59 protein-coding genes and 1 pseudogene (2 of these 60 only partly in view) are annotated in these 56329 nt (G+C 63.2%); 12 read left to right on the top strand and 48 right to left on the bottom strand.

Annotation, left to right across the window (positions count from 1 at the left end; translation table 11 throughout):
- The 9 genes from EK373_RS25355 to EK373_RS34430 form a co-directional block, all read right to left on the bottom strand.
- Positions 1-345 carry the 5' portion of a sigma-E factor negative regulatory protein gene (locus EK373_RS25355; protein ID WP_129647184.1) on the bottom strand. Its footprint begins 375 nt before the window's first position, so the window shows 345 of its 720 coding nt (coding positions 1-345); the start codon lies at positions 343-345; its stop codon lies beyond the left edge, outside the window.
- 63 nt (positions 346-408) lie between these two features.
- Positions 409-999 carry an RNA polymerase sigma factor RpoE gene (gene rpoE / locus EK373_RS25350; protein WP_407676215.1) on the bottom strand — a complete coding sequence of 197 codons (591 nt, stop codon included), beginning with the start codon at positions 997-999 and terminating at the stop codon, positions 409-411.
- Positions 1000-1150: 151 nt separating this feature from the next.
- Positions 1151-1624, bottom strand: a complete 474-nt coding sequence (locus tag EK373_RS25345) for a hypothetical protein (RefSeq protein WP_129647182.1) — start codon at positions 1622-1624, stop codon at positions 1151-1153.
- A complete protein-coding gene (locus EK373_RS25340; RefSeq protein ID WP_129647180.1) occupies positions 1584-1838 on the bottom strand; it encodes an FAD assembly factor SdhE in 255 nt (84 codons plus the stop codon). The genes EK373_RS25345 and EK373_RS25340 overlap by 41 nt, the downstream gene beginning before the upstream one ends.
- The gene (locus tag EK373_RS25335) at positions 1838-2620 is read right to left on the bottom strand and encodes a succinate dehydrogenase iron-sulfur subunit (RefSeq protein ID WP_129647178.1); all 783 of its coding nucleotides are present in this window, start codon (positions 2618-2620) and stop codon (positions 1838-1840) included. Before EK373_RS25335 ends, EK373_RS25340 begins: the two co-directional genes overlap by 1 nt.
- A 2-nt stretch (positions 2621-2622) precedes the next feature.
- Positions 2623-4407 (bottom strand): succinate dehydrogenase flavoprotein subunit, encoded by a 1785-nt coding sequence (gene sdhA / locus EK373_RS25330; protein WP_129647176.1) that lies wholly within the window; start codon positions 4405-4407, stop codon positions 2623-2625.
- Entirely contained in the window at positions 4404-4790 is a 387-nt protein-coding gene (sdhD, locus tag EK373_RS25325; protein WP_129647175.1) for a succinate dehydrogenase, hydrophobic membrane anchor protein, read from the bottom strand. Before sdhD ends, sdhA begins: the two co-directional genes overlap by 4 nt.
- On the bottom strand, positions 4787-5182 hold the full coding sequence (gene sdhC / locus EK373_RS25320; protein WP_129647173.1) for a succinate dehydrogenase, cytochrome b556 subunit: 396 nt from the start codon (positions 5180-5182) through the stop codon (positions 4787-4789). The genes sdhD and sdhC overlap by 4 nt, the downstream gene beginning before the upstream one ends.
- A 30-nt stretch (positions 5183-5212) precedes the next feature.
- A complete protein-coding gene (locus EK373_RS34430) occupies positions 5213-5404 on the bottom strand; it encodes a DUF1674 domain-containing protein (protein ID WP_198683633.1) in 192 nt (63 codons plus the stop codon).
- A 116-nt stretch (positions 5405-5520) separates the two neighbouring features.
- On the opposite strand from EK373_RS34430, the gene ygfZ reads away from it, so the two are divergent.
- Complete coding sequence (ygfZ, locus tag EK373_RS25310; protein ID WP_129647171.1) at positions 5521-6393, top strand: CAF17-like 4Fe-4S cluster assembly/insertion protein YgfZ; 873 nt, start codon at positions 5521-5523, stop codon at positions 6391-6393.
- A 652-nt stretch (positions 6394-7045) separates the two neighbouring features.
- On the opposite strand, the gene lysS is transcribed toward ygfZ, so the two are convergent.
- The 4 genes from lysS to EK373_RS25290 all read right to left on the bottom strand — a co-directional run bounded on the left by lysS (position 7046) and on the right by EK373_RS25290 (position 12470).
- Positions 7046-8569, bottom strand: a complete 1524-nt coding sequence (gene lysS / locus EK373_RS25305) for a lysine--tRNA ligase (RefSeq protein WP_129647169.1) — start codon at positions 8567-8569, stop codon at positions 7046-7048.
- Between the two features lie 3 nt (positions 8570-8572).
- Positions 8573-9668 (bottom strand): peptide chain release factor 2 gene (prfB, locus tag EK373_RS25300; protein WP_129647167.1). Its coding sequence is split into 2 segments (ribosomal slippage): positions 8573-9604 and positions 9606-9668, totalling 1095 coding nucleotides; the frame shifts between segments, so codons are not numbered across the junction.
- Positions 9669-9735: 67 nt separating this feature from the next.
- Positions 9736-11475, bottom strand: coding sequence for a single-stranded-DNA-specific exonuclease RecJ (gene recJ / locus EK373_RS25295; protein WP_232831216.1), 1740 nt, complete (start codon positions 11473-11475; stop codon positions 9736-9738).
- On the bottom strand, positions 11469-12470 hold the full coding sequence (locus tag EK373_RS25290; protein WP_129647165.1) for a hypothetical protein: 1002 nt from the start codon (positions 12468-12470) through the stop codon (positions 11469-11471). The genes recJ and EK373_RS25290 overlap by 7 nt, the downstream gene beginning before the upstream one ends.
- 40 nt (positions 12471-12510) lie before the next feature.
- On the opposite strand from EK373_RS25290, the gene EK373_RS25285 reads away from it, so the two are divergent.
- The gene (locus EK373_RS25285; protein WP_129647163.1) at positions 12511-12888 is read left to right on the top strand and encodes an Mth938-like domain-containing protein; all 378 of its coding nucleotides are present in this window, start codon (positions 12511-12513) and stop codon (positions 12886-12888) included.
- Positions 12889-13236: 348 nt separating this feature from the next.
- Here EK373_RS25285 and EK373_RS33855 read toward each other — a convergent pair whose 3' ends face one another.
- The 3 genes from EK373_RS33855 to surE form a co-directional block, all read right to left on the bottom strand.
- A complete protein-coding gene (locus tag EK373_RS33855) occupies positions 13237-13602 on the bottom strand; it encodes a murein hydrolase activator EnvC family protein (protein ID WP_232831215.1) in 366 nt (121 codons plus the stop codon).
- A 353-nt stretch (positions 13603-13955) separates the two neighbouring features.
- Complete coding sequence (locus EK373_RS25275; RefSeq protein WP_129647159.1) at positions 13956-14657, bottom strand: protein-L-isoaspartate(D-aspartate) O-methyltransferase; 702 nt, start codon at positions 14655-14657, stop codon at positions 13956-13958.
- On the bottom strand, positions 14654-15421 hold the full coding sequence (surE, locus tag EK373_RS25270; RefSeq protein ID WP_129647157.1) for a 5'/3'-nucleotidase SurE: 768 nt from the start codon (positions 15419-15421) through the stop codon (positions 14654-14656). Before surE ends, EK373_RS25275 begins: the two co-directional genes overlap by 4 nt.
- A gap of 188 nt (positions 15422-15609) precedes the next feature.
- Between surE and EK373_RS25265 the strand changes: the two genes are divergently transcribed.
- Positions 15610-16146, top strand: coding sequence for a Smr/MutS family protein (locus tag EK373_RS25265; RefSeq protein ID WP_129647155.1), 537 nt, complete (start codon positions 15610-15612; stop codon positions 16144-16146).
- A 4-nt stretch (positions 16147-16150) separates the two neighbouring features.
- On the opposite strand, the gene truD is transcribed toward EK373_RS25265, so the two are convergent.
- From truD to EK373_RS25220, 9 genes are all read right to left on the bottom strand, one after another.
- Positions 16151-17203 carry a tRNA pseudouridine(13) synthase TruD gene (truD, locus tag EK373_RS25260; RefSeq protein ID WP_129647153.1) on the bottom strand — a complete coding sequence of 351 codons (1053 nt, stop codon included), beginning with the start codon at positions 17201-17203 and terminating at the stop codon, positions 16151-16153.
- Positions 17200-17691, bottom strand: a complete 492-nt coding sequence (gene ispF / locus EK373_RS25255) for a 2-C-methyl-D-erythritol 2,4-cyclodiphosphate synthase (protein ID WP_129647151.1) — start codon at positions 17689-17691, stop codon at positions 17200-17202. The genes truD and ispF overlap by 4 nt, the downstream gene beginning before the upstream one ends.
- Positions 17688-18338, bottom strand: a complete 651-nt coding sequence (gene ispD, locus EK373_RS25250; RefSeq protein WP_407676218.1) for a 2-C-methyl-D-erythritol 4-phosphate cytidylyltransferase — start codon at positions 18336-18338, stop codon at positions 17688-17690. Before ispD ends, ispF begins: the two co-directional genes overlap by 4 nt.
- Before the next feature lie 89 nt (positions 18339-18427).
- On the bottom strand, positions 18428-18823 hold the full coding sequence (gene ftsB / locus EK373_RS25245) for a cell division protein FtsB (RefSeq protein WP_129647147.1): 396 nt from the start codon (positions 18821-18823) through the stop codon (positions 18428-18430).
- 14 nt (positions 18824-18837) lie between these two features.
- Positions 18838-20130 carry a phosphopyruvate hydratase gene (gene eno, locus EK373_RS25240; RefSeq protein WP_129647145.1) on the bottom strand — a complete coding sequence of 431 codons (1293 nt, stop codon included), beginning with the start codon at positions 20128-20130 and terminating at the stop codon, positions 18838-18840.
- Entirely contained in the window at positions 20127-20960 is an 834-nt protein-coding gene (gene kdsA / locus EK373_RS25235) for a 3-deoxy-8-phosphooctulonate synthase (RefSeq protein ID WP_129647368.1), read from the bottom strand. Before kdsA ends, eno begins: the two co-directional genes overlap by 4 nt.
- Before the next feature lie 17 nt (positions 20961-20977).
- Complete coding sequence (locus EK373_RS25230; protein WP_129647143.1) at positions 20978-22639, bottom strand: CTP synthase; 1662 nt, start codon at positions 22637-22639, stop codon at positions 20978-20980.
- A gap of 143 nt (positions 22640-22782) precedes the next feature.
- On the bottom strand, positions 22783-24153 hold the full coding sequence (gene tilS / locus EK373_RS25225) for a tRNA lysidine(34) synthetase TilS (protein WP_129647141.1): 1371 nt from the start codon (positions 24151-24153) through the stop codon (positions 22783-22785).
- Between the two features lie 14 nt (positions 24154-24167).
- On the bottom strand, positions 24168-25130 hold the full coding sequence (locus EK373_RS25220) for an acetyl-CoA carboxylase carboxyltransferase subunit alpha (protein ID WP_129647139.1): 963 nt from the start codon (positions 25128-25130) through the stop codon (positions 24168-24170).
- A gap of 193 nt (positions 25131-25323) precedes the next feature.
- On the opposite strand from EK373_RS25220, the gene EK373_RS25215 reads away from it, so the two are divergent.
- Entirely contained in the window at positions 25324-26124 is an 801-nt protein-coding gene (locus tag EK373_RS25215; protein ID WP_129647137.1) for a hypothetical protein, read from the top strand.
- Here the strand turns inward: EK373_RS25215 and EK373_RS25210 are convergent.
- Complete coding sequence (locus tag EK373_RS25210; protein ID WP_198683631.1) at positions 26121-27113, bottom strand: ParB N-terminal domain-containing protein; 993 nt, start codon at positions 27111-27113, stop codon at positions 26121-26123. The two genes, EK373_RS25215 and EK373_RS25210, sit on opposite strands and share 4 nt — an antisense overlap.
- Positions 27114-27276: 163 nt before the next feature.
- Between EK373_RS25210 and EK373_RS25205 the strand changes: the two genes are divergently transcribed.
- Together EK373_RS25205 and EK373_RS25200 are read left to right on the top strand one after the other, a co-directional pair.
- The gene (locus EK373_RS25205) at positions 27277-27585 is read left to right on the top strand and encodes a DUF883 family protein (protein ID WP_129647135.1); all 309 of its coding nucleotides are present in this window, start codon (positions 27277-27279) and stop codon (positions 27583-27585) included.
- Positions 27586-27593: 8 nt separating this feature from the next.
- The gene (locus EK373_RS25200) at positions 27594-27851 is read left to right on the top strand and encodes a hypothetical protein (RefSeq protein WP_129647133.1); all 258 of its coding nucleotides are present in this window, start codon (positions 27594-27596) and stop codon (positions 27849-27851) included.
- Positions 27852-27877: 26 nt separating this feature from the next.
- On the opposite strand, the gene EK373_RS25195 is transcribed toward EK373_RS25200, so the two are convergent.
- The 3 genes from EK373_RS25195 to EK373_RS25185 are packed head-to-tail and all read right to left on the bottom strand — an operon-like array spanning position 27878 to position 29951.
- Positions 27878-28777 carry a spermidine synthase gene (locus EK373_RS25195; RefSeq protein WP_129647131.1) on the bottom strand — a complete coding sequence of 300 codons (900 nt, stop codon included), beginning with the start codon at positions 28775-28777 and terminating at the stop codon, positions 27878-27880.
- Positions 28767-29366, bottom strand: a complete 600-nt coding sequence (locus tag EK373_RS25190; protein ID WP_129647129.1) for a fused MFS/spermidine synthase — start codon at positions 29364-29366, stop codon at positions 28767-28769. Before EK373_RS25190 ends, EK373_RS25195 begins: the two co-directional genes overlap by 11 nt.
- 27 nt (positions 29367-29393) lie before the next feature.
- Positions 29394-29951, bottom strand: coding sequence for a hypothetical protein (locus EK373_RS25185; RefSeq protein ID WP_129647127.1), 558 nt, complete (start codon positions 29949-29951; stop codon positions 29394-29396).
- Positions 29952-30043: 92 nt separating this feature from the next.
- On the opposite strand from EK373_RS25185, the gene EK373_RS25180 reads away from it, so the two are divergent.
- From EK373_RS25180 to EK373_RS25165, 4 genes are all read left to right on the top strand, one after another.
- Complete coding sequence (locus EK373_RS25180) at positions 30044-30325, top strand: hypothetical protein (protein WP_129647124.1); 282 nt, start codon at positions 30044-30046, stop codon at positions 30323-30325.
- Between the two features lie 164 nt (positions 30326-30489).
- Entirely contained in the window at positions 30490-31785 is a 1296-nt protein-coding gene (locus tag EK373_RS25175; RefSeq protein WP_129647122.1) for an MFS transporter, read from the top strand.
- A gap of 13 nt (positions 31786-31798) precedes the next feature.
- A complete protein-coding gene (locus EK373_RS25170) occupies positions 31799-33019 on the top strand; it encodes a serine hydrolase domain-containing protein (protein ID WP_129647120.1) in 1221 nt (406 codons plus the stop codon).
- A 52-nt stretch (positions 33020-33071) separates the two neighbouring features.
- On the top strand, positions 33072-34682 hold the full coding sequence (locus EK373_RS25165; RefSeq protein ID WP_129647118.1) for an amidohydrolase family protein: 1611 nt from the start codon (positions 33072-33074) through the stop codon (positions 34680-34682).
- 13 nt (positions 34683-34695) lie between these two features.
- Here the strand turns inward: EK373_RS25165 and EK373_RS25160 are convergent, their stop codons facing one another.
- Positions 34696-34992 (bottom strand): putative quinol monooxygenase, encoded by a 297-nt coding sequence (locus EK373_RS25160; protein ID WP_129647116.1) that lies wholly within the window; start codon positions 34990-34992, stop codon positions 34696-34698.
- A 228-nt stretch (positions 34993-35220) separates the two neighbouring features.
- Here EK373_RS25160 and EK373_RS25155 point away from each other — a divergent pair, with 228 nt between their 5' ends.
- Both EK373_RS25155 and EK373_RS25150 read left to right on the top strand, forming a co-directional pair.
- Positions 35221-35598: a translation initiation factor Sui1 gene (locus tag EK373_RS25155; protein ID WP_129647114.1), complete on the top strand. Its 378-nt coding sequence runs from the start codon at positions 35221-35223 to the stop codon at positions 35596-35598.
- A gap of 48 nt (positions 35599-35646) precedes the next feature.
- Positions 35647-36234 (top strand): YceI family protein, encoded by a 588-nt coding sequence (locus EK373_RS25150; RefSeq protein WP_129647112.1) that lies wholly within the window; start codon positions 35647-35649, stop codon positions 36232-36234.
- Between the two features lie 82 nt (positions 36235-36316).
- Here the strand turns inward: EK373_RS25150 and EK373_RS25145 are convergent, their stop codons facing one another.
- From EK373_RS25145 to rpsB, 18 genes and pseudogenes are all read right to left on the bottom strand, one after another.
- On the bottom strand, positions 36317-36778 hold the full coding sequence (locus EK373_RS25145; protein ID WP_129647110.1) for a hypothetical protein: 462 nt from the start codon (positions 36776-36778) through the stop codon (positions 36317-36319).
- 322 nt (positions 36779-37100) lie between these two features.
- A complete protein-coding gene (locus tag EK373_RS25140; RefSeq protein WP_129647108.1) occupies positions 37101-38258 on the bottom strand; it encodes an MFS transporter in 1158 nt (385 codons plus the stop codon).
- A gap of 89 nt (positions 38259-38347) precedes the next feature.
- On the bottom strand, positions 38348-41878 hold the full coding sequence (gene dnaE / locus EK373_RS25135; RefSeq protein ID WP_129647106.1) for a DNA polymerase III subunit alpha: 3531 nt from the start codon (positions 41876-41878) through the stop codon (positions 38348-38350).
- The gene (gene rnhB / locus EK373_RS25130; RefSeq protein WP_129647104.1) at positions 41878-42573 is read right to left on the bottom strand and encodes a ribonuclease HII; all 696 of its coding nucleotides are present in this window, start codon (positions 42571-42573) and stop codon (positions 41878-41880) included. The genes dnaE and rnhB overlap by 1 nt, the downstream gene beginning before the upstream one ends.
- A gap of 9 nt (positions 42574-42582) precedes the next feature.
- Positions 42583-43770, bottom strand: a complete 1188-nt coding sequence (gene lpxB, locus EK373_RS25125; protein WP_129647102.1) for a lipid-A-disaccharide synthase — start codon at positions 43768-43770, stop codon at positions 42583-42585.
- 9 nt (positions 43771-43779) lie between these two features.
- Positions 43780-44568 carry an acyl-ACP--UDP-N-acetylglucosamine O-acyltransferase gene (gene lpxA / locus EK373_RS25120; protein WP_129647100.1) on the bottom strand — a complete coding sequence of 263 codons (789 nt, stop codon included), beginning with the start codon at positions 44566-44568 and terminating at the stop codon, positions 43780-43782.
- A gap of 11 nt (positions 44569-44579) precedes the next feature.
- Entirely contained in the window at positions 44580-45071 is a 492-nt protein-coding gene (fabZ, locus tag EK373_RS25115) for a 3-hydroxyacyl-ACP dehydratase FabZ (protein ID WP_198683630.1), read from the bottom strand.
- An 11-nt stretch (positions 45072-45082) separates the two neighbouring features.
- A complete protein-coding gene (gene lpxD, locus EK373_RS25110; RefSeq protein WP_129647098.1) occupies positions 45083-46153 on the bottom strand; it encodes a UDP-3-O-(3-hydroxymyristoyl)glucosamine N-acyltransferase in 1071 nt (356 codons plus the stop codon).
- Between the two features lie 68 nt (positions 46154-46221).
- A complete protein-coding gene (locus tag EK373_RS25105) occupies positions 46222-46812 on the bottom strand; it encodes an OmpH family outer membrane protein (protein ID WP_129647096.1) in 591 nt (196 codons plus the stop codon).
- Between the two features lie 65 nt (positions 46813-46877).
- Positions 46878-49340 carry an outer membrane protein assembly factor BamA gene (gene bamA / locus EK373_RS25100; RefSeq protein WP_129647094.1) on the bottom strand — a complete coding sequence of 821 codons (2463 nt, stop codon included), beginning with the start codon at positions 49338-49340 and terminating at the stop codon, positions 46878-46880.
- Positions 49341-49434: 94 nt separating this feature from the next.
- A complete protein-coding gene (gene rseP / locus EK373_RS25095; protein ID WP_129647092.1) occupies positions 49435-50835 on the bottom strand; it encodes an RIP metalloprotease RseP in 1401 nt (466 codons plus the stop codon).
- The gene (gene ispC, locus EK373_RS25090; RefSeq protein WP_232831213.1) at positions 50832-52040 is read right to left on the bottom strand and encodes a 1-deoxy-D-xylulose-5-phosphate reductoisomerase; all 1209 of its coding nucleotides are present in this window, start codon (positions 52038-52040) and stop codon (positions 50832-50834) included. Before ispC ends, rseP begins: the two co-directional genes overlap by 4 nt.
- The gene (locus EK373_RS25085; RefSeq protein WP_129647090.1) at positions 52037-52831 is read right to left on the bottom strand and encodes a phosphatidate cytidylyltransferase; all 795 of its coding nucleotides are present in this window, start codon (positions 52829-52831) and stop codon (positions 52037-52039) included. The genes ispC and EK373_RS25085 overlap by 4 nt, the downstream gene beginning before the upstream one ends.
- Complete coding sequence (uppS, locus tag EK373_RS25080) at positions 52831-53568, bottom strand: polyprenyl diphosphate synthase (protein WP_269813722.1); 738 nt, start codon at positions 53566-53568, stop codon at positions 52831-52833. The genes EK373_RS25085 and uppS overlap by 1 nt, the downstream gene beginning before the upstream one ends.
- A 13-nt stretch (positions 53569-53581) precedes the next feature.
- Positions 53582-54139, bottom strand: a complete 558-nt coding sequence (gene frr / locus EK373_RS25075; RefSeq protein ID WP_129647086.1) for a ribosome recycling factor — start codon at positions 54137-54139, stop codon at positions 53582-53584.
- 14 nt (positions 54140-54153) lie between these two features.
- Positions 54154-54885: a UMP kinase gene (gene pyrH, locus EK373_RS25070; RefSeq protein ID WP_129647084.1), complete on the bottom strand. Its 732-nt coding sequence runs from the start codon at positions 54883-54885 to the stop codon at positions 54154-54156.
- A 91-nt stretch (positions 54886-54976) separates the two neighbouring features.
- Complete coding sequence (gene tsf, locus EK373_RS25065) at positions 54977-55876, bottom strand: translation elongation factor Ts (RefSeq protein WP_129647082.1); 900 nt, start codon at positions 55874-55876, stop codon at positions 54977-54979.
- 241 nt (positions 55877-56117) lie between these two features.
- Positions 56118-56329, bottom strand: a pseudogene (rpsB, locus tag EK373_RS25060) (30S ribosomal protein S2) (its annotated part continues 583 nt past the right edge of the window); the annotation flags it as partial.

Below are 56329 nucleotides of genomic sequence, written 5' to 3'. Positions count from 1 at the left end.
ACGTAGATAGCGAATGAGTGCCGGAGACATCCCGGCAGCGCGCTCGGCGGCCGACTTCTGCGCGACCTTCGGACGGGCCACCGGCACCGCCGTCTCGGCCTGGGCCGGTTCAGCGGCCACCGCCGCCATGACCTTGCTGGCGAAATCGCGCGAAGCGACCGCTGGACGCTCGGCCCGCATCGCCTCGCCGATCAGCGAGTAGCGGCCGATGGCGGCACGCAGCTCAGCCTCCCGCCCCACCCGCTTCAACAGCAGGTCGAGCTCCGCCGGCGGCAACTCGCCGTCCAGGCAGGCAGAAAGCTGTTCGTTCAGAGCATCCGTCATGCTGTCACCACGATGGTTCATCGCCCATCAAATTTGCCACAACTCCACGCCCGTCGGACGGCTCATCGGCTCTGCCTCGATCATTTAATCGAGCAGCGGCTTGAGCTTTTTATCGATGGCCTCGCGCGCCCGGAAAATCCGCGACCGCACCGTGCCCACCGGACAATCCATTGCTTCGGCAATCTCCTCGTACGACAACCCTTCCAACTCGCGCAGCACGATGGCGGTGCGCAGGTCTTCGGGCAGTTGCTCCATGGCCTCCTCGACCACGGCGCGAATCTCGTCCGTCAGCAGCACCCCTTCGGGGGTGTCCGCTTCCTTCAGTTTCGCCTGCCGGTCGTACTGATCCGGATCCTGCAGATCCAGATCGAAGTCCACCGGCCGGCGCCGCTGCGACACCAACGCGTTTTTCGCGGTGTTGATCGCAATCCGATACAGCCATGTATAGAACGCGCTGTCACCGCGAAAAGATGCCAGCGCCCGATAGGCCTTGAGGAACGCCTCCTGGGCGACGTCCTCGGCTTCGGCGGCATCGTTGACGAAGCGGCCCACCAGCTTCAACACGCGATGCTGGTACTTCAGCACCAGCAGGTTGAACGCCGTCTGGTCGCCCGCCTGTACGCGCCGGACCAGTTCCTGGTCGGTGTCATCCGCGTTGATCGCGTTGGTCGTCAAGCGCCCACTCCCTGCCCGGTCGGCGGAAGCGCGCACATCGGCAACGCCACGACTGCCCTCATAGACTGACGAACCGCGCGAAAGTTCGCTGCGACATAAGTGTTCCTGAACACTCGCTGAGCGATTGCGTGACGAAGTTCAAAAATCATCGTCACGCACCGGCCAAAGCGCATAAAGAGACTGATTCCAGTCGCAACCGGGCGTTCAGACGACGTAATTCTGCAGGTAGTACGTCGCCCTTCAGGATCAGCATCGAGCGGGAACGGGGGCGCGAGCCCGGAGTGTGCCAACGGAGCCACACCCAGCGGCTGCCGATGCGCGAGTCGGCGGACAGCGTGGCCGGAATATTCGTCCGTGTGGCAGTGGCGAGCAGCCAGCTGCCATCGGACAACCAGCTGACCGCCGTCAACCGGTCCGCCCCGCCGAGCCATCCTTGCCACCACAGGCCGCTGCCGACGACGGCGGCGGCGCTGACACAAAACAGTGCGGCGGACAGCGGTGGAATGGGCAGTAGCATGGCGGCGGCCGCGACTCCCAGCAGCGCGAGCGCACCGAGCCGCCGTTCGGAGCGGCGGCTCCGTACGTCAAGCGTCAGCGTTGGGATTGCGGAGTCTGGCAATGACATGCGCCCAATCCGGATCGTCCGGGACCTCTCGTTGCACTACGTAGGCGAACAGCTGCGGGTCTGGCGCCTCGAGCAATGCTACGAAGGCCTGTTGTTCGGCAGCCGGGGCGGAAGGATACCGTTCCTTTAGATAGCGTTCGAGCAGCACGTCCAACTCGCGCATGCCCCGCCGGCATCGCCAGCGGAGCTGTCCCACGGTTGGAGTCGTGCTCATCAGTGCTTGCGCTCGGCGATCTTCTTCTTGATCTCGGCGATGGCCTTGGCCGGATTCAGGTCCTTCGGGCAGGCCTCGGTGCAGTTCATGATGGTATGGCAGCGATACAGCTTGAAGGGGTCTTCCAGCGCATCCAGCCGCTCGCCGGTCGCCTCGTCGCGGGTATCCACGATCCAGCGATAGGCTGCCAGCAGCGCCGCAGGACCCAGGTAACGATCGCCGTTCCACCAGTAGCTCGGGCATGAGGTCGAGCAACACGCGCACAGAATGCACGCCGCCGGACGATCGATCTTTTCCTGATCTTCCTTGGACTGCAGGCGCTCGCGATCCGGCGGCGCCGGCGTGCGCGTCTGCAACCACGGCTTCACCGAAGCGTACTGCGCGTAGAAATTCGTGAGATCGGGGACGAGGTCCTTGATCACCGGCATGTGCGGCAAGGGGAAGATCTTCACCGTCCCTTTCACATCCTCGGTCGCGCGCGTGCAGGCCAGCGTGTTCACGCCGTCGATGTTCATCGCGCACGAGCCGCAGATGCCTTCGCGGCAGGAGCGACGGAACGTCAGCGTCGGATCGATCTCGTTTTTGATCTTGATCAGCGCGTCGAGCACCATCGGGCCGCAGGTCGCCATGTCCACTTCGTACGTGTCGTAGCGCGGGTTCTGGCCCGACTCCGGATCGAAGCGATAGATGCGGAAGGTCCGCACGTCCTTGGCGCCGGCCGGCGCAGGGTAGTTCTTGCCGACACCGACAACCGAATTCTTGGGAAGACGGAATTGCGCCATGATCAGTACACCCTCGCCTTGGGCGGAACGACTTCTACGTCGTCGGTCAGTGTGTTCAAGTGCACCGGGCGGTAGTCGAGCGACACCTTGCCCTGCGGGTCCACCCACGAGAGGGTGTGTTTCATCCAGTTCACGTCGTCGCGATCCGGGTAGTCCTCGTGGGCGTGCGCGCCACGGCTTTCCTTGCGGTTCTCCGCGGAGGTGATGGTCGCCACCGCCTGGCTCAGCAGGTTGTCGAGCTCCAGCGTTTCGATCAGGTCGGTGTTCCACACCATGCCGCGATCGCTGACGTTCACCTCGTCGAACGACTGGAACACCTGCTGCATCTTCTCCATGCCTTCCTTGAGCGATTCGGCCGTGCGGAACACGGCGGCATGGTTCTGCATCGTGCGCTGCATGTTCATGCGAATGTCCGCGGTCTTCAGCGAGCCCTTGGCATTGCGGAACTTGTCGATGCGGCTGACCGCGAGATCGCCCGCATCCTTGGGCAGCGGCCGATGTCTGGTATTCGGCTTGACGATCTCGGCGGCGTGGCGCGCTGCTTCGCGGCCGAACACCACCAGGTCGAGCAGCGAGTTCGACCCGAGACGATTCGCGCCGTGCACGGACACGCACGCCGCTTCGCCTACGGCCATCAGACCCGGCACCACCGAATCGGGATTGCCGTTCTTCAACGTCACGACTTCGCCGTGATAGTTCGCCGGGATGCCGCCCATGTTGTAGTGAACGGTCGGCAGCACCGGAATCGGCTGCTTGGTGACATCGACGCCGGCGAAGATCTTCGCGGTCTCGGCGATGCCCGGCAGACGCTCGTGAATCACTTCGGCGCCAAGGTGCTCGAGGTGCAGGTAGATGTGATCTTTGTGCGGACCGACGCCGCGACCTTCGCGGATCTCCATGGTCATGGAGCGGCTGACCACGTCGCGTGACGCGAGGTCCTTCGCGTTCGGCGCATAGCGCTCCATGAAACGTTCGCCCTGCGAGTTGCGCAGAATGCCGCCCTCGCCGCGCACGCCTTCTGTGATCAAACATCCGGCGCCGTAGATGCCGGTGGGATGGAACTGCACGAACTCCATGTCCTGCATCGGCAGGCCAGCGCGCAGCACCATGCCGCCGCCGTCACCCGTGCAAGTGTGCGCGGACGTACACGAGAAGTAAGCGCGACCGTAGCCGCCCGTCGCCAGAATCGTTTGATGACCCAGGAAACGGTGCAGCGTGCCGTCCGCCATGTTGATGGCGACGACGCCACGGCACTCGCCGTTTTCCATGATCAGGTCGACGGCGAAATATTCGATGAAGAACTGCGCTTCGTGGCGCAGCGCCTGCTGATACAACGTATGCAGCATCGCGTGGCCGGTGCGATCCGCGGCGGCGCACGTGCGCTGCGCAGTGCCCTTGCCGTAGTGCGTCGTCATACCGCCGAACGGACGCTGATAAATGCGGCCGTCATCGGTGCGCGAGAACGGCACGCCGTAGTGCTCCAGCTCGATCACGGCGCCGGGCGCCTCTTTGCACATGAACTCGATGGCGTCCTGGTCGCCGAGCCAGTCCGACCCTTTGACGGTGTCGTACATGTGCCAGCGCCAGTCGTCCTCACCCATGTTGCCCAGCGCGGCGCTGATGCCACCCTGAGCGGCCACGGTGTGGCTGCGCGTCGGGAACACCTTGGTCAAACACGCAACTGACAGACCGGAATGCGCCAGACCGAAAGTGGCGCGCAGGCCCGCGCCGCCGGCGCCGACGACCACGACGTCGTAGCTGTGGTCGATGAATTGATACGCGCTCATGCGGCGCTCCCGAATGCAATGCGCAGCACGGAGAAGATACCGAGAGCGCCGAGAAGGAAATGGATGAACTGCAAGAGGATCTTGGTAGCGATCTTCGCGCCGTGGCCGGCGACGTAGTCTTCGATCACTTCCTGCACGCCGAGCATCGAGTGATACAGCATGGTGCCGATCAGCAGCGACAACAGCACTGCGTTGACGGGCATTGCGATCCACGCCGTGACGGTCTCATAGCTCGTGTCCGGCATGCGCACCAACGCAAACACGAACCAGAGGCCGAGCAGCACCAGCGCCACCGAAGTGACCCGCAGCGTCCACCAGTGACCGACACCGTCGCCCGCCGAGCCCAGTCCCAGAACCCGTCCTATCGGACTGCGCAGACTCATACTTCACCCCGGCGCACGAGCACGAACCACAACAACGCGGTCAACGCCACCGCTCCCAGGAACGCGATCCAGCCGCTGGTGCGCGCCTTCTTCTTCTCGAAGCCGTGCCCCGTGTCCCACGCAAGGTGACGCACGCCGTTCAACAGGTGATAGAAGAACGCGAACGAGAATCCGACCAGCAGAACCTTGATGAGCGGATGCGCGAACACGGCCTGCGCATCTGCGTAAGCCTCCGCGCCGCTCGCGGCAGCGACCAGCCAATAAACAAACAACAGCGTACCCACGCTCAGCGCGCAGCCGGTGACCCGGTGCAGGATCGACAGCGTGTTGGTGTACTGCCATCGATACATCATGAACGGCGATAGCGGCCGCTCGTACTTGGGATTGCTCATGTGAGGTGTGGTCTCAAGTCGGAAAGCGGATCAAAAATCGATGCAACGGCCGGCCTTTTCCCAATCGCCGAAGCGCGTCGGCTCCGGCCCGTCGCGACCGCCGATTTCTTTCGGCGCGACGTGCTCGCCAGTGGAACCTGCAGTGCGTGGCTCGGTCGAAACGTCCGCGTGCGGGCCCTCGGCCCCGGCGTTTGAATCTGGCCGCGAATTTGTATCTGCCATTGAACCGGACGATGATGGCGGTGACCGTTCGAACGGCCGGTAGTGTGCCAGAAGGCCCCCGGGCCCGGAACGGTGCGCTTTTCGTTTGTGGCGAGGCTTGATTTCGGATTTCACGAATGTCTGCCCCTATTTCCGGTACTTTTGTCGCCCCCCTGACCAGCCTCGCCACAATTATGGTGAGCGGCGCGGACGCCCGCGCATATCTGCAAGGTCAGCTGACGGCCGATCTGGACACACTCAGCACGAATCGAGCGCAGCTCGCCTGCTGCAATTCCCCGCAGGGCCGCGTGCAAGCGGTGTTTTGGACGCTGGCACGGACCGACGGCATTGCATTAGTGCTGCCCGCGGCCCTGATCGATAGCACCGTGCTGCGCCTACGCAAATATGTGCTTCGGGCCAAAGCGAAGATCGAACCGGCGAAACATCTGCACATCGGTGTCGCGCCTCGCTCCGCCCTGGCCGCGGATGTGACTTTGCCTGAAGCCGGGTCGCACCATGAGATCGACGGTGTGAGCTATTTCACGTTACCCGGCATGGAAGATGTGATGGTGCTCGGCCCGCTCTCTGCCGCTGTCGATGCGGCGAGGGAACATGAATTTCATTTGTCACAAGTGCGCGCCGGCCTGCCGCAGGTCTATCCAGAAACTCACGAAGCGTTCGTCGCGCAGATGCTGAACATCGACCTGCTCGGCGGCATCGACTTCGAGAAAGGTTGCTACACCGGCCAGGAAATCATCGCCCGCGCCCATTTCCGCGGCACCGTCAAACGACGCATGTTTCTTTTTCACAGCACCGGCGCGGCTCCCGCGCCCGGGACTCGCGTGTTGGCTGGGGAGCAGCATGCGGGCGATGTGGTCGATGCCGCGGCCACGGAGGCTGGATGCGACGTCCTCGCGGTCATCAGCCTCGCGCAGCTCAACAGCGAGTTACACCTTGATGGGCAGGATGCCGTGCTCTCGCGGCTGCCGATGCCATATTCGCCGGAATAAGAGGTTTAGCAAGGAAGACTACGGCGACGCCCGCGCTCATCGCCCGGCGTCGGTGGCACAGCCCTCAGATGTCTTTCGCCTGACGGCGCCCACAAATGAGCGGCCGATTGATAGCTGCGCCATCAGTGAACACGACTCGCCGCGGGGCGAAACCGTATAAAGCCGTTTCCGCGGAAACGTTGAATTGGATCCAACAATTGCGACGGCGCAAATGCGTCCACAACCCCATCAGCGCTTCCCCTCGGGCCTCCCTCCGCGCCCAGCGAAGCGCAGGCGCCCGCGAAAGCGCCCGCGCTCAATGCTGACCAACGCCGGCAACGATACAAAGCATCGAGTCGCGCATCTTCGAGCTGGGGAAAGGTGGAGGGTCTCGGGAAGTTCGCAACCACGGTGACTCGGCCACCGCCGCCATTCGAGCAAGCCGTTGCACGTTCGCAGTACCGATGAGGACGCGCGTTGCAGCTCGCAGCGCGTTAGCGCGCAGCGAGCGATACGGAGCGTGAAGCGGTCACTGACCAAATCGTGCGGTAGCCATCGAAGCAAAGTCAGCCGGCAGTGAAGACGCTCGCGAGTTTCCCGAGACCCTCCACCTACGCCCCAGCTCTGCCGACAGGCTGCGCGCAACGCGAAGCGCAGCGCGCAGCGAAACGCGTTAGGCCTCGGGCCGCATGTACGGGAAGAGCAGCACGTCGCGAATCGACGGTGAGTTGGTGAACAACATCACCAAGCGATCGATGCCGATGCCCAAGCCTGCGGTCGGTGGCAAGCCGTACTCGAGCGCGCGAATGTAGTCGGCGTCGTATTGCATCGCCTCTTCATCACCCGCCGTTTTGCGCGCCAACTGATCTCTGAACCGCTGAGCCTGGTCTTCGGGATCGTTCAGCTCGGAGAAGCCGTTGGCAATCTCACGCCCGCCGATGAAGAACTCGAACCGATCCGTGATGAACGGATCCGAGTCATTGCGCCGTGACAACGGCGACACCTCGGTCGGATAGCCGTAAACAAACGTCGGCGCGAGCAGCCGGTGCTCGGCGGTCTTCTCGAAGATTTCGATCTGCAGCTTGCCCGGGCCATCGCCCTGCCCGTACGGGATGCCCAACTTATCGCAGTGGGCACGCAGATATTCCACATCCCGCAGCTTCGCGCGCTCGATGCCTGGATTGAAGTGTACGACCAGGTCCTCGACCGTCACGCGACGGAACGGCTGACCGAAGTCGAACACCTCGCCCTGATATTCGATCTGGCGCTTGCCGAGGATGGTGTCGCACAGGCCCTGGCACATCCGCTCGACCAGGTTCATCAGGTCGGTGTAATCCGCGTACGCCTGATACAACTCCAGCATCGTGAACTCGGGGTTGTGCCGGGTCGACACGCCCTCGTTGCGGAAGTTGCGGTTGATCTCATAAACACGCTCGAAGCCGCCGACCACCAGTCGCTTCAGGTAAAGCTCCGGCGCGATGCGCAGAAACAAATCGATATCGAGCTGGTTGTGGTGCGTGACGAACGGCTTCGCCACCGCGCCGCCGGCGATCGCCTGCATCATCGGCGTCTCGACTTCGAGGAAGTCCAACGCATCGAGGAAGTCACGCAGGTACTTCACCAGTCGCGTACGCGTCTTGAACGTCTGCCGGCTTTCCGGGCTGACGATGAGATCGACGTAACGCTGGCGATAGCGCGTTTCCTGATCCGACAAGCCGTGCCACTTGTCGGGCAGCGGCCGCAGCGATTTGACCAGCAGGCGCAGCTTCTCCACCTTCACCGACAACTCGCCCGTCTTGGTGATGAACAGCGTGCCCTCGGCGCCGAGCACATCGCCGACATCCCAGGTCTTGAACTCGTCGTAGATCTCGCCGACCGCAGCGCTCTGGATGAACAGCTGAATCTCGCCGCTGCGATCCGCGATCTTGGCAAAGCTCGCCTTGCCCATGACGCGCTTGATCATCATGCGACCGCCGACCTTCACACGCACCGTGTTCTGATCGAACCAGGCCGGCTCACGATCGCCGTAGGCCGTCAGCAACTGGTCCGCGAGCGCGTCTCGACGGAAATCGTTCGGAAAGCCGTTGGCGCCCGGGCCGCGCAGCTTGTCGAGCTTGGCGCGCCGCTCGGCGATCAGCTTGTTTTCATCGACCGCTTCGGCAGCCGGCGCCTGCGGGGCCTTGGAGTTTTCAGACATGTCTTATAGCCCCTGCTTCAGGCTCGCTTCCAGGAACGGATCGAGATCGCCATCGAGCACCTTGTCGGTGGCGCCGATTTCCACGTTGGTGCGCAGATCTTTGATGCGCGACTGATCCAGCACGTACGAACGAATCTGGTTGCCCCAGCTCACATCGGACTTGGCGTCCTCGAGCACCTTGGCGGCGGCGTTGCGCTTGTTCACTTCCAGCTCGTAGAGCTTGGCCTTCAGCATCTTCATCGCCTTGTCGCGATTCTTGTGCTGGCTGCGCTCGGCCTGGCAGGCCACCACGATACCGGTGGGCATGTGCGTGATACGCACGGCCGATTCGGTCTTGTTGACGTGCTGACCGCCGGCGCCGCTGGAGCGATACACGTCGGTCTTCAGGTCCGCGGGGTTGATGTCGATCTTGATGTTGTCATCGACTTCGGGCGAGACGAACACCGACGCAAACGACGTGTGCCGGCGCGCGTTCGAGTCGAACGGCGACTTGCGCACCAGGCGATGCACTCCGGTCTCGGTGCGCAGCCAGCCGTAGGCATACTCGCCGGTGAAGTTGATGGTGCAGCTCTTGATGCCGGCGACTTCGCCGTCGCTCACCTCTTCGACCTCGGTCTTGAAACCGCGTTGATCGCCCCAGCGCAGGTACATGCGCATGAGCATGCTGGCCCAGTCCTGCGCCTCGGTGCCGCCGGCGCCCGCCTGGATGTCCAAGAAGCAGCTGTGCGGATCCATCTCGCCCGGGAACATGCGCTGGAATTCCAGCTTCTTCAGCTGCGCATCGATGGCGGCGAGGTCGCGCTCGACATCGGCGATCGCTGATGGCTCGTTCTCGGCGATGGCCAGTTCCAGCAGCTCCTCGGCATCCTTCACGCCGTTGGTCACCTTATCCAGGGTGCCGACGATTTGCTCCAGGCGCGCGCGCTCCTTACCGAGCTCCTGGGCGCGGTCGGGCGTATTCCAGATGGCAGGATCTTCCAGCTCGCGGCTTACTTCCGCGAGACGCTCGCTCTTGGTGTCGTAGTCAAAGAAACCTCCTGAGCGCCCCGCCGCGCTCGGTGAGGTCTTCGATGGAACGGCGGATGGGATTGGTTTCCATGTCTTGAGCGTGGCTTCAGTCGCGGGCAATTCAATTGCGGAAGGCGGATCCTAGCAAAATCGGACGCTCAAAGGACCCGCAAATACTCCACGACCAGCTGCAGGCGCTCCGAGCCGTTGTACCGGTTCACGTCCAGCCGGAAGGCCAGCTCCACCCGGGAATCGGGTTCGACGTGCGGCGCATCGTCGTGATCGAAGTGGCGGAACGCGATGGCCTCGCAGCTGCTGCTGCCCAGCGGCCCATCGCGCGACACGCTCCGCACCTCCAGCTTCAAGTGACGCTCGCCCAGAATGCGTACGTTGCGCACCTCGAAGCAGCCATCGAACATCGGCTCGGGGAAGTTCTGGCCCCATGGGCCGGCCTGTTGCAGCAGCCGTGCGACGTCCAGCGTCAGCTCGTCGTGCTGCAGGCTGCCGTCGGAATGCACGATGCCGATGGTGTCGTCGATGCTCATCCAGCGGCGCACTTCGGCGTCGAACTCGGCTCGGAACGTATCGAGCGTCGCGGCCGGCAACGTCAGCCCCGCCGCCATCGCGTGGCCGCCGAACTTTTCGATCAACCCCGGATGGCGAGTCGCGACGGCGTCGAGCACATCGCGAATGTGCACGCCGGAGATCGAGCGCGCCGAGCCCTTCAACGTGTTTGCATCAGCACGAGCCAGCGCAATGACCGGACGGTTGACCCGCTCCTTGACGCGCGAGGCGACCAGGCCCACCACACCCTGGTGCCACGATTCATCGAACAAACAAAGGCCGAGCGGCAGCTGCGGATCTTCGGCGCGCATGTCGGCGATCGCCAGCAGCGCTTCCTGCTGCATTTGCAGCTCGAGCTCCTTGCGATCGCTGTTCAACTGCGTCAGCCGGGCCGCCAGCAGGCGGGCCATGTTGGGATCGTCGGTCAGCAAACATTGAATGCCGATCGACATGTCGTCGAGCCGGCCGGCCGCGTTCAAGCGCGGGCCGATCTGGAATCCGAGATGAGCGGCGACCACTTGCGATGGAATGCAACCCGCCGCCTCGACCAGCGCGTGAATGCCCGCAACACATCGACCCGCGCGGATGCGGCGCAAGCCCTGATGAACCAGGACGCGATTGTTTCTATCGAGCGGCACGAGATCCGCAACCGTGCCGAGTGCGACGAGATCGAGCAACTCGGTGACCGCCGGCGGATTGGTGCACAAGCCGCGCTCCTGCATGGCCCTCGTGAGTGCGGCCATGAGATAAAACGCTACGCCGACACCGGCCAGCGCCTTGCTTGGAAACATATCGCCCGGCGCATTGGGGTTCACGATCGCGTCCGCGGCCGGTACTGTCGCGGGCGACAAGTGATGATCGGTAATCAACGTCTGGATACCGAGCGAAGTGGCCATGGCCACGCCGGCATGACTGGAGATGCCGTTATCGACGGTCACGATCAGCCCGGGTTTCATTTCCGCGGCGAGCCGCACGATCTCCGGCGTCAGGCCGTAGCCGTACTGAAACCGATTGGGCACCAGGAAGTCGACTTGCTTGAACCCGAGCCCGCGCATCTGACGCACCACCAGCGCGGTGCTGGTCGCGCCGTCGGCATCGAAATCTCCGACGATCACGATGCGACTGCCGCGACCAAAGTGGTCGCAGAGCAAATCGACCGCGGCTTCGATGCCACCGAGGCGAGTGACCGGGATCAAGCGCGCCAGGCCCAGATCGAGATCGTCGGCGACGTTCACGCCTCGATTGGCATACAGGCGTTTCAGCAAGGGGTGCAGATCGCCGGGCAGCGCCATCGCCCCACCCGCCTCGCGGCGACGAATAGTGCGATTCAACATGCGGCCCAATTCGCCGGCTGCAAATCACGACGCCACAGCTTGAACATGGCAGCGCGGTCGGTGATGACCTGCCAGCCGTCGAACATCACGGTGAGCCGGGCGATCGCGCCGCTCATCAAGGCGCGACTCAGCGGTGCAAGCCACTGTCCTTCGAGCGCCTCGACACGACCTTCATCGATGCAAGCCAGCGTCGGTCCGCTGATTCGAGAGAGCAGCGAAGCTGCATCCGCCGGCTGCGGCTGCACCGGCCGATCGTGCAGCCGATAGATGCCACGCAAATAAACATCATCGCCGCAGCCAACCGGCAGTGCCTGTGCACTTGCGTGTGCGCTTACGTCACTCAACATTCCTTCCCCGTGCAACCAGATCGCATTCAGCGCCGGCAAGCCTCGCAGCTGACGCTGCGAGTTGACCGGATGCTCGTGTAACAACATTTGCAGCTCGGTCATCAAACGCCGCAGCCCGCCCGCGTCGCGCCCGCTCGGCAGGATGTGTTCCGCCGGATTTGCAGCAGCAAACTCGGGAGTGACCGTCTGCACTTGCAACGGCGCTTCGCTGCGCAGGAGCCATTCGCCGTCGGCGCCGTCGTGCAGCTCGAAGCCGGTGGACTGTAGATGATCGGCGAACGTCGGCGCCAACGAATTGCGTTCAGCAATGCTCATGCGCGCTTGACCGTGCAGAGGCACCGTCGTCAGTCGATCCAAACCCGCGGCGAAGTGTATAGGCTGCGCGCGCAGCCAGAAACCGCCGGCTCGCTCACCAGTAAGACCGGTACGCACGACCGCGGCACTCGGATACTTATCGGCAACATCGTGCAGTTGAAGTGCGTCGAGGATGGCCGCATGCAATGCATCCTGGCGGGCATCGATCGGTCGCTTGCTCACCGAACCACGGCCGGCGAGACGCGCGAGTTGTGGCCACTGAGTGGCGCCGGCCTCGCCTCCCGCGCGTAAGGGATTCAGGCCAGAAACGATCAAAGTCAGCGTCTTCAACATCTTCAGCGCAGCGGCTTGCGACCTGCGCTATGGTAGCCGAATGAAACTCACCGACGAGAAAATTGCTGGCATCAACTTGATCCGCTCCTACGCCCCCGGCGAGGTGCGCATCGGCGAGTCCGTGATACGCGGCAGCTGCCTGGTGAAAGCGGATCAGATCGTGAGCGACTGGCGGCCGCAGAGCGTCGCCGAGTTGACGCTCGACGATCTGCAACCGGCGCTGGCGATGCAGCCCGAAGTGATCGTCATCGGCTCGGGGCCGAAGCAGGAATTCCCCGCGCCCGAAGTGCTGGGCGCAGTGATGTCGCGAGGCATCGGTTGTGAAGTGATGGATACGGGCGCGGCGTGCCGCACCTATAACATTCTCGCGAGCGAGGGACGCCCCGTCGTAGCGGCGCTGCTGCTCAAGAACAGCTGAAGAACATTCTCCCGGTCACCCTGATAGCCAAGGTGACCGGGAGAAGACGCGAGGGACTGAAGATCGTTCGACCCAACTCGCCTGGCTGCTCCACTGGAGTCGTCGCCTGACGGAATATTCTTTTTCTTTTGCTTTTGTTCTTCTTCGCGCTGTTTCCTCGAATCCCCCTCCGCCCCCGCGTCTTCTCCCCGTCACCCGGCTGGGTGGTATTACCGACGACACGTTGGGGGCGGATTTAGACACACGATCGCGCAATGCGCAACCCTTGTTCGCTTCGCGAAAACCCCGGGGGCCAAAGCCTCATCTCGACTGCAATGATCGGGCCAGCGCCTGCGACGCGTTTGCCGCTCACCGTTGCGGCAGCAATGTCAGCGGATTGCCCGGCGTGCCGTTGATCCGGATCTCGAAATAAAGCTGCGGCGAGCCCTGCGGCCCGTTGCCCATGGTCGCGATGCGCTGTCCTGCGGTGACAGCAGCGCCTTCCTCGGTCAGCACCGACTGCAGATGTCCGTAGGCGCTCAAATACGTTTCGTTGTGCTTAACGATGATCAACTGGCCATAACCCAACAGCCCGGAGCCCGTATAAACGACGCGGCCAGGGCCAGCGGCGCGCACGTCCTGGCCGAGCTTCCCCACGATCATCAGCCCGTTGCCGCCGTTAGGACGCGATGTGAGCGTGGCGGTCCCATCGCCCACTGGCCATTGCCACTTCACGGGCGGACCGGAGGGAATCGCGGGCCGTCGCGGAGCAGATGGTGTGGGTCGCGCCTTCGGTGGTGTCGCTCTACGTGATGAGGTCCCTGCTTTTGGTGCGGGAGAAGCGGTGCGCGCGCCTCTGCCAGGGGCGGAGAGCCGCAACGTCTGGCCTGGATAAATCACATAATCCCGACCGATGCGATTCCACCGCGCCAGGTCTTTGTAATCGAGCTTGTGACGAAACGCGATGGAGTACAGGGTGTCGCCGCGCTTGACGGTATAGGTCCCGGTACGTTCCGGATTTGACGCGCAGCCCGCCAGCAGGGCCAGCGCGATCAAGCATGGCGCGAGCCGCAGGCGCCACACGGAAATCAGTTCAGACCCTTGAGCAGCGGCACGAAACTGACCAACCCGAGTGTCTCCTTGTGAAATTCGTCGCCGCGGCGTTCATCGACACGGCGCGTGATGCGCACCAATTGCTGGCGGCCTTCCGGCCCGACCGGCGCGATCAACCGGCCACCCGGCGCCAGCTGTTGAAACAATACGTCCGGAATCGCGAGCGGCGCGGCCGCCATCAGAATGGCGTCATAAGGCGCGTGCCCGCTCCAGCCCTGAAAACCGTCGCCGTGACGTAAATGGACATTGGAGATATTCAGTTCCCGCAACCGCTGCCGCGCGCGCTCCTGCAAGGCGCCGATGCGCTCGATGCTGTAGATGAACCGAACCAGCGGCGACATCACAGCTGTTTGATAACCGCAGCCGGTGCCGATCTCCAGCACCTTGCCCGGCGTGCCCGCTTCGATCATCGCTTCCGTCATGCGAGCGACGACGAATGGTTGTGAGATGGTCTGGCCGTGCCCGATAGGCAGCGCTGTATCTTCGTATGCACGCGTCGCGAGCGCTTCATCGACGAACAAGTGACGCGGCACGTTGCGGATCTGATCGAGCACCGCTGCATTGGCGATGCCTTGATCGCGCAGACGCTGAACCAAACGTTCGCGCGTGCGCGCCGACGTCATGCCGATGCCGGCACGATTCCCGCTGTTGTTTCTCGGCGGCGCGGGTGGCTTCATTCAGGCCGCCCCTGCAGCCAGTTGCGCATGTCGTCGAGCATCGAGTGGCGCGTCAGGTCGATCTGCAGCGGCGTCACCGAAACATAATTATTCGCGACCGCATGGAAGTCGGTGCCTGGGCCCGCATCCTGACTGCCGCCGGCCGGACCGACCCAATACACAGGACGTCCGCGCGGATCGGCCATCTTCACGATGGGATCGGAGCGATGGCGGAAGCCCAGCCGTGTCGCCTGGTAGCCGCGCAACTGATCGTAGGGAACATCCGGGACGTTCACGTTCAGAATGGTCGCCTGGTGCAGCGGCGAACGCTGAATGCGCATCACCAACTCGGCAGCGACGCGCCCCGCCGTCTCGTAGTGCACGCCCGAGTCTGGCTGAATGACCAGCGACACCGCCATCGCAGGTAACCCCAGAAAACGTCCCTCGACGGCGGCGGCGACTGTGCCGGAGTAGATGACGTCATCGCCCAGATTGGGGCCGTCGTTGATGCCGGAGACCACCATGTCGTGATCGTCCTCGCCTTCGAACAACCCCGAGACGGCCAGGTGCACGCAATCCGTCGGCGTGCCGTTGACCACCAGGAAGCGGCGCTGGCCGAACGGCATCACGCGCAACGGCACGTCCAGCGTCAGTGAGTTACTGGCACCGCTGCGGTTGCGGTCGGGCGCGACCACAGTTATGTCGGCAAGCGGCGTGAGCGCTTCATCGAGGGCACGCAGGCCCTCGGCGCGGTAACCGTCGTCGTTGCTGAGAAGAATCTTCATGAATTCATGAAAGTGGGCGGCGCGGAACTATACTGGAAATGTCGCGTCGACTTCATGAGGCCGACGCCTGGGTGAGCTCGGATGCCTTTTCGAGGCGACCTAACGTCGCCTCGAACCGGGCGAACGACAGTACACGGACGTACTGGCTGGCCAACGCTCCAGGGATGGCTGCTTGAGGTGACGCCGAGGTGAGCGACGATCCGGATCATGACAGCCAGACCTTTCGGGAGGCGATGCGCGACGTACGCCGGTTGCGTGACACCAGCAAGCGCGCACCGCCCGCGCCCAAACCGCCGCCTCGAGCGCGCTTTACTCGGGCAGATCAGCAAGAGGTGTTGAGGGAAAGCCTGCTCCCGCCGAGCGATGAGGCCATGCTCGCGACCGGAGACGAGCTCAGCTTCCGCCGGCCGCATATTCCCGAATCGGTGCTGGTGAAACTCCGCCGGGGCCACTACACCGTCGACGCCGAGCTCGACCTGCACGGCATGACCGGCGCCGAAGCCAAGGCGGCCATGCGCGAGTTCCTCACTGAAGCCGTGACCCGGCGCATGAGCTGCGTTCGTATCATTCACGGCAAGGGCCGTGGCTCCGGACCGCGTGGCCCGGTGCTGAAGAACGTCGTCAACCAATGGCTGCAACGGATCGACAACATCCAGGCCTTTGGCTCGGCCCGACAGGTGGACGGCGGCAGCGGCGCCGTCTACGTGCTGCTGCGAGTGAAGTGAGCGATCAAACATCTGCTTCGGGCGTCTCGGCCTGGAACGCGTTGCCGATCAACTCATGCAGCACGGCGGTCGCGAACGAGCCTCGCTGCAATCGAAATTGCAGATGCACGTCCGCCCCCTCGATACGCCATTGCAACTCTCTCACCGGCACGCGCAGCGGCCGGCGTTCAGGCTCCATTTTCGCTTTCGCCAGGCCGGCGGCCAGTACCGCGAATCGCTGTGCGGTCTCGATCTCGAGACTCGCAACCGCGCCCTTCGATAGCAACGAATCGCCGTGCCACATCGGCCCGGTGGGATGCACATCGAGTCGCTGGCAACGCTCACGCAGCGTGTCGTCGACGACTTCGGCAAGAAAAAAACTGCCGCTGCCGTTCAGGTTCACCACATCGCCATCGAGCAACTGATTCCAAGTGCCGGCATTGAGCCGCTCGGCGAGCACTGCATTGAAAATCACCGAGCGTGCTGCTGACAGTGCGAAGCCACGTTCCATTCGCTCCGGCGCCGGCCCACCCTCGAACCACGCAACCGCACTGGAGATATTCGAGCCATTGTGGCCAAAGCGCTGCGGACCGAAATAATTCGGCGCACCCGCGGTTGCCAGTGTTTGCAGCCGCTGCTCGAGCAGCGCCGCATCGCCGGAGAACTCGCGCAGCACGATCTCGAAATCGTTGCCCTTCAGCGCGCCCCGCTTCAGTTTGCGTCGCGTGCGTTCCGCGCCGATGACTTCGAAGCCGTCGCCAGTGACACCGAGCCAATTGGGAACCGCCGAGCGGCCCGGCACGGTGAATGCCTGCTCGGCGACCGCATCGCGATCCTTCAAGCCCGCAAAGCCGACATCGCGCGGATGTATCTTGCCGACGCGCGCCAGCTGCTTGGCGACCCACATCGTGTTCGCACCGCGCTTGCGGACTTTCAACAGCAGATGATCGCCCTCGCCGTCCGCGTCGAAGCCGAGCCATTCGCGCACGACGAAATCTTCCGGCGCGACACGCAAGCGCGCACTGCCAGCCGGCCCGCCGTGGGCGCAGGGCAGATTCATGAGGTCGACGAAATTCATCCGGAGATATGCTCGATCAGTGCGATGGCCTGACACGCAAGGCCTTCGGCACGGCCGATGAAGCCCATCTTTTCGCTGGTCGTGGCCTTGATGTTCACGCGAGTGATATTGATGCCGAGATCGGCGGCAATGTTGGACCGCATCGCCTCGCGATATTTGCCCAGACGCGGCGCTTCGCAAATGACGGTCGTATCGACGTTGACGACCACGTAGTCTCTCACCTTGAGCAAGTCTCGGACGTGGCGCACGAACGCTCGGCTGTCTGCGCCTTTCCAGCGCGGATCGGTGTCTGGAAAGTGCATGCCGATATCGCCGAGGCCGGCCGCACCGAGCAATGCATCGCAGATCGCGTGCAGCAACACGTCGCCGTCCGAATGCGCGAGGATGCCGTGAGTATGTGGAATCTTTTCGCCGCCGAGCGTCACGTGATCGCCGGCAGTGAACGCATGAACGTCGTACCCCTGCCCGATACGAAGTTGGCAAGTCATGTGGCGCTCCGTGATTTCAAAATGCGCTCGGCACGCGGCAAGTCTTCGGGCAACGTGATCTTGATGTTGTCGGCATCGCCTGCAACCAGCTTCGGTTGCACCCCCAGCGCTTCGACCGCCTGAGCCTCATCGGTCACGGCTGTTCCTTTCGCCAGCGCACTCTGCAATGCCCTGCGCAAGAGGTCATGACGAAACATTTGCGGCGTGAGTGCACGCCAGAGTTTCTCTCTGGCCACAGTTTGCACGACCCGCCCGCCGTCATCGGCGCGTTTCAACGTATCCACGACCGGCGCGGCGAGCAATCCGCCCACGTCGTCGTTGCTCAATTCGTTCAGCAAGCGATCGAGGTCGCCGACCGACAGACACGGTCTCGCCGCATCGTGCACGAGCACCCAATCATCCGGTGCTGCGCGGTCCTGCAACGCTCGCAAGCCAGCTAGCACCGAGTCCATGCGCTCCGCGCCACCGATTGTCGTAGCGATCTTCGTATCGCCTGCAACGGCGATCTGCGGCCAGCGCTGATCCTGTTCAGCAAGCACGACCACAATCGCAGCGGTGCGCGCCTGCGCCAGGAACGGCGCGAGCGACCACTCGATCACAGTGCGGCCGGCGAGCGGCAGGTATTGCTTGGGCACGGCGGCACCCATACGGCGAGCACTGCCAGCCGCGGGCACGACGACCCAGAACCTCTTATCCACTAAAAGGAACCTCAGTCACCCGAGCCAAGGATCGGGCGCTAGTGTTTGTTCGGCGTGCGAGCCTGAATGACGCTGGCAGGGCTGTTGCCGCGCGAGCTGCCACTGCCGCTCTCTTCCGATTCGCTGGGCGGCGCCGCCGGCGTCGCAGGATGAACGGTCGGCTTGGGCTCCACCACCTGGTAGAAGGTCTCGCCACGACCGACCATGCCGAGATCGGTGCGCGCCCGCTCCTCGATGGCGACCGTGCCCTTCTTCAGGTCCTGCACTTCCGCCGCCAGCGTGCGATTGCGCTCCTTGAGCTCGCGGTTCACCTCGCGCTGCTTCTCGATATCGGCGCGCAACTGATAGACCTCACGCATGCCGCCGTCGCCCAGCCACAACCGGTACTGCAACAGCACCAGAACGATGACCAAGGCGGCGGCGAGAATCTTCATGCGCGTCGATCAGATCAGCACGACATGCCAGGCGGCGGCACCGGCAGCGCTTCGATGCCGGCGTACTTCGCTTCGCTGCCCAGCTCCTGCTCGATACGCAGCAGCTGGTTGTACTTCGCGATGCGATCCGAACGCGACATCGAGCCCGTCTTGATCTGCGTGGCGCGCGTCGCAACGGCGATATCGGCGATCGTCGCGTCCTCGGTCTCGCCCGAGCGGTGCGACACCACGGCCGCATAACCCGCGTCCACCGCCATGTCGATGGCGGCCACGGTCTCGGTCAGCGTGCCGATCTGATTGACCTTGATCAGGATGGCGTTGGCGATGTGCTTCTCGATGCCCTGCTTCAGGAACTTGGTGTTGGTGACGAACAGGTCGTCACCGACCAGCTGCACCTTCTTGCCGAGCCGCTGCGTCAAGTGCGCCCAGCCGTCCCAATCGTCCTCGCTCATGCCATCTTCGATGGTGACGATGGGATAGCGGCCCACCAGGCCTTCGAGGTAATCGGCGAACTGCTTCGAGTTGAACTTACGATTCTCGGACTCGAGGTGATAGATGCCGTCCTTGAAGAACTCGGTGCTGGCCACGTCCAGGCCGAGGAAGATCTGCTTGCCGGCCTTGTAGCCGGCGCGATCGATGGCTTCGAGAATGGTTTCCAGCGCCGCTTCGTTCGACGGCAGGTCGGGTGCGAAGCCGCCTTCGTCGCCCACCGAGGTCGCGAGCTTGCGCTCGTGCAGGACTTTCTTGAGCGTATGGAAGATTTCCGCGCCATAGCGCAGCGCTTCGGACAGCGACGGTGCGCCGACGGGGAGAATCATGAACTCCTGGATGTCGACGCTGTTGTCGGCGTGCGCGCCGCCGTTGATGATGTTCATCATCGGCACCGGCAGCGTCTTCGACGTGCCCAGGCGACGGAACAACGATTGTCTGGTTTCTTTCGCCATCGCGTGCGCGTTGGCCATCGAGACGGCGAGCAAGGCATTCGCGCCCAGGCGCGACTTGGTCTCGGTGCCGTCGAGCTGGATCATGGCCTGGTCGATCGCGGCCTGGTCGCCGGCATCGCGGCCCACCAGCAGCTTCTTGATCTCGCCATTCACATTGGCGACCGCCTTGAGCACGCCCTTGCCGAGGTAACGCGATTTATCGCCATCGCGCAGTTCGATGGCTTCACGCGCACCGGTCGAAGCACCGGACGGGACTGCAGCGCGACCCACCGCGCCGGAATCCAGATATACATCGGCCTCCACGGTCGGATTGCCGCGCGAATCGATGATCTCGCGGCCGCGGATGTCGACGATCTTGCTCATAACAAACTTTCCTCGTATGGCCGTGACTTCACGGCTTGGTCCAATTCTTTAAGTGTTGTCAGCAACGCTTCCATGCGCGCCAGCGGCCAGGCGTTCGGGCCATCGGACAAAGCTTTGGCGGGATCGGGATGCGTTTCCATGAACAATCCGGAGACGCCCGCTGCCACTGCAGCGCGCGCCAGCACCGGCACGAACTCGCGCTGACCGCCGGACGACGTGCCCTTGCCGCCCGGCAATTGCACCGAGTGAGTCGCATCGAACACGACTGGCGCGCCGGTCTCACGCATCACCGACAGCGAGCGCATGTCGGAGACCAGATTGTTGTAACCGAACGTGAAGCCGCGCTCGCACACCATGATCTGCTGATTGCCGGTGGAGCGCGCCTTCTCGACCACGTTGCCCATTTCCCAGGGCGACAGGAACTGGCCCTTCTTGATGTTGACGGGTCGATTGTGCGAGCAGACGCTCACGATGAAATTGGTCTGGCGGGCCAGGAATGCCGGCGTCTGCATCACATCGACGACCGAGGCGACTTCAGCGAACGGCGTGTCCTCGTGCACGTCGGTGAGCACGGGCACGCCGAGCTGTTTCTTCACCTCGGACAGAATGCGCAGCCCCTCTTCCATGCCCGGGCCACGGAAGCTCTTCACGGACGAACGGTTCGCTTTGTCGAACGACGACTTGAAGATGAACGGCACGTTCAAGCGCGCGGTCAGCTCCTTGAGCTTGCCGGCGACGTCGATATTCAGTTGTTCGCTCTCGATGACGCAGGGGCCGGCAATCAGGAAAAACGGCTTGTCCGGCCCGACGTCGAAGTTCAGCAGTCGCATCGTCTTCAAATCTCTCTTCAGGCGCCGCCGACAGCGACGCGCTTCTCTTCGGGCTGCTGGCTCTGGTGATAAGCGCGCGCAGCCTTCACGAAGCCGGAGAACAGCGGATGACCGTCACGCGGCGTGGAGCGGAATTCCGGATGGAACTGGCTCGCCACGAAGAACGGATGCGACGGCAGCTCGATCATTTCCACCAGCCCGTCGCGCGAGAAGCCGGAGAAGCGCAGGCCCGCGTTCATCAGCTTCTGCAAATAACGGTTGTTGAACTCGTAACGATGGCGATGACGCTCCATCACCGTGTCCGAGCCATAGATCTGGTGCGCCTTCGAGCCGTGCGACAGCCTCGCTTCCTGCGCGCCCAGGCGCATGGTGCCGCCCATGTCCGACTTCTCGGTGCGCTGCTCGACGTTGCCCTTCTCGTCCTGCCACTCGGTGATGAGTGCGATGACCGGATGCGGAGCGCCCCGGTTGAATTCCGTTGAATGCGCGCCCTGCAGGCCCGCGATGTTGCGAGCGAACTCGATGATCGCCAGCTGCATGCCCAGGCAGATGCCGAGGTAAGGAATCTGGCGCTCGCGGGCAAACTTGATCGCCGCGATCTTGCCTTCGACACCGCGCTCGCCGAAGCCGCCCGGCACCAGGATGGCGTCGACGCCTTCGAGGCAACCGGTGCCGTGCTTCTCCACGTCCGTCGCTTCGACGAACTGTATGTTGACTCGCGTCCGGGTGCGCACGCCGGCATGCGTCAGCGCTTCGGTCAACGAGATATAAGAGTCACGCAGGTTGACGTACTTGCCGACCATCGCGATCGTAACCTTCGCCTCCGGATTGGCCTTGGCGTTCACGACCTGCTTCCACTCGGTCAGATCGGCTGGCGGCACATCGAGGCGCAGCTTGTCGACCACGATGTCGTCCAGGCCTTCTTCGTGCAGCAGCTGCGGGATTTTGTAAAGGTCGTCCGCGTCCACCGCGGTGATGACGGCGCGCTCTTCCACGTTCGTGAACAGCGCGATCTTACGCCGGTGCTCGGCCGGCACTGCATTCTGCGAACGGCACACCAGGATGTCGGGCTGGATGCCGATGGAGCGCAGCTCCTTCACCGAGTGCTGGGTCGGCTTGGTCTTGATCTCGCCCGAGCTCGGGATGTACGGGATCAGGGTCAGGTGCATGTAGAGCACGTTGTTGCGGCCGAGCTCGACGCCCAGCTGACGAATCGCCTCGAGGAACGGCAGCGACTCGATGTCGCCGACCGTGCCGCCGATCTCCACCATGCAGATGTCGGCGTCGCCGGCGCCCATGCGGATGCAATGCTTGATTTCGTCGGTGATGTGCGGAATGACCTGCACCGTTGCGCCCAGGTAGTCGCCCCGACGCTCCTTCGCGATCACGCGCTCGTAGATGCGCCCGGTCGTGAAGTTCGAATTACGTGAAGTCGTGGTGCGTACGAAGCGCTCGTAGTGGCCGAGGTCGAGATCGCTCTCGTAGCCGTCGGTGGTCACGAACACTTCGCCGTGCTGGAACGGGCTCATGGTGCCCGGATCGACGTTGATGTACGGATCCAGCTTCACCATGCTGACCTTGAGGCCGCGCGATTCCAGAATGGCGCCCAGGGAAGCCGCGGCAATGCCTTTACCCAGCGAGGAAACAACACCGCCGGTTACACAGATAAAACGCGTCATCGTAAAGCACCGTCGCAAACAAGAAGGGTGGGATCTGGATCGTGACGCGCCTGGTCGAAGATGGGCGCATCAATGAATCACGACGGGAGCGCAGTGTATCTCAATACGTTGCGCGCGGATAGCGGAGAACGGATAGAAATCGTCTATACGTTGGGGTGGCGCCCGACTATCGTCGGTTTCTGCTCCCACACGATCGACACCGCAGGCTCGCCGTCGCGCGCGGCGAACTCGTCCGCGATCCACAAATCGCCGACAGCCATCAGTTGCTTGCCGGCGTAGAGGAGCGGCAGGCGCTCGCGCCACCACGGCAGGACCGCCGACGCTTGCAGCAGCTTCTTGAGCTTGTGGTGAATCGCGTGACCGACGGGCTGAATCGTCTCGCCGCCCTCGCGAAAGCGCACAGTCAACGTTGCGGGCAGCTTAGCAGCGCTGAGCCGTCCCGGCTCTCCGGGAGAGATACGTAACGAGCCGAGGCCCGCCGGCAGTTGCAGGGGCGCGTGGGTAGGCCATTGCATCGTCTGCTCGGTATCGAACGCCGGCAACTTTTGCTCGCAATAGAGCCAGCCGCGATGGCGGCGCATTTCCCACCCGTCCCAGCCGACACAAGGCACGCGATCCACGCTCGCGGCCAGCATGTCGTGCTCCATGCCTGCCAGCTTGCGCGTCGAAGGAGCACGAGCACCTCGGCGGCGGATCCAATATCGCAACAGATTCCGGCGACGCTCCGGATTGAGCGCACTCAATGCCTCGACGCTGAGACATTCGCCCTCGATGGCTGGCTCGGCATCGATGGCCGCCAGTTGCTCGAGCGCCCGCCAGGCTTCTTGCAAGTGCTGCGAGGAGCGCAGCGCCGTTTGAGCCGCGGCCGGCCATCGCTCGCGAAGCGCCGAGACGACTCGATGCCGGACGAAGTTGCGATCGAGCGCCAGGTTGGTGTTGGACGGATCGGTAAGCCAGTGCAGTCCTTCTGCCCTCGCCCACCTCTCCAGATCGGCTCTCGTGAAATCCGAGAGCGGCCGGAGCAACGCGCCGCGAGCGAACGGCTCGAACACTTGCATCGCGCCGAGCCCCAGCACGCCGGCGCCTCGCATCAAAGCGAGCAGCATGGTTTCCAACTGATCGTCGGCGTGATGGCCGACTAAAAGATACTCGCCAGGACGCAGCTCTCTGGCGAAAGCAGCGTAGCGAGCTGCACGCGCAGCGGCCTCGAGACCAACCTCATCGATGCTTGTGACCGCGACACGCATGGAGGTGAATTCAACTTGCAGCGCCTGTGCCTGACGTTCGCAGTGATCCCGCCACAGCACCGAGTCCGCGTGCAGTCCATGATCGATGTGAACGGCGCGCACTCGATAGCTGTTGGGCTCGGCCGCGAGTCGAGCGAACGAGTGCAACAACACCGTGGAATCGAGCCCGCCGCTGAAAGCGACACAAACGGCGGCGTCGGGCGGCAGCAATGCCCTGCCCCCGCTTCTGCCTTGCACTCGATCTTGCAGCTCACGTGGAGAGAACATGAGCCACGCCACCGTCAGCTGACGCTATAAACTCCGTAGCCGCGCAGGCGCTGTTCGCGCGCCTTCATCAACTGCTCCAGCGGCTTGGCCTGCAGGTCGTTGAGATGACGCAATAGTGCGTCCTTCAACGTATCGGCCATGGCCTGCGGATCGCGATGCGCGCCGCCCAGAGGCTCCCTCAACACTTCATCGACGATACCGCCGAGCTTGGCGATGCGCTCGGCGCTCACGCCCATGGCTTCGGCAGCAAGATCCTTCTTATCGCCGCTACGCCACAGGATGCCGGCGCAGCCTTCGGGCGAGATCACCGAGTAAATGCTGTATTGGAGCATCAGCAGACGATCGCCGACGCCGATGGCGAGCGCGCCGCCCGAGCCGCCCTCGCCGATTACGACGCTGATGATCGGGGTTTGCAGGGTCGACATCTCGAACAGGTTGCGCGCGATCGCTTCGCTCTGGCCGCGCTCTTCGGCGCCGACGCCGGGATAGGCGCCCGAGGTGTCGATGAAGGTGATCAAGGGCACCTGGAAGCGCTCGGCCATGTGCATCAGGCGCAGCGCCTTGCGATAGCCCTCGGGCTTGGGCATGCCGTAATTACGGCGCACGCGCTCCTTGGTGTCGCGGCCCTTTTGCTGCCCGATGATCATCACCGGCCTGCCGTCCAGCCGCGCCACGCCGCCGACGATGGCGTGATCGTCGGCATACATGCGATCGCCGTGCAGCTCCTGGAAATCGGTGAAGATCGAGCTGATGTAATCCAGCGTGTACGGACGCTGCGGATGACGGGCCAGCTGCGCGATCTGCCACTGGCTGAGGTTGGAGAAGATGCTGGTCGTCAGCGCCCGGCTCTTGGCGCGCAGACGAGCGATCTCCTCGCCGATATTCACCTCGGCGTCGCTGGAGACGAACTTGAGCTCGTCGATCTTCGCCTCCAATTCGGCGATCGGCTGCTCGAAGTCCAGGAAATTCATTGCCATGCAAACAGTTGCCTCATCCTTTGGAGGCGCGAACATAGCGGGGGCCAGCGCGAAGGGCAAGCTTGGAGCCCGCTCCACGTAGGCGGCCCGCCGCCTGAACGGCGGCCACGGCCGACCTTACCGTCCCCGCCCGGTTGACCCCGTTGCCGCATCGGTGCCGTTTACACCCATCAGCCACCCAAGCGGAGCTGATATGCGCCCGTTCGTGCCCCTCATGATGCTCGTCGCCCTGTCGATGCCGCTCCAGGCGCTTGCCGGGCGGGACCATGCGCCCTCCTATATCTACCGCCTGGCCGGCGTCGAGATCTTCGACCGGACCGCCGGCTACACCCTGCCTGTGCACGTTCACGAGAACCGGCTGTATGTCGTTGGGGAGCCGGGGCATCAGTACGAGGTGCGGCTCGATAATCGCACCAGCGAACGCCTGCTGGCGGTCACCAGCGTCGACGGCGTGAATGTCATCACCGGCAAGACCGCGGACGAACGGCAGTCCGGCTACGTGCTCGATCCCTGGGACGGCGTGAACATCGACGGCTGGCGCAAAAGCCTGGACGAAGTCGCGACCTTCTATTTCACGCGACTGAAGGACTCGTACGCCGCGCGAACCGGCCGGCCGGAGAATGTGGGAGTCATTGGAGTGGCGGTGTTTCGGGAGCGTCGCCCGTGCTGCCGTCCGCATCCCTATCACGACCGGGACAGCGTCACTTCACAAAGCGCGCCCGAGCGCGCCGAAGCACCGCCTGCCGCGAACGAATCTCTTGCGCGCAGTCCGCAGGACCTCGGCACCGGCCATGGTCATCGCGAAACATCACCCGCGGAGTACGTCGACTTTCAGCGCGCCTCACACGTCCCGAGCGAGACCATCGTCATTTATTACGACTCGCGCAAAAACCTGGTCGCTCGCGGCGTCATTCAGGACTCACGCCGCTACGCTGAACGAGACGATCCCAATCCGTTTCCAAACGGAATGTTTGCTCCCGACCCTGAACTCTAGGATTCGGCATCCGGCGCGCCGCCCGCCTTGGCGAGATCCTGCTGATTCACTTTGTCGACGTTGAATTTCGCCAGGCGCTCTTTCATGGTCTTGAGCACCTCCGGCAATGGCGGCGGCTCGTCCTTGATCCAGCGCAGCGGATTGATACGAGCGACGACGAAGGCGCGCAGGTATGGGCTGACCAGGCCGCGCTCTTTCAACTTCTCGATGACGCTCATCACTTTCTCGTCCAGCTCGAACAGCTGGTCGGCGTACTTCTGATGAACCTTCAGCGACGCCTGCAACGTCTCCGAGGAGAACTCTTCGAGCCGCCGCAGGATGGGATGATAGGCACCGCCTGCGAAGTTGCCTTTGCGCTCGTAGCACAGGCCGAGTGTCACCAGCGCGGCTTCTTCCAGATAAAACGCGAAATCATTTTCGGGCCGGCGCGGATCTTCTTCGATCAAGCCTTTGTAGATCCGAATCACCTCGAGCGCCCGCTCGCGCAAGTTGTGCGCCTTCTCGGTGTTGAGCGCCAGGATCTGCCAGGCGATTTCGCGCTTCGGCACGACCAGCGCGATGATGGACTTGGCGCCGAGCCGACGCATGGCTTCGAGCCGGTGCCGGCCATTCGGCGTCCAGAAGCCTTCTTTCGGGGCGGTGATGGCGATCACCGGGTCCAGAAACAAACCGGTGCGATCGATGACGCCGGAAAGTTTCTTGTAGTGCGCATCGGACAGGTCGCGCTGAAACGGCGTGGGCTCGACCTGGTCGATGGGTAGCGCCGCGAGCAGCAGCGGATTGCGGCCGAGCGGCTCGCAGTAGCTGCCGATGACGTAGCCGCCCTCACTCTCGATACGCTCGGCGACCGCCGCAGCTTCGGCCGGCAGATTCTCCAATCGACATTCGGCGGGCATGACGCCACGCGTGCGCGGCGCGGCTTTTTTCGGTGTCTTACGCTTCGCGGGCGCTCGCTTACGCTTGGCCGTTGTCTTGCTTTTGGTCGCCACGACTACTCCCTGCAAAGTATGCACACCGGTCGGCATACGCAATTGCAACTTACAGAAATCCTACGCGGAACCCGCCAGCAATTCATGGCGTTGTTTTTTCGGACCGGGCGGACGTCTTGCCTGAAGTCTACCCGTACCTGTCGAAGTCCGAGGAGGTCTCCCAATGCGAAACGGCGCTTTTGACTCCCCTATCCGGCACCTGCGCAAGGATCTGCAGTGCGTAGCCCGCGACGCCGAAGAATTGCTGCGCGCCACGGCGGATGTTACCAACGAACGCGTTCAAGAAGCGCGTTACCGCACCCAGAAAACCGTGCAGCGAGCTTTCGATAATTTGTACGACCGTCGGATGCAGCGCCGCGTCCGCAAATACGCCCGCTACACGGATGCGTATGTGCGCGATCACTCGTGGGCCATCATCGGCGCGGTCGCCGGCGTGGCGCTGGTCGTCGGTCTGCTCGCCCGTCGCGACTGAGGCATTCCATGAGCCAGACGCACGAAAGCAAGGTATGCGACGCGATCAGCGATCCCACCAAGGAATATCGCAAGCCCATCGATGTGGTTCGAGATAATGAGCTCGACGTCGACGAGAAGTTGCGCATCCTCGAGTCGTGGAAAAAGGATGCCGAGCTGTTGTCAGTCGCTCAGGATGAGAACATGGCTGGCGGCGAACGCCCGCAGCTGCAGGACGTGTTGCTCGCCATCCAGGAATTGGAGCGGACCCGCGGCTCGATCAATTGAGCCGCGGCCGGGCTTGCAGCGCCTGCTCAGTTCTTACCGAGATTGAGCAGGTTGGCGGGTGAGTATTGATCGGTAAGGATGCGCGCCCCGCGCTCCCAGTCCTGCTTGCGCGAGAACAAGGGCAATAGCTTGCTCGCGCTGATACCGAACGAGTCGAAGGCTTGCTCGAAGCGCCTGCTGTTGGCCCGCAGCTGATCTGCACTCGGTAACGGACCATTGGCCGCGATGATCACGCGGTTCTCCTTCTTCAAATTGAAGAACTCCGGAAACACCGACGCATAGGTCGTCGACTCGTGATCGTAGAGCCGGCTCGATGAGAACGTGTTGGCCGCGAGCACGCCGCCCGGCGCCAGCAGCGCCTTCACTTCCTGCAAGAACTCCCGCGTCAGCAGGTGCTCGGGAATGTACTCATGGTCGAAGGCGTCGAGCATGATGAGGTCGTAGCTGCGCTGCTCGCGCAGCGCCTTCTTCACCTGCACGCGACCGTCCGCTTCGATCACATTCAGTGCGCTGTTGTCACCGAGATCGAAATAGCGCCGCGCGACCTTGACGACCGCGGGATCGATCTCGACCACATCGATGCGGGCCTGGGGCGCCAGCTCGTGCAGCGCGCGTGGAATCGTGCCGCCGCCGAGGCCGATGATGAGCACTGACTTCGGCTCCGGCTTCACGAACAAAGAGCTCAGCATCATCTGCGGATAGTTCATGACGATGCGGTCGGGGTGCTTCACGTCCTGACAGGTCTGCCGGCCGATGCGGCAAAAGCGCGTGAAGCAGATGCAGCGCACGTCGCCCGTCTCGTAGACGAGCACTTCACGATATAGCGAACGTTCGGAGTGCAATAACTTCATATTGTCGGCGCTCGCCGCAGGGGCCGCGAGCAAGCCAGCGACCGACAATAGCAACGCTTGCCAGCTACTGCGCATTCGCTTCTCCGCGTACCAGGCAGGCTACCGCCCCGATGACGCCGGAAATCGCCATCAGCGCGAGCAGGATGTGGTTCACTTCCATGATCAGCACCAGATAGAAGGAAGTCAGCAGCGTGCCGGCAGCGCTGCCAAAAGTCGACACGAAATACAGCTGGCCGGCGTGGCGGCCAGAGCTGGAGCGGTCCGGGACGATCAAGCGCACTGCGTACGGGGAAATCATCCCCGAGAACACCGTCGGAATGAAGAACAACACGGTCGCGCCCACCAACGAGCCGAAGCGGGGATCGGGAATCGCATTGGCCACCGCGTCGAGCAGCGGCACGGCGAATAGCAACAGCGGCAACACCGTGAGCGCGGCGACGATCAGAATGAGCCCGAGCTTGCGCACCGACGGAGCGCTCATCGACAGCCGGCCGCCGGCCAGATAACCGATGGACAACGCCAGCATGAACACCGTGATGATGGCGCCCCACACGTAGATGCTGCTGCCGAAGGTCGGCGCGAGCAAGCGCCCGCCGAGCAATTCCACCGCCATGACAAAGAATCCGGACCAGCCTGCGATCAAGTAGCTCAGTATCAGCTGCATACCCGCGGTCTTTTTTGGAAGAAGGAATCAATGCTCCGCTTTGCTGGCGGGCGGCGGAATTTCACCCGATGCGGCGACGATTTCAAAGGAATCCTTTTGCGTGCCTCGCACCCTCGGCGCCGCACCTCGCATCCACACCTGGCTGGAGAAATCGCGTGCTTCTCCCGGAGGAACGACGATCGAGATCCAGTGCTTGTCCTGCCACACCACCGCGCAGCCGGTCGGATCCAGCGCGCCTTCGTAACAATCTCGACGCGTCACCAGCAGCGTGATCGACTTGAGCAGCGCGTCCGACTTGTTCTCGATCCGGCCTCGCAGCTCGAAAGGCGCCCCGCCGCCCGACATCGTCAGATCATCCACACGCACCTGGTCCGGCATGATGATCTGCAACACCGCCGCCGGCGATGTCGGCCGCCCGCGCTGCTGAACCTGCGGGCGATCGTCGTCCACGGGCACACGTAAGCGTTGAACCACGGCCCATGTCAGCATCGCACCGAGGATCACGCAGCCAATGACGCCAATGGGGCGATAGCGGGGCACCGCGAGCGCAATCAGGATGAAAATTGTAGCGAGTATCCAGTACACACTGACAGCATACCTCGTCCATCCCGCCTCGTGCCGGAACCTAGTCGACCGACGGACGTTCTAGATCGGGCTGACGCATTGGAGGAGGACTCATGGGATCACCGCGAAACGAAGGCGAAGGCAACAAGTCCGCCGATCGCAACTACCGCAAGGCGACCAAAGAGTTCGTCGAGTCCGAGCGTGGTCAGCAGGAAATCGCCAACGCCGGCAATGTATCGCCGAGCGAGGAACAGGACATTCGTCGCGCCGAGGAGCAAGCCAAGCAACGCGCCAAGGATCACGATCCAGCGGAAGTGAGCAGCCACTCCGACGCGACGACGCGAGAAGGCACTAGTAGAGAAGGTTCGTCTCGGAATTCACGACCCGCACATTAGACCGACGGATGGGTATGACTCCGTCGGCCTAGCAGGCCGTGAATTTCGAAGCGGTGTGACGACCCAGCGATTCTGGGTTGTCCACCGCTTCCTTTTATGGGCGTGCTTTTCTTTGGCAGCAGCTTCGTTCACCATCGCCGCGGGCCCACCAACAACACCATAAAGTGAACGATAGCGCGGGGATCGCAGCTGCCGAGACCACAGCCAGACAACGCCTCCGCGCAATTCTCGGCGGCTCCGTCGGCAACCTCATCGAGTGGTACGACTGGTACACATACGCCGCTTTCGCGATTTATTTCGCGCCGAGCTTCTTCCCGACCAGCGATAGCACGGTGCAATTGCTGAACACCGCGGCGATCTTCGCCGTGGGCTTCCTGATGCGTCCGATCGGAGGCTGGGTGTTGGGCCGCTATGCAGACCGTCGCGGGCGCAAAGCTGCGCTGACTTTGTCGGTCACGCTGATGTGCCTCGGCTCGCTGATCATCGCGCTCACCCCGACCTATCAGACCATTGGCGCCGCCGCGCCGGCCCTGCTCCTGATCGCGCGCCTGCTGCAAGGCTTTAGCGTTGGCGGTGAGTACGGCACGAGCGCGACCTATATGAGCGAGATCGCAACCAAGGGCAGCCGCGGTTTCTATTCAGGCATCCTTTACGTCACGCTGATCATGGGCCAGCTGCTGGCACTGGCCGTGCTGATGGTGTTGCAGTTCTTCGTGCTCGACGCGCACCAGCTGGAAGCCTGGGGCTGGCGCATTCCCTTCATCATGGGCGCCGCCGCCGCACTGGCCGCGTTGTATCTGCGCCGGAATCTGCTCGAGACCGAGGCGTTCAAGAAAAAAGCCGCAACCGCCGAGGCCGGTCAGCTGACACTACTGCTGCGACATCCGCGCGAAGTGCTCATCGTCATCGGGCTGACCATGGGCGGCACGCTGTTCTTCTACACCTTCACCACTTACATGCAGAAGTTCCTGGTGAACACGGTCGGCCTGAGCAAAGGCGAATCGACCCTGGTGTCGAGCGCGAATCTGTTCATTTTCATGCTGCTGCAGCCGTTGATGGGCGCGCTGTCCGACCGCTACGGCCGCCGCCCGATGCTGATCGCGTTCGGCGTGCTGGCGCTGTTTGGGACGGTGCCGCTGTTGTCGGCGCTGTCACAGGCGCACGATGCGTGGACGGCTTTCTTCCTGATATTCATCGCGCTGACGATTTCGTCGCTGTACAGTTCCATCAGCGCCGTGGTGAAAGCCGAATTGTTTCCGGTGGAGATCCGCGCGCTGGGCGTGGGCCTGCCGTATGCGATCACGGTCTCTCTGTTCGGCGGCACCGCTGAGATGATCGCGCTGGCATTCAAGAACATTGGCCACGAAGAGCTGTTCTATTGGTACGTGACAGCCTGCGTGTTCGTCTCGCTGCTGGTTTATATCTTCATGCGCGAGCCGCAGCGAGAGTCACTCATTTAGCAAAGGATTGGGCATGTCCGAGGTATCACCCGAAGCCGTCGGCCTCGCGAGCAGCCGCTTGCAGTATCTGGACCGATACATCCAGCAGCGCTACGTCGAAATGGGACGCCTGCCCTGCGCGCTGACGCTCATCGAGCGACGCGGCCAGACGGCGCATTTCAGCGTACAGGGGCAGATGGATCTGGAGCGCGGTCGGCCGCTGCACCAGGACACACTCTTCCGCATTTATTCCATGACCAAGCCGGTCACCAGCGTTGCGCTGATGATGCTGGTCGAGGAAGGGCTGATCGCCCTCGACGATCCGGTGCACCGTTACATTCCCCAGTGGCGCAACCTCGGCGTGTACGAAGGCGGCTTCCTGGAAACGTTCCGCACGCGGCCGACCAAGTCGCCGATGCGCATCATCGACCTGCTCCGTCACACCTCGGGCCTGACGTATGGTTTGCAGCAACGAACCAACGTCGATGCCGCGTACCGCAAGTTCGGCTTCGGCGATCCCGCCGGCGCGAGCACCCTTGAGGCGATGATCGAGGGTCTGGCGAAGTTTCCCCTGGAAGCTTCGCCAGGCGAGGTCTGGAACTACTCCGTTTCCACCGATGTGCTCGGCTATCTCGTCGGCAAGATTTCAGGCGTGCCGTTTGAAGACTTCCTGCGTCAACGAATCTTCGCGCCACTTGGCATGGCAGACACGGACTTCTACGTGCCGGCCGCGAAAGCATCGCGGCTTGCTGCCTGCTACATGCTCGACAAGAACGGTCGATTGCGATTGCAGGACGATCCCGCGAGCAGCGGTTACCTGCGGCCGCCAACATTCATCTCCGGTGGCGGCGGCCTCGTATCGACAGCCGCCGATTATCTGCGCTTCTGTCGCATGCTCTTGAACGGTGGCGTGCTGGACGGCACTCGCCTGCTCAGCCCGAAGACCGTCGAGCTCATGACTGCCAATCATTTGCCCGGTGGCAAAGAGCTCCCGGACATGTCGGTCTCGCTGTTCAGCGAGGCGGGCTATTCGGGCGTGGGCTTCGGACTCGGCTTCGCGGTCACCACCAACCCTGCACGCACGCTCGTTCCCGGCAGCCTGGGCGATTTTTCCTGGGGCGGCATGGCGAGCACATACTTCTGGATCGATCCGCGCGAACAGCTGATCGTGATCTTCATGACCCAGTTGATCCCGTCGACGATCTATAACCTGCGTCGAGAATTGCGCACGCTGGTCTATTCGGCGTTCACATGAACCCGCTCGTTGCGGCATGATGCGCGCTTCGCGGCACGGAGAAGAACGACGCATGCGCTTCCAAGCGATTTCCCGCACGCTGGCCTGGGCAACGATTTCGTTCGGCCTGTTCCTGCAAGCCGACGCGAGCCTCGCGGCCGAGACTGAATTCGTCGTGCCGCCCGCACCGGCACGCACCGAGGGTGACGGCCCCTACTCGCAGCTCATCCTGCGCAGCGCGATTGTCATCAACGGCACCGGCACGCCCGCGTTCGGCCCGACCGATATCGTCATCGAAGGCAATCGCATCGTGGACGTGTTTCCGGTCGGCTCGCCCGGCGGCAGCAAGGAACCGCCGAATCGGCCCAAGCTGAAACCCGGCGGCCGCGAGCTCGATCTGCGCAACCATTATGTTCTGCCCGGCCTCGTCGACATGCACGGTCACATCGGCGGCAAGGAACAAGGCGTGCCGTCGGAGTATGTATACAAACTGTGGATGGGCCACGGCATCACGACCATCCGCGATCCCGGCTGCGGCAACGGCGTCGAATGGTGCACCAGTGAGACGCGTCGTAGCGAACGTAACGAGATCACTGCGCCACGCATCTTCCCCTATGCCTTCCTCACGCCCGAGAAGCCCCTGACCACGGCCGACGAAGGACGCAAGTGGGTGCGCGACATCAAAGCCAAGGGCGCGGTCGGCATGAAATGTTTCGGTTATCGGCCGGAGGTACTGCAGGCGATCTTCGACGAGCTGAAGAAACAAGGCATGCGCAGCGCCTGCCATCATGCGCAGATGGACGTGAGCCGCGTGAACGTGCTGACCACCGCGCGTTGGGGCCTCACGACCATGGAACATTGGTACGGACTGCCGGAAGCGCTGTTCGACGACCGCACCGTGCAGCACTATCCGCCGGACTACAACTACTTCAACGAACAAGACCGCTTCGCCCAGGCCGGGCGCTTGTGGCGCCAGGCCGCCAAGCCCGGCAGCGAAAAATACGAAGCCGTGATCAAGGAGCTGCTGGCGCTCGATTTCACGATCGATCCGACATTCACGATCTATCTTGCGTCTCGCGACTTGATGCGCGCTCGTCGCGCCGACTGGCACGAGCAGTACACGTTGCCCCAGCTCTGGGACTTCTACACGCCGAATCGTGACAACCACGGCAGCTTCTTCTTCGACTGGGGCACCGAGGACGAGGTCGCCTGGCGCGATAACTACCGCCCCTGGATGGCGTTCGTGAACGATTACAAGAATCGCGGCGGTCGAGTCACGGTGGGATCGGACTCGGGCTTCATCTATCAGCTGTATGGCTTCGGCACGATCCAGGAATTGGAGCTGCTGCGTGAAGCGGGTTTTCATCCATTGGAAGTGCTCCGTTCGGCGACACTCAGCGGCGCGCAGGCGCTCGGCGCGGCAGATCGCCTCGGCTCGGTCGAGCCGGGCAAGCTCGCCGACCTCGCCGTGCTCGATGAGAATCCAGTCGCCAACTTCAAAGTAATGTATGGCACCGGTCACATTCGTCTCGGCGATGACGGGCGCGCTCATCGCGTCGGCGGCGTGAAGTACACGATCAAGGACGGCATCGTGTATGACGCGCGAGGCTTGTTGAAAGACGTGCGCGATATGGTCGCCGCAGAAAAGCAGAAGCGCGGCGTCACCCAGCTCGCGCAGCCGTAGCAGGCCGTTCAGTTCATTTCGGCAAACCGACTCCGCCGACCGGCTCGACGGTCACGCCATCGCTGAAGCCCGCGATCATTGGCCGGGCTTTGGCGATGGTCGCCTGCACCGCCGGCAGTTTCAGCGAAGCGGTGTGGCTGTCCTTGTGGTCCCAGACCTCGGTGATCCAGATCGCGGTTTCGTCTTTCACATCGCGCGCGACAATGTAGCTCAGGCACCCCGGCATGCTTTCGGTGCCTTCGAGCAGCAAGCCGATCAATTCCTCGCGCTTGCCCGGCGCGGCCGTCATCTTGCCAATCAAACCGAACATGGGTCCTGCTCCTGTCTGCGATTTGTGGCCTGTCGTCGGTAGCGCACAGCCGCCGACGCTTGCCATCATGGCCACGGTGAATGTTCTTCGCCCCAGCGCCATTTCATTCCTCCGTGGCATAAGACTTATGCGTGGATCTTACATGGAGAACGAATAGGCTCGCAGTTGCGCCGGCGCGCGAAAGCCGCAACACTTTCGCGCCATGAAAACTGCGCCCTGTTTCGCCCCATGACCTCGACGCGCAAGGCGCCGTCGGACGGCGGCGGCATCGTCTATTCCACCGGCATCGGCGAGCGCTGCCCGAATTGCCTGCGCCCGGTGCGCGAGTGTGTCTGCAAGAAGGGCACGCCGGGCAAGACCACCAGCGACGGCGTCGTCCGTGTCAGTCGTGAGACCGCCGGCCGCAAAGGCAAAGGCGTCACTGTGATCACCGGCCTCGGCCTGCCACCCGATCAGCTCGCGGCCCTGGCCACCGAGCTGAAGAAGAAATGCGGCTCGGGCGGCGCGGTCGACAACGGCCGCATCGAAATCCAGGGCGACCATCGCGACAAACTGGTTCAGGAGCTGACGCAGCGGGGCTTCAAAGCCAAGCGCGCCGGCGGCTAGCACATCGATTCAACCGCTGCCCGATCGGCAGCTTCAATGGAGACCTGCATGAAATCATCGTCCCTGCTCGCCCTGGCAGTCGCAGCCGCCGCGCTGACTGCAGGCGCCGTGAGCGCCGCTCCGGTCAAGTACAACATCGATCCGAATCACACCTACCCGAGCTTCACCGCCGACCACATGGGCGGCTTGTCCAACTGGCGCGGCAAGATCAACAGCAGCTCCGGCACTGTGACGCTCGATAAGGAAGCTCAGACCGGCACGGTCGATGTGAAGATGGACATGTCGGCGATCGACTTCGGTCACGAGAAGATGAACACCCACGCCAAGTCGGCGGAGATCTTCAACGTCGAACAATTCCCGAACGCGACCTACACCGGCAAGCTGGTGAACTTCAAGAACGGCGCCCCCACCGAAATCGACGGCAGCCTCACGCTGCACGGCGTGACCAAGCCGGTGAAGCTGAAGATCAACAGCTTCCTGTGCAAGCCGAACCCGATGAACAAGAAAGAAACCTGCGGCGCCGACGCGAGCGGCAAGATCAACCGTGAAGAGTTCGGCGTGGACTACGGCAAGGGCTACGGCTTCAAACAGGAAGTCGAGCTGCAGATTCAGGTCGAGGCCGTGAAGGCCGACTGAGTTCGATCGATTGGCGTGCGGCGATTCGTCGCCGCGCGCTCACCTGTCACGCCAGTCATGGAAGCATCAGCGACACCTTCAGTCATCTCGACGTAGCACTGTATTTCGGCGACAGCTTCTTCAGATACTCGGCTTCGAGCTCGCGACGTCGCTCCTGGAAGCGGTCGGGACAGACTTCCTTGGCGAAGTTCGCCGTGGCGAGGTCGTTGAAGCTGACCACCAGGTCATCGCCGACCGCGACCGGCTCCCGGCAATCGACGAACGCGATCGATGATGCAACGATAGCATCGCCGGGCTGGTAGTTGCCCTTCCAGGACTCGATCACCGCGAACTCGAACGAGAAATCCTTGTCGGCGCCGACGCGGCGAAGCGCACGGATTCGAAGTACGTTCGCCCGGTTCGTCAGCAGCCACTCGACCGATTTTTTCACCTTCGCAGGATCGACCTTCGAGGCCGGCTGACAAACACACGCGTTGGACAGCTGCGGAAAGGCCAGGCTGGCCACCACGATCCACCAGTACCGCGACGAAGACACAAAAGACATGCCGACTCCCCTCGACTCCCGAATACACCAAGTCACAACACTCTCGAGCCGCTCCGTGGCTGTCATTCCCCATATCCCGCACGGGGTTCACGGCATTAGCCATAATTCGATCGCCACACGAACGGCGGCTGATTGAGCGTATTTCGCAGAGCTCGCCACCAATGGATGTCGTTGGCGCGACTCATTTGTCGAAACAACGCCGCCGGTATACCAGCAGTTTTTGAAAAACGTATAACTGTTTTGTTAGAGGCGAGACGCAGGTGGGACTGCGGCGTCATTGACACCGGTGTCGTAGACTCGACAATGGATAGCGGAGGCCAAATCAGCTCGACGACGCGGCTGTTTCTCTCTGCGCGGCGCGCTCACCCAGAATCGAGCAGGCCAACGCTCCGACCACGAATACAAAGCCCACCCACGACATGAATCGCGGCGGCACCAGGGTCCACGCCGTGGCGCCGATGCTCGCGCCGACCGCCATACCGAGGTAAGTCACGGACGAATTCAGCGCAATGGTGGCTGCGGCGAGCATGGGAGCGACGGCGACCAGGCGCGCCTGCTGCACGGCTGGAAAGCCCGAGCTGCCGAGGCTCCATAAGAACTGGGCGACATAAATCGTCGCGGCCCAGAACGAAAACAGCGGCCACAGCAACAACATGGTCGCCGAAGAAATGTTACAGCGGTACGCAACCAGGGTCGCACCGAACCGCCGCACCATCCGAACGCTCAGCAGATTGCCGAGCAGCGCTCCGCCACCGGCAGTGAACAACAGCAGCGCCAGCGCCGCCCCCGCAATTCCTTGCACCGACTTAACGATGGGCGCGATGTAACTCATCATCACGGCGCTGCCCATGTTCGTGAGCGCTGTAGCGGCGGTCAGCCAGCGCAGCGCGGGCGAGCGCAGCACCTGGAACCAACGTACCCAGTTGAGCGGCGGCACCATGACATTCGGCGGCACCGAGCGCCAGATGAAAAACGCAATGACGGCACTCGCGATGCCGATGAATGCAAACGACATGCGCCATGACGACACCGACGCGATCAACACCGAAATGGGATTACCGAGCACCGCGCCGACCGACCAGCCGATCATCAGCTTCGCCAGCACCGGCGCCCGCTCCTTCTCCGGCATGAGCATGCTCAATGTCGCGGCGACCTGCGGCGTGTAGACGGCCGAAGTGACGGCCGCGAGCACGCGAGCCAGCATCAAATGCTCGAAGCTTTGACTGAGCGCAGCCAGCAGGTTCGCAAGCGCGCAGATCGCCATCGAACCGGTGAGCAGCTTACGTCGATCGATGCGAGAGCCGAGCGTCGCCAGCGTCGGTGCGCAGACGGCAGCGGCAATGCCGAAGGCGGCAATCAGCAGACCCGCCTGCCCGATGGGAATCTGCAGCGAAGTCGAAATGTCGCTGAGCAGGCCGCCGACGCTCAGGAAGCTGGTGGCGACGAAGAAGTTGCCGGCAATGAGGACGAAGAGGCGCACGGAACAGCGGTTGACGGTTGGGGATCAGGAGTTGGTTGGAGATGCGCTAGCCCGCGCATCATCTCCGACCAACAGCCAATCGCCAACGACTAACCACCGTAAATCAGCTTGAAGCCATCGTGACCGCACAACTGCGAGAGCCGCTCGGTCAGCTCGCGTGTCGGTTTGACCTGCCATTCTTGAGACAGCACCAGCTCGGCTCGCGCAGCGGAACCGGTGTAGTAAACCGCGACTGCGCAGCGACCGCCACGGAACGGGCGCAACGTCTGTTCGAGCTGCTTGAGAAAGCCGCGCTGGCCGGCTGCATCGAGCCCGGGCGGCCAGCGGATCGCCAGGCGCTTGCCGTGCAGCTCGCGAGCCTGATCGATGTCGATGACCTTCTTGGCGTTGAGCCGCCAGCCTTCGATGTATTCGTCGAACCGCAGCTGGCCCTCGACGATCACGATCGCGCTCTTGGCGATCACAGTGCGGTACTGCTGCCACTGATCTTCGAACATGGACGCTTCCATGCGGCCGCTGCGGTCGTCGAGCGTGAAGATCACGCGCTGGCCGCGCTTGCCGACATCGAACACCATGCCGCCGACGGTCACCGGCTTGCCTTTGAACTGTTGGAAGCCGCCCTCGCCGCTCGAGGGCGCAGGACGATCGCTGGTCAGGTCGACGATGCGGCCGCTGGTGATGGGCTTCACCTCCGCCTCGAACTCCTCGAACGGATGGCCGGTGAGATACAAGCCCAGCGTGTCACGCTCGCCATCCAGGCGCACGCGCCGGCTCCAGTCCGGCAGTACCTCGGTAACGACTTGGGGGGCCGCCGTCGGGCTCGTATCCATCAGGCCGAACATGTCGTTCTGGCCGACTGCTCGAGCGCGAATCGTTTGATCCGCGAGCTGCATCGCCGAGGGCAGCGAATGCATCAGCGTCGCACGGTTGGCGCCAAGCGAGTCGACGGCGCCGGAGCGGATCAACGCTTCCAGCACGCGACGGTTCATTCGATTCGCGTCACTGCGACGGCACATGTCCGGCAGGTCGCGATACGGCTCAGATTTGCGCGCCTCGACCAGCATGTCGACGACGTTCTGGCCGACGCCCTTGATCGCGCCGAGGCCATAACGAATCGTGCGATCGTTCGATACGGTGAACATGAACTGCGAGGAATTCACATCCGGCGGCTCGACCTTCAGCTTCATACGCCGCGCTTCGTCGATCAGCGTCACGACCTTGTCGGTCTTGTCCATATCGGAAGACAACACCGCCGCCATGAACGCTGCAGGATAGTGCGCTTTCAACCACGCGGTTTGATACGTCAGCAGCGCGTACGCGGCCGAGTGCGACTTGTTGAAGCCGTAGCCGGCGAACTTCTCCATCAAGTCGAAGATGTGCTCGGCTTGCTTCTGATCGACGCCGCGCGCGGTCGCGCCCGTCACGAAAATGGTCCGTTGCTTGGCCATTTCCTCGGGCTTCTTCTTACCCATGGCGCGTCGGAGCAAGTCGGCGCCGCCGAGCGAGTAGCCGGCGAGCACCTGCGCGATCTGCATCACCTGCTCTTGATACAAGATGACGCCGTACGTGGGCGCGAGCACCGGCTTCAGGTCGGGATGCAGATAGTCGATAGGACCGGTCGTGGTGCCACGCTTGCGCGCGATGAAGTCGTCCACCATGCCCGACTCCAGCGGGCCGGGACGGAACAGCGCCACGAGTGCGATGATGTCTTCGAAGCAGTCGGGCTGCAGACGCCGGATCAAGTCCTTCATGCCGCGCGATTCCAGCTGGAATACGGCGGTGGTCTCGTAGCGCTTCAGCAAGTCGAACGTCGCGACGTCATCCATCGGCAGCGCGTTGATATCGAGCGGCGGCTCGCCCTTCTCCGCGCGTTGCGCATTGATGACCTTCAGCGCCCAATCGATGATGGTCAGCGTGCGCAATCCCAGGAAGTCGAACTTCACCAGGCCCGCTTGTTCGACGTCGTCCTTGTCGAACTGCGTGACGACGCTCTGACCGTTCTCGTCGCAGAACAGCGGCGAGAAATCGGTGAGCACGGACGGCGAAATGACGACGCCACCCGCGTGCATGCCGGCATTGCGCACCAGGCCTTCGAGCGACATCGCCATGTCGAGGATGGCGCGGGTCTCCTCTTCGTTCTGATATCGACGCCGCAGCTCTTCTTCCTTCGCGAGCGCGTCCTTCAGCGTGATGCCCAGCTCGAATGGAATCAGCTTGGCGATGGAGTCGGCGAAGCCATAGCTCTGGCCGAACACACGCGCCACGTCGCGCACCACGGCCTTCGCCGCCATCGTGCCGTACGTAATGATTTGCGAAACACGCTCGCGGCCGTAGTGATGCGCGACGTAATCGATCACGCGATCGCGGCCGTCCATGCAGAAGTCGACGTCGAAGTCGGGCATGGAGACGCGCTCGGGATTCAAGAAACGTTCGAACAGCAAGTCGTAGCGCAGCGGATCGATATCGGTGATGCCGAGGCAGAACGCCACCAGCGAGCCTGCGCCGGAGCCGCGCCCCGGTCCCACCGGCACGCCATTCTCTTTCGCCCACTTGATGAAGTCGGCCACGATCAGGAAGTAGCCGGGGAAGCCCATCTGGATGATGACGCCCAGCTCGATCTCCAGACGTTCCTTGTATTCCTCATCCGAAATGACGCGCCCCTGCACCGGCGCCGCCTTCAGCTGCACCAGGCGCTGGGCCAGGCCGTTACGCGATTGCTCACGCAAGAAATCGTCGACCGGCATGTCGCCCGGCGTCGGGAACTTGGGCAGCACGCTCTTGCCGAGCTTCAGCTCCAGGCTGCAACGGCGCGCGATTTCGACCGTGTTCTCGAGCGCTTCGGGCACATCCTTGAACAGCTCCGCCATTTCCTTCGGCGACTTGAGATATTGCTGCTCGGAGTAACGACGGCGACGCTTCGGATCGGCGAGCAATGCGCCGTCGTGAATGCAGACGCGCGCCTCGTGCGACTCGAAGTCTTCTTTGCGAATGAAGCGCACATCGTTGGTCGCAACCACCGGAATGCCACGCTCGACGGCGAGATCGAGTGCGCCCTGCACGTGACGCTCGTCGCCCTCGCGACCGGTGCGCTGCAGTTCCAGGTAGAAACGATCGCCAAACAAGCTGAGCCAGAAATCCAGCGCGTTGTTGGCTTCGTCGAAACGGCCATTGAGGATGGCGCGGCCAATATCACCTTCGCGCGCGCCGGACAGCGCGATCAGCCCCTTGAGGTCTTCAGGATTGAGCCAGCTGCGATCGATGGTCGCGATGCCCTTCTTCTGACCTTCCAGATAGGACTTGCTGACCAGCTTGGACAGATTGTTGTAACCGACCGGGGTCTGACACAGCAGCACCAACGAGGACGGTTCCGCCCGCTCGCCGCTCTCATGGACGCGCAGATCGACGCCGATGAGGGGCTTCACGCCGGCGGACTGCGCCGCCTTGTAGAACTTCACCATCGCGAACAGATTGCTCTGATCGGTGAGCGCGACGGCTGGCATCTTCGCGGCCGCGACCGAATCCATCAGGCCAGGAATGCCCTCGCCTTCGCTGGTGATGCGCACCACGCTGTCGACCAGCGAGTATTCGGTGTGCAGATGTAGATGGACGAACGCGGACACTAGAGCCCGACCACAGCAGCATCGGGCGCCATCTCACCCATGTCGGCCAGCGTCAGGCGCCGCTCACCGGCGAGCCGCACCGGCTCGAAGCTGCGCCGATGGATCGGCGTCGGGCCGTGACGCTTCAGCGCCTTGTAGTGCTGCGGCGTGCTGTAGCCCTTGTGAGAAGCAAATCCGTACTCGGGATAGAGCGCGTCCAGCTCGACCATCATGCGATCGCGCGCCACCTTGGCGAGAATCGAGGCTGCGCCGATGCAGGTCCTGAGCGCGTCGCCATCGACGATGGCTTCGTAGCTGCACTTCATCGGCAGTCCGATGAACGACGGACACAGATTGCCGTCGATCTGCACGTGTCCGGGATGGATGTGCAAGCCGATGAGCGCACGACGCATGGCCAGGTGCGTGGCCTGCAGGATGTTGTGGCAATCGATCTCTTCAACGTCGGCCCAGGCCACCGACCAGGACAGCGCTGCGCCGCGAATCTTGATCGCGAGCTCTTCGCGCTCTTCGGCTTCGAGCTGTTTGGAATCCTTGATGCCACGGATGCGACGACGCGGATCGAGGATCACCGCCGCGGCGACCACCGGCCCCGCGAGCGGTCCACGACCAGCCTCGTCGACGCCCGCGACCAGCCCGGGCGCCTGCAACGGCAAGGCCATCGTCCGTTGAGATGCTGCCCGCTGAGATGCTGCCATCGCCTTTTTCTACACCGACAACCTACGCTTCACCAACAAGTCCACGATCGCGTCCGCCGCACGCGCACTGGCGTCGCGCCGGAGCGTCTCGTGAATGGTAGCGAAAGTTTGCACGAGCTCATCGCGATCGGCACGCTCCAATTGCTGAAGCACCGCGGGACCGAGCACGTCGGCATGAACCTCGGCGTTGAAGAACTCCGGCACCAGCTCCCGGCCGGCCAGCAGATTGGGCTGTGCGAAGAACGGCGCCTTGAAGAGTTTCAAATGCTTGAGCAGGAAACTTGTCAGCAGCCCTAAACGATACGCCACCACCATCGGGCGCTTCACCAGGGTTGCTTCCAGGGTCGCCGTGCCCGAAGCGAGCAACACGACGTCGCTGGCCGCCATCACCGTCTGCGCATGGCCGTTGATCAGCGTGACCCGGTCGAGCAGCGCCGGCGTGTTGCTTGTGGCGCGCTCCAACGCTTCCTCGAAAATTCGTCGCGCCGGCTCGCTGGCGAGCGCCGCGATGAAGCGCAACTGCGGCCGCTCACGAACCAGCCACGCCATGGTCTGAGTGAAGTCCGGACTGAGCCGCGACACCTCGCCTTGCCGGCTGCCTGGCAACACGGCGACATACTGGCCCTTCTCGGGCAGCGCGAGCTGATAACGAGCGGTCTCGGCGCTCAGGTGCATCGGGACGACATCAGCAAGCGGATGGCCGACGAACTCGGCGTGTACCGAATGCGAGTCGTAAAACTGCTTCTCGAACGGCAACAGGCACAGCACCAGATCCACGGCCCGGCCGATCGTGTGCACGCGCCCCTGCCGCCAGGCCCAGACCTGAGGGCTGACGTATTGCACCGTGGGAATGCCCGCTTCCTTGAAGTGCGGCGCGATGCGCAGATTGAACTCCTTCGCATCGACGCCGACGTAGACGGCGGGCCGCTCGGCCAGCACGCGGTCGATCAATTGGCGACGAATGCGCAGCAGCCGCGGCAGGTGGGGAATGATTTCGAACAGCCCCATCACGGATAGATTTTCCATCCGGTCCCAGGCCTCGCAGCCTGCGGCGACCATGCGAGAGCCGGCGATGCCGGCGAAGCGAGCCTGCGGAATCCGCTGGCGCAGCGCTGTGATGAGTTGAGCACCGAGGTTGTCGCCCGATGCCTCGCCGGCTACCAGAACGATCAGGGGTGCGGCGTCGGGATTAGCCACTTAATCTTGTTACCTGACGATGCCCACTCGCTCGCGCCGGGGCGTGGAGTCGTTGAGGAAATCGATCAGCGGCTGCAGCTCGGGTTGGTTCTTGGCCCGCTGCTCGATCTGCTCGGTGGCTTCGATGAGCTTCAGTTGCGAGCGATACAGGATGCGATAGGCATCGCGGATGTTTCGGATCTGCTCGGCCGAGTAGCCGCGACGCTTCAGTCCTTCCGAATTCACGCTGTGCGGCTCGGCGGGACGCCCCACTGCCATCACGAATGGCGGCACATCGCGTGTCACGGCGGTGTTGTTTGCAATGAACGCGTGCGCGCCGACCTGGCAGAACTGATGGATGCCGGCGAAGCCGCCCATGTGCACCCAGTCGCCGATGATCACGTGGCCGCCGAGCGTGCCGTAGTTCGCGAGCACGCAGTGAGAGCCGATGACGCAGTCGTGGCCGACGTGCGCGCCGGTCATGAACAGATTGTCGCTGCCGATGCGTGTGACCAGCTGATCTTTGGTCGTGCCACGATTGATCGTGGTGTTCTCGCGGAAGGTGTTGCGGTCGCCGATTTCGAGCCGCGTCGGCTCATTGTTGTATTTCAGGTCCTGCGGCGCGGCGCCGATCGAGGCGAACTGAAAAATCTTGTTGTCGCTGCCGATCGTCGTCGGGCCGTCGACCACCACGTGCGGCCCGATCCAGGTGCCCGCGCCGATGACGACACCGGCGCCGATGACGGTGTACGCGCCAACTCGCACATCCGGCGCGAGTTGCGCGCTGGGATCGATCAGCGCTGTGGGATGAATAGCCATGCAACTACTGTTTATTTCCGTGTTTCGCCGGGGGCAACCATCATCTCCGCGCTGCACGCTTCCTGGCCATCGACCTCGGCGATCGTGGAGAACTTCCAGATGCCGCGGATCGAGCGCTCCAGCGTCGCCTTCAGGATCAATTGATCGCCCGGTTCGACCGGCTTGCGGAAGCGCGCCTTGTCGATGCCGACGAAGTACAGCTGACGGTGCTCGTCCGGGTACACGCCGGCGGTCACAAACGCGAGGATGCCGGCGGTCTGGGCCAGCGCCTCGAGAATGATCACGCCCGGGAACACGGGCCGGTGCGGGAAGTGGCCGGGAAAGAACGGCTCGTTGATGGTGACGTTCTTGAGCGCGCGGATGTGCTTGCCCGAGACGCACTCGAGCACCCGGTCCACCAACAGGAACGGATAGCGGTGCGGCAGGCGGCGCATCACCTCGTGAATGTCCATGGTCAACACGTCGCCGGCGGTCTGGCCTTGCTGTGGTGTGCTATCGGTCATCGGAAGCCTTGTTATTCCCCACGCGGATCGTCAGTTTCTTCGGGCCCGGCAGCGTCATCGGCGGCCGCGCCCCGCTCCCGGCGAACCTCACGGACGAACTCGTCCAGGTGCTGGAAGCGGGCGGCATTTTTGCGGAAACGAGTCGTTTCGTCGACCGGTATGCCGCTCGAGTAGTAGCCGGGCTTACGGATGCTGCCCGACACGAAAGATTTACCAGTAATCACCACATCGTCGCAGACGGTCAAATGACCGGCCACGCCGACCATGCCGCCGATCATGCAGCGCTTGCCGATGGTCGCGCTGCCAGAAATACCGGCACAGCCGGCGATGGCGGTATGGTCGCCGATGCGCACGTTGTGGCCGATCTGGATCTGGTTATCCATCTTCACGCCATTGCCGATGACGGTGTCGTCGATGGCGCCCCGGTCGATGGTGGTGCTGGCGCCGATCTCGACATCGCTGCCGATGCGCACCGTGCCCACCTGCGGGACCTTGAGCCACTCGCCCTGATCGGGCGCGAGACCGAAGCCGTCGGCGCCGATCACGACGCTCGGATGGAACAAACAACGATCGCCGACGACGACGGCGCGACACAAAGTCACATTCGCGGTGAGTCGGGTGTCGTCGCCAATCGTCACATCGTCCATGACGACGCAGCCCGGCCCGATGACCGTGCGTGCACCGATTTTCACATTCGCGCCGATGACTGCGTGCGGACCGATCGATGCGCTCGCGTCGATCAGCGCCGAAGCCTCGATCACCGCCGTTGCATGCCGGCCTGGCGGTGCAGCGGGCGGCGGATATAACAAAGCCGCGATGCGCGCATAGGTCGCATACGGATTCTTCGCGAGCAGTGCGTTCACGGGGCAGGCATCGGCCAGCCTCGGATCGAGCACGACGACACCCGCCTTGGTCTGCTGCAGATGACGGCGATAGCGCGGATTCGCCAGAAACGTGACGGACGCGGCGTCCGCACTCTCCAGCGCAGCAACCCGCGACACGCGCAGGTCAGGATCGCCTTTGAGGATGCAGCCAAAGCGGACGGCGAGCTCGCCCAGGCTGAGGCCGGGCTGCGCAGACATCGCCGTCGCCCGGCTCAGCGGCGCAGCCCGGAACGGCTGCGCGCGGATTGAATGGAATTATCCATGGATTACTGCTTCGCCGGCGGCGAAGCGGGCTTCGCCGGCGGCGTGGCCGGCTTCGGGCCGCCGCCCGTCTTGGCGCGAGCCTGCAAGGCAGTGAGGATCTGCGGAGTGATGTCGAGCGACTCGTTGACGAACAACACGCCGTCGCCCACCACCAGGTCGTAGCCCGATGAACGTGCGAAGGTCTGCACTTCCTGCAACAGCGAGCGCTGCAGCTTGCCCAGCTCTTCGTTACGGCGCACGTTCAGGTCTTCGACGTATTCATTCTGCTTGCGAGCCAGGTCGCGCTGACCTTCGCGCAGTTCCTTCTCGGAATTGCGACGCTCGTTCTCGGCCATCACCGCGCCGTCACGCTGCAGTTTTTCTTCCTTGGCCTTCAGATCTTTCTGCTGAGCCGCCATCTCGCGCTGGCGCGGCGAGAACTCATCCTGCAGGGCCTGCATGGCCGACTTCGCCTGCGGAGCCTCCTCCAGCAGCCGCGGCACGTTGACCACGGCAATCTTCAGCTGCGTCTGGGCGCCGGCGACCGGCGCAAACAGGGCGACGGACAGCGCCAGCGGAGCGAGCAGAAAAGCAGGAATGCTCAAACGTGCCATATCCAACCTCGGAAAAAGTATCCCAATTTATCGTAATAAGAAGCTAACAGCCCGCCGCGCGATCGTCAGAACGCCTGGCCGATCGAGAACTGGAAGCCCTCGGTTTCGTCGCCGTAGCGCGCATTGGTGTCGCCACTGACCTTCTTGAGCGGCACCGCGTAGCTGAACCGGAACACGCCCAGCGGGGCCAGCCATTGCACGGCCACACCGGCGGACTGCCGGAGCTCATCATAACTGAACCCGTAGTCCACTTCAGTCACCTGATCGGGCCCGTAGAACTTGATGTTCTGATCCGAGAACACGTTGCCGATGTCGTAGAACAGGCTGAAACGGGCGCTATTACGCCATTTTTCCGGCATCGGCAGCAGCAGCTCGGTCTGGGCGATGGTCTTGATATTGCCGCCATACGGGCGGCCGAAGTTGTCCTTGGGACCCAGGCGGCTTTCGCGGAAGCCGCGCACCGAGTCCGGGCCACCGCCAAAATACTGACGATACGGCGGCAGCGCGGTGGTGTCGCCCAGCGCTTCACCATAAGCCAGCTCGAAGTTGATCATCAGCGTCAGGCTGCGCCAGATGGGCAGGAACTGCAGGTAATCGTACGACGCGGTCCAGAACTCGACGTCGCTGCCCGGCACCGTGTAGCCGATATTGAAACGATGACGCGCGCCGCGGTCCGCGAAGATGGCTCGGTTGCGCGAGTCATAACGCCAGCCCATGTTCAGCTCGAGCGTGTCGAACGAGCTGCTGTACAAGTTGTATTCGAAGCTGTCGTCGCAAGCTCCGTCGACCACGAACTCCACGCAGCGGGTCTTGGCGTTGCCGTTCGAGCGCACCCAGTCGGTCGCCTGCGTCGCGCTGCCGCCTTCGCTGGTGACGAGCTCGGCACGCTGGGCCGACAGACCCACGCCGAGATATTGATATTCGGTGATCGGCCAGTCGTAGTTGATGCCCAGCGTGATCGTCTCGGTATCGAAGTCCGAGGTCGCCGATGTGAACTGCGTGACGTCGCGATAGCCTGCCGAAATCGTCCGCTGCACTTCATCGATGGTCGTGTAGCGATCGGTGTGCGAGAAACTGAACGCCTTGGCGTAACGGCCGGAGTTGATCTCCGCCGCGATACGGTTGCCCGTGCCCATGAAGTTCGAGTGCACGAAGTTGCCGTTCAGGATGATCGACTGCGACTCGGAGTAGCCGATGCCGCCGCCGAACTGGCCGGGCAAGCCCTCCTCGATCTGGAAATCGACGTCCACCAGGTCGGCCGCGCCCGGCACCTGATTGGTCTCCACCTCGACCTTTTGAATGAACGGCAGACGCTGGATACGTTGTTTGGAACGCTCCACCGCGGCGTTCGACAGATATGCGCCTTCGAACTGGCGCATTTCGCGGCGGAACACCTCGTCGTTCACGCCCGAGGTGCCGTTGAAATTCACACGGCGCACATACACGCGGTTCTTCGGATCGACGACGAACGTGAGCGAGATTTCCTTGGTGTCGTTGTTCGGCGTCGGCACCGGATCGACGGTTGCGAACGCATAGCCGTCGATGCCGAGGCGCAGCTTCATCGCTTCCTGGGTCGCGGTGATCTGCCGCAGCGAATAGGTGTCGCCGGGCTTGAAGAAGATCAGGCGGCGCAGCTCCGACTCCGGCACGACCATGTTGCCGGCCATCTTGATCTCGGAGATCTTGAACACATCGCCTTCGTCGACGTTGACCGTGACGAAGATGTCGTCCTTCTCGGGGGCGATCGCGACCTGCGTCGAGGTCACGTGGAAATTCGCGTAGCCGCGGTCCATGTAGTACGAGCGCAGCTTTTCCAGATCGCCCGACAGCGATTCGCGCGAGTAGCGATCGTCCTGCTTGTACCAGGACAGCCAGTTCGGCGTGTTCAGCTCGAATTCTTCGCGCAGATCTTCGTCGGTGAACGCGGTGTTGCCGGCGATGTTGATCTGGCGGATGCGGGCGCGCTTGCCTTCGTTCACGTCGATGGTCAGCTTGACCTTGTTGCCCGGCACCTCCTCGACCTTGGTGTCGACGCGCACCGCGTACTTGCCGCGGGAGAAATATTGATCGGTGAGGTACTGCTTCACCTCATCGAGCACCGACTGATCGAAGGTCTTGCCGGTGGCGAGACCGACGTTGCGCAGCGACTTCTGCAGGTCCTCGGTCTTGATGTCCTTGTTGCCCTTGATCTCGAAGCTCTCGATCGAGGGACGCTCGAGCACTGCGACCACCAGCGTGCCGCCGTCGCGACGAATCTCGACGTCGCGGAAGAAGCCGGTGTTGTACATGGCGCGCAGCGCTTCCTGAATGCGGCGCTCGTCGATCTGATCGCCGATGTTCACCGGCAGATAGTTGTACACCGTGCCTTCGGAAATGCGCTGCAGGCCTTCGATACGAATATCGCCGACCGTGAAGCTGGACGGCGACGCGGCGGCGACTTGCGCGACGGCGACGCCGGGCCAAACGCCTGGCACAGCACCTGCCGCTGCGACCGCGAGAGTCGCGTGGATGATGGACTTCAACCGCATCAGCCCTATGCCCCTATTTTCTCTTTTGCCATGTTTATATCGGAATGGGCCGCCACGCTGCCCCGACCCTGCATCATGTGCATCACCGGCGCCATTAATTCAGATGTCGCACGATGTCGTTGTAGAAGGCCAGCGTCATCATCAGGATCAGCACCGCGATGCCGATGCTGTGCCCGAGCTGGAGTGCACGTTCTGAGACCGGCTTGCCCTTCACCAGTTCCGCGAGCTGATACACGATCTGACCGCCGTCCAGGATCGGAATCGGCAACAGGTTCAGCACGCCCAGGCTGATACTGATCAGCGCCAGGATCCCCAGGAAGAAGCGCCAGCCCTGCCGGATCGCGAAGCCCGCCGTTTCGGCGATGCTGATCGGTCCGGAAATAGCCTTCAGGGACACGTTGCCGGTCACGATCCGGCCGACGATGCGCAACGTGAACACCGAGGTGTCCCAGGTCTTCGTAGCCGCCTGCCCCACCGCAGCGAACACACCGTACTTCTGCAGCGCCACCATGTCTTCGAAAGTGCGGCCGGTCTGGATGGGCTTGTTCTCCGGCCCGATGCCAATCAGCCCGATCGGCTTGCCCGCCTGCTGGCTCTCACCGATGGTCAGCGGCACCGACAGGATCTGTCCGTCCCGGCGGATCTCCAAGGTCACGTCGCGGCCCGGGTACGGCTTGACCCGCGTCACCAGCTCGCTGAAGTCGGCCACTGGCTGCTGGTCCACTTTCAGGATCTCATCGCCGACCTTCAGGCCGGCGCGAGCAGCAGCGGTATCGTTCATCACCGTCGCGACTACGGCGGGCACTCTCGGCCGCCAGATATCGAAACCCAGGCCGGGCATCAGCGCGTCGGGCTGCGTGAGCTCGCGGCTGCGATTGCCGGCATCCAGGACCAGGTCGCGCTCGCTGCCATCGACACCACGGACGCGCATGTGAATCTGGCCGTCATCGGTGAGGTCTTCGATGATGCCGAGCGTCGCTTCTTCCCAGGTATCGGTGGGCTGGCCGCCGACGTTGACGATGTGATCCTCGAAACGAAGGCCGGCCTGCGCGGCGATCGAATTGGGTTCCACGTCGCCGACGATCGAGCGCGGCGCCGGCACGCCCGCGGTGAACAGGATCCAATACAGAAACACCGCGAAAAACAGATTGAACATCGGCCCGGCGAGCAGCACGGCAATGCGCTTCCACACCGGCTGGCGAGTGAACGCACGCGGCAGGTCCGCTGCAGGCACGTCGCCTTCTCGCTCGTCGAGCAATTTCACGTAGCCGCCGAGCGGAATGGCCGCGATCACGTATTCGACCTGGTCCTTGTCGCGACCGACGCGCTTCCACAGCGGCTTGCCGAAACCGATCGAGAACCGCAGCACCTTGATGCCGAGCCGGCGCGCCACCCAGTAGTGGCCGAACTCGTGCACCGAGACCAGGATGCCGATGGCGATGATGAATCCGACGATGGCGATGAGCCATTCCAGCGGACCGCTCGGGGTAATCATGCACACACTCCCGCGGCCGCCGTCAGGGCCGCTTGCGCCTCGCGACGCGCCCAGTCATCCGCGCCCAACACATCGTCGAGCGAGCTCGCCGGCAGCGTCTGGTGACGCGCCAGCACGCGCTCGATCACTTCCGGAATTTCCAGGAATGACAGCCGGCGCTGTAAGAAAGCTTCGACAGCGACTTCGTTCGCAGCGTTCAATACTGCCGGAGCAGTGCCGCCCGCTTCCGCCGCAGCACGCGCCAGCCTCAAGGCTGGAAAGCGGGTCGCGTCGGGAGCTTCGAAGTCCAGGCGCGCAGCCCGCAAAATATCGAGCGATTCTACACCGGAGGCGATCCGCTCCGGCCAGCCGAGCGCGTGCGCGATCGGCGTGCGCATGTCGGGATTGCCCAACTGCGCCAGCATCGAGCCGTCGATGTATTCGACCAGTGAGTGCACGATGCTCTGGGGGTGCACGACCACCTCGACCTGCGCCGGCGGCAAGGCAAACAGCAAACAAGCCTCGATCTGTTCCAATCCCTTGTTCATCAGCGTGGCCGAATCCACCGAGATCTTGCGACCCATCACCCAACGCGGGTGCTTGCAGGCTTGTTCAGGCGTGACCGCCCGCAGCGCGCCGGCAGGGGTGCGCAGGAAAGGTCCACCCGAGGCCGTCAGCAGCACGCGCCGGACATCGGCACGGATCACGCCGGCCTGAGTCGCACCAGGCCCGCTCATACATTGGAACACCGCGTTGTGCTCGCTATCCACGGGCAACAACGTCGCCCCGCCTTCCCGCACCGCCTGCATGAACAAGGGGCCGGACATCACCAATGCTTCCTTGTTCGCGAGCATGATCCGCTTGCCGGCGCGCGCCGCCGCCAGGCTCGAAGGCAGGCCGGCCGCGCCGACGATGGCAGCCATCACTGCATCGACCTGCTCGTGAGCCGCAACTTCACTCAGCGCCGCTTCTCCGACCAATACGCGAGTCGTGCAGCCCGCGGTGTGTAGTTCCGAAGTGAGTTTCACGGCCGCGACCGGGTCGACCACAACCGCAAATTGCGGACGATGGGCAAGACACTGCTCACGCAGCCGCGCAATGTTGTTGTGAGCGCTGAGCGCGAATACTTCGAAACGATCGGGATGACGAGCCAGCACGTCGAGCGTGCTGAGGCCGATGCTGCCGGTCGAGCCGAGCACGGCCACTCGCATGCGGGCCGCGCTCATCGCAGCAGCCCCAGCCGTTCCAGGCCGATGAGGAACACGGGCGCGGCGGCGGTCACGCTGTCCACGCGATCGAGCACGCCGCCATGGCCGGGCAGCAGATTGCCGCTGTCCTTCAGGCCCGCGTGACGCTTGAACATGCTTTCGGTCAGATCGCCGACCACCGAAGCAATCGCGACCAGGATGCACAACGCCATGAAAGGCACCGTGTCCATGCTGAACCACCACACGCCGAACGCCGCCATCAGCGCAGCGGCCGCCAGCCCCCCACCGACGCCTTCCCAGGTCTTGCCCGGGCTGACCCGCGGCGCCAGCTTGTGCTTGCCGAGCGCGCGCCCGGCGAAATATGCGCCTATATCCGCCGCCACTACCAGCAGCAGCAGGAACAACATCAATTGCGGACCCTGCGCGTGCAGCCGCACCAGCGCCAGCCAGACCGGCACCAGCGCAAACAGGCCGGCGACGGCGGCCGTCGCGCGATTCACGCTGGCCGGCGCGAAGGCGATCCACAGCAGCGCCAGCACCCACCAGGCGAGCGAGGCATACAGCAACAGACCCGATTCGACGCTATCGACCCCGACATACCAGGCCAGCCCCAGGCAGGCGGCAATGAAAGCCACGTAGCCCAGCCGTGTCGAAGTGTGGGTGAATCCTGGAAAGGCCGACCACTCCCAGGCCCCGGCCGCCACCAGCAGCGCCAGCACGGCGGAGGTGATGGGATGGGGAACCCAGAGAATGACGAAGATGACGAAGGGAGCCAGCACCAGCGCCGTGATCACCCGCTGGCGAAGCATCAGCGCGCCCCCACTTGGCCTGGTGTCAGGCCAAAGCGCCGCTGCCGGCGCGCGAAATGCTCGATGGCCGCGTCCAGCTCGCGGGCGCCGAAGTCGGGCCAGAGCGTGTCGCAGAAATACAGCTCGGTGTAGGCGAGATTCCACAGCAGAAAGTTGCTGATGCGCTGTTCTCCGCCGGTACGGATGAGCAGATCGGGATCCGGTAGCCCTGCCAGCGCCAGTTGCGCGCTGACCGCCGCCTCGTCGATGGCGTCGCTCTGTATCTCTCCGGCAGCACAGCGGCGGGCAAGTTCCCGGGTGGCGTTCGTGATATCCCACCGGCCGCCATAGGCGACCGCGATCGCCAGCGCCATCCCCTGGTTGTCGGCGGTCAGCCGCATGGCTGCTTCCATGCGCTCGCGCAGTGCGGTTGACAGCTGCGTCAGATTGCCGATGAAACGCAGCCGCAGACCGTTGCGGTGCAAGCTCTCGATCTCCTCATCCAGCGCCTCGAGGAACCGGTTCATCAGCATCGAGACTTCTTCGCGCGGCCGCTGCCAGTTCTCGCTGGAGAACGCGAACAAGGTGAGCGCTTCGACGCCCCGCTCGGCGCAGGCTTCGACGATCTGCTTGACCGTGCGGACGCCCATGCCATGACCGGCCGTGCGCGGCAGCGCGCGAGCAGCGGCCCAACGGCCGTTGCCATCCATGATCACCGCGATGTGCCGCGGAATGCCGCCGGAGGTTGAATTCTTCACGAGCGGGTTCGGCTCAGATCTGCATCAGCTCTTTTTCTTTTTCCTGCAGCACCTGCTCGATCTCGGCAACGTACTTGTCGGTGAGCTTCTGCACTTCTTCGCCGGCGCGACGCTCGTCGTCCTGCGACAGCAGCTTTTCCTTGAGCATGTCCTTGATCTCGGTATTCACATCGCGACGCACGTTACGAACCGCGACGCGCGCGTTTTCCGCTTCGTGACGCACGACTTTGGTGAGATCGCGACGGCGCTCTTCGGTGAGCGGCGGCATCGGCACGCGAATCACCGTGCCCGCGGTGTTCGGCATCAAGCCCAGATCGGACTTCATGATCGCCTTCTCGATCACACCCACCATGGTCTTTTCCCACGGCGTCACAGTGATGGTGCGCGCATCTTCCAGCGCGACGTTCGCGACCTGATTCAACGGCACTTCGTTGCCGTAATACTCGACGCGAATGTGCTCGAGCAGGCTCGGGTGCGCGCGGCCGGTGCGCAGCCGCTTCAGCTCATTGCGAAACGCGACGACGCATTTCTGCATACGCTCGACGGCGTCTTTTTTTACGTCTTCTAACATGTGAGTTCTCCGGACTACCCGTTGGTGACCAACGTACCGACGTCTTCGCCGCGCACGATGCGCAGCAGTTCGCCGGGGGTGTTCAAATCGAATACGCGCAGCGGCACGTTGTTGTCGCGGCACATGACGATGGCGGTGGCGTCCATCACGTTGAGACGATCCGTCAGCACTTTATCGAAGGTGAGGCGCGCATAACGCGTGGCGTTCGGGTTCTTCATCGGATCGTCGGTGTAAATGCCGTTGACCTTGGTCGCCTTCAGCAGCAGGTCCGCTTCGATCTCGATGGCGCGCAACGAGGCCGCCGTGTCGGTGGTGAAGAACGGATTGCCCGTGCCCGCAGCGAGAATGGTCACCCGTCCCTTCTCCAGGTGGCGGACGGCACGCCGCCGGATGTATTCCTCGCAGACCTGGTTGATCCGGATCGCCGACATCACCCGGGCGTGCATGCCGAGCGCCTCGATCGCATCCTGCATGGCGAGCGAGTTCATCACGGTCGCCAGCATGCCCATGTGATCGCCGGTCACGCGGTCCATACCGGCGCGGGCCAGGCCCGCGCCACGGAAAATGTTTCCGCCGCCGATGACCACGGCTACCTGCATCCCGAGGCCCATCACCTCGCGGATCTCCATCGCCACGCGCTTGAGGAACTTGGGATCGATGCCGTAGTCCTCCTCGCCCATCAGGGCTTCGCCGGAGAGCTTCAGGAGGATGCGGCGCAGGCCGTTCGGGGCGGGGGTGGCTACCATGAAAACCTTGGTGTTCAGATAAAACTGCCGGCCATTATAAAGAACCCCGCCGAAGCGGGGTTCAAATCGTAATGTCTGAGCGGGTCGGAGGTTACGCCTTCTTGGCGCTCTCTACCTGCTTGCGCACTTCCTCGGCGAAATCTTCCTGCTTCTTCTCGATGCCGGCGCCGACTTCGTAACGCACGATCGACAGCACTTCGCCGCCCGCCTTCTTCAGGTACTGCTCGACCGTCTGTTTGTCGTCTTTGACAAACGGCTGGCCCATCAGCGTGATCTCGTTCAGCCACTTGCGGACCTTGCCCTCGACGATCTTCTCGAGCAATTCGCGCGGTTTGCCGGCGTTCTTCGGATCCTGCGCGGCCTGCTCGACGAACACGCCCTTCTCCTTGGCGACTTCGTCGGCCGGCACTTCGGAGGCCGTGACGCGCGCCGGATTGATGGCGGCCACGTGCATCGCGATGTCCTTGGCGACCGCCTCGTCGCCGGACTTCATCACGACCAGCGCACCGATGCGCGTGCCGTGCAGGTAAGCGCCGACCACGGCCGGGGCTTCCACGATCTGGAAACGACGGATGCTGATGTTCTCGCCGATCTTGGCGATCAACGCACGGCGGGTTTCTTCGATCGACTGGCCGCCCGGAATGGCCTGCTCGCCCAGCGCGGCCACATCGGCCGAACGCTTATCGAGCGCCACTTTGGCAACCGCGCTGGCGAAGTTCTGGAAATCCTTCTCGCGCGCGACGAAATCCGTCTCGCAGTTCACTTCGACGATCGCGGCGCGCTTGCCGTCGGCCGAGCGCTCCAGAACGATCACGCCTTCGGCGGCGACGCGCGAGGCCTTCTTGTCGGCCTTGGCCAGACCGGACTTGCGCATCGCTTCCGCGGCGGCGTCCAGGTCGCCATTGGCTTCGACCAGCGCCTTCTTACACTCCATCATGCCTGCGCCAGTTCGCTCGCGCAGGATCTTGACTGCTTCAGCTGTAACGGCCATCGCTCAATTACTCCGTCGGCTTGGCAGCGGCCGCGGCAGGGGCAGCGGCAGCGGCATCGGCGGCCGGCGCGCCAGTCGGCTTGCGCTTGGCCAGCGCCGCCTGACGGCGCGCCATGAATTCTTCAGGGGACACGTCGCCTTCGACGTCATCGACCTCGGCAGCCACCACTTCCTCGACCTGGCCTTCGGCCATCTTCTCGGGGGCGCGGCGACGCGTCGGGGCTTTCTTCTTGACCGAAGCAGCCGGACGGCGGTCACGGCGCGGCGCCGGAGCACCACCCGCGGCCTTCGGCTTCGGCTTGCCCTCCTCGTCCAGCTCGACGAACTCGTCTTCGCCCGCCGGCACTTCCGGCTGCGCCGAACGGCCGTCCAGCACCGCATCCGCGACGCCTTCGGCGTACAGCGAGATGGCGCGCATGGCGTCGTCGTTGCCCGGCACGACGTAGTCCACGT

It is taken from the genome of Peristeroidobacter agariperforans (assembly GCF_004138335.1).
GTDB classification, from domain to species: Bacteria; Pseudomonadota; Gammaproteobacteria; order Steroidobacterales; family Steroidobacteraceae; genus Steroidobacter; species Steroidobacter agariperforans.
Note: the sequence above shows the minus strand (reverse complement) of the source record. Positions and strands in the feature narration are given on the sequence as shown.

Bases quoted from the DNA above. Each gene is read 5' to 3' on its own strand.
- EK373_RS25345 (WP_129647182.1), bottom strand. From the start codon at position 1,624: ATGTCATTGCCAGACTCCGCAATCCCAACGCTGACGCTTGACGTACGG.
- EK373_RS25340 (WP_129647180.1), bottom strand. From the start codon at position 1,838: ATGAGCACGACTCCAACCGTGGGACAGCTCCGCTGGCGATGCCGGCGG.
- EK373_RS25335 (WP_129647178.1), bottom strand. From the start codon at position 2,620: ATGGCGCAATTCCGTCTTCCCAAGAATTCGGTTGTCGGTGTCGGCAAG.
- sdhA (WP_129647176.1), bottom strand. From the start codon at position 4,407: ATGAGCGCGTATCAATTCATCGACCACAGCTACGACGTCGTGGTCGTC.
- sdhD (WP_129647175.1), bottom strand. From the start codon at position 4,790: ATGAGTCTGCGCAGTCCGATAGGACGGGTTCTGGGACTGGGCTCGGCG.
- sdhC (WP_129647173.1), bottom strand. From the start codon at position 5,182: ATGAGCAATCCCAAGTACGAGCGGCCGCTATCGCCGTTCATGATGTAT.
- EK373_RS34430 (WP_198683633.1), bottom strand. From the start codon at position 5,404: ATGGCAGATACAAATTCGCGGCCAGATTCAAACGCCGGGGCCGAGGGC.
- ygfZ (WP_129647171.1), top strand. From the start codon at position 5,521: ATGTCTGCCCCTATTTCCGGTACTTTTGTCGCCCCCCTGACCAGCCTC.
- lysS (WP_129647169.1), bottom strand. From the start codon at position 8,569: ATGTCTGAAAACTCCAAGGCCCCGCAGGCGCCGGCTGCCGAAGCGGTC.
- recJ (WP_232831216.1), bottom strand. From the start codon at position 11,475: ATGTTGAATCGCACTATTCGTCGCCGCGAGGCGGGTGGGGCGATGGCG.
- EK373_RS25290 (WP_129647165.1), bottom strand. From the start codon at position 12,470: ATGTTGAAGACGCTGACTTTGATCGTTTCTGGCCTGAATCCCTTACGC.
- EK373_RS25285 (WP_129647163.1), top strand. From the start codon at position 12,511: ATGAAACTCACCGACGAGAAAATTGCTGGCATCAACTTGATCCGCTCC.
- EK373_RS25275 (WP_129647159.1), bottom strand. From the start codon at position 14,657: ATGAAGCCACCCGCGCCGCCGAGAAACAACAGCGGGAATCGTGCCGGC.
- surE (WP_129647157.1), bottom strand. From the start codon at position 15,421: ATGAAGATTCTTCTCAGCAACGACGACGGTTACCGCGCCGAGGGCCTG.
- truD (WP_129647153.1), bottom strand. From the start codon at position 17,203: ATGAATTTCGTCGACCTCATGAATCTGCCCTGCGCCCACGGCGGGCCG.
- ispF (WP_129647151.1), bottom strand. From the start codon at position 17,691: ATGACTTGCCAACTTCGTATCGGGCAGGGGTACGACGTTCATGCGTTC.
- ispD (WP_407676218.1), bottom strand. From the start codon at position 18,338: ATGGGTGCCGCCGTGCCCAAGCAATACCTGCCGCTCGCCGGCCGCACT.
- ftsB (WP_129647147.1), bottom strand. From the start codon at position 18,823: ATGAAGATTCTCGCCGCCGCCTTGGTCATCGTTCTGGTGCTGTTGCAG.
- eno (WP_129647145.1), bottom strand. From the start codon at position 20,130: ATGAGCAAGATCGTCGACATCCGCGGCCGCGAGATCATCGATTCGCGC.
- kdsA (WP_129647368.1), bottom strand. From the start codon at position 20,960: ATGCGACTGCTGAACTTCGACGTCGGGCCGGACAAGCCGTTTTTCCTG.
- EK373_RS25230 (WP_129647143.1), bottom strand. From the start codon at position 22,639: ATGACGCGTTTTATCTGTGTAACCGGCGGTGTTGTTTCCTCGCTGGGT.
- tilS (WP_129647141.1), bottom strand. From the start codon at position 24,153: ATGTTCTCTCCACGTGAGCTGCAAGATCGAGTGCAAGGCAGAAGCGGG.
- EK373_RS25220 (WP_129647139.1), bottom strand. From the start codon at position 25,130: ATGGCAATGAATTTCCTGGACTTCGAGCAGCCGATCGCCGAATTGGAG.
- EK373_RS25215 (WP_129647137.1), top strand. From the start codon at position 25,324: ATGCGCCCGTTCGTGCCCCTCATGATGCTCGTCGCCCTGTCGATGCCG.
- EK373_RS25205 (WP_129647135.1), top strand. From the start codon at position 27,277: ATGCGAAACGGCGCTTTTGACTCCCCTATCCGGCACCTGCGCAAGGAT.
- EK373_RS25200 (WP_129647133.1), top strand. From the start codon at position 27,594: ATGAGCCAGACGCACGAAAGCAAGGTATGCGACGCGATCAGCGATCCC.
- EK373_RS25195 (WP_129647131.1), bottom strand. From the start codon at position 28,777: ATGCGCAGTAGCTGGCAAGCGTTGCTATTGTCGGTCGCTGGCTTGCTC.
- EK373_RS25190 (WP_129647129.1), bottom strand. From the start codon at position 29,366: ATGCAGCTGATACTGAGCTACTTGATCGCAGGCTGGTCCGGATTCTTT.
- EK373_RS25180 (WP_129647124.1), top strand. From the start codon at position 30,044: ATGGGATCACCGCGAAACGAAGGCGAAGGCAACAAGTCCGCCGATCGC.
- EK373_RS25170 (WP_129647120.1), top strand. From the start codon at position 31,799: ATGTCCGAGGTATCACCCGAAGCCGTCGGCCTCGCGAGCAGCCGCTTG.
- EK373_RS25165 (WP_129647118.1), top strand. From the start codon at position 33,072: ATGCGCTTCCAAGCGATTTCCCGCACGCTGGCCTGGGCAACGATTTCG.
- EK373_RS25160 (WP_129647116.1), bottom strand. From the start codon at position 34,992: ATGTTCGGTTTGATTGGCAAGATGACGGCCGCGCCGGGCAAGCGCGAG.
- EK373_RS25155 (WP_129647114.1), top strand. From the start codon at position 35,221: ATGACCTCGACGCGCAAGGCGCCGTCGGACGGCGGCGGCATCGTCTAT.
- EK373_RS25150 (WP_129647112.1), top strand. From the start codon at position 35,647: ATGAAATCATCGTCCCTGCTCGCCCTGGCAGTCGCAGCCGCCGCGCTG.
- EK373_RS25145 (WP_129647110.1), bottom strand. From the start codon at position 36,778: ATGTCTTTTGTGTCTTCGTCGCGGTACTGGTGGATCGTGGTGGCCAGC.
- rnhB (WP_129647104.1), bottom strand. From the start codon at position 42,573: ATGGCAGCATCTCAGCGGGCAGCATCTCAACGGACGATGGCCTTGCCG.
- lpxA (WP_129647100.1), bottom strand. From the start codon at position 44,568: ATGGCTATTCATCCCACAGCGCTGATCGATCCCAGCGCGCAACTCGCG.
- fabZ (WP_198683630.1), bottom strand. From the start codon at position 45,071: ATGACCGATAGCACACCACAGCAAGGCCAGACCGCCGGCGACGTGTTG.
- lpxD (WP_129647098.1), bottom strand. From the start codon at position 46,153: ATGTCTGCGCAGCCCGGCCTCAGCCTGGGCGAGCTCGCCGTCCGCTTT.
- EK373_RS25105 (WP_129647096.1), bottom strand. From the start codon at position 46,812: ATGGCACGTTTGAGCATTCCTGCTTTTCTGCTCGCTCCGCTGGCGCTG.
- bamA (WP_129647094.1), bottom strand. From the start codon at position 49,340: ATGCGGTTGAAGTCCATCATCCACGCGACTCTCGCGGTCGCAGCGGCA.
- rseP (WP_129647092.1), bottom strand. From the start codon at position 50,835: ATGATTACCCCGAGCGGTCCGCTGGAATGGCTCATCGCCATCGTCGGA.
- ispC (WP_232831213.1), bottom strand. From the start codon at position 52,040: ATGAGCGCGGCCCGCATGCGAGTGGCCGTGCTCGGCTCGACCGGCAGC.
- EK373_RS25085 (WP_129647090.1), bottom strand. From the start codon at position 52,831: ATGCTTCGCCAGCGGGTGATCACGGCGCTGGTGCTGGCTCCCTTCGTC.
- frr (WP_129647086.1), bottom strand. From the start codon at position 54,139: ATGTTAGAAGACGTAAAAAAAGACGCCGTCGAGCGTATGCAGAAATGC.
- pyrH (WP_129647084.1), bottom strand. From the start codon at position 54,885: ATGGTAGCCACCCCCGCCCCGAACGGCCTGCGCCGCATCCTCCTGAAG.
- tsf (WP_129647082.1), bottom strand. From the start codon at position 55,876: ATGGCCGTTACAGCTGAAGCAGTCAAGATCCTGCGCGAGCGAACTGGC.